47 protein-coding genes and 3 pseudogenes (1 of these 50 running past the window's edge) are annotated in these 57,671 nt (G+C 61.7%); 23 read left to right on the top strand and 27 right to left on the bottom strand.

From position 1 onward, the window contains the following. From ASF04_RS18410 to ASF04_RS18385, 6 genes are all read right to left on the bottom strand, one after another. On the bottom strand, nt 1-222 hold the beginning of the coding sequence (locus tag ASF04_RS18410) for a glycoside hydrolase family 2 TIM barrel-domain containing protein (protein WP_056144907.1). It extends 2,109 nt beyond the left edge of the window; only the first 222 of its 2,331 coding nucleotides appear in the window; it begins with the start codon at nt 220-222; the stop codon falls past the left edge of the window. Between the two features lie 242 nt (nt 223-464). Further along, entirely contained in the window at nt 465-1,142 is a 678-nt protein-coding gene (locus ASF04_RS18405) for a hypothetical protein (protein ID WP_056144904.1), read from the bottom strand. A gap of 82 nt (nt 1,143-1,224) precedes the next feature. Further along, nucleotides 1,225-3,516: a xanthine dehydrogenase family protein molybdopterin-binding subunit gene (locus tag ASF04_RS18400; RefSeq protein ID WP_056144901.1), complete on the bottom strand. Its 2,292-nt coding sequence runs from the start codon at nt 3,514-3,516 to the stop codon at nt 1,225-1,227. Beyond that, nucleotides 3,513-4,562 carry a xanthine dehydrogenase family protein subunit M gene (locus ASF04_RS18395; protein WP_056144898.1) on the bottom strand — a complete coding sequence of 350 codons (1,050 nt, stop codon included), beginning with the start codon at nt 4,560-4,562 and terminating at the stop codon, nt 3,513-3,515. The genes ASF04_RS18400 and ASF04_RS18395 overlap by 4 nt, the downstream gene beginning before the upstream one ends. Next, nucleotides 4,559-5,113 carry a (2Fe-2S)-binding protein gene (locus ASF04_RS18390; protein ID WP_056144895.1) on the bottom strand — a complete coding sequence of 185 codons (555 nt, stop codon included), beginning with the start codon at nt 5,111-5,113 and terminating at the stop codon, nt 4,559-4,561. Before ASF04_RS18390 ends, ASF04_RS18395 begins: the two co-directional genes overlap by 4 nt. Before the next feature lie 95 nt (nt 5,114-5,208). Next, nucleotides 5,209-5,676, bottom strand: coding sequence for a hypothetical protein (locus ASF04_RS18385; RefSeq protein WP_156368701.1), 468 nt, complete (start codon nt 5,674-5,676; stop codon nt 5,209-5,211). 529 nt (nt 5,677-6,205) lie between these two features. Between ASF04_RS18385 and ASF04_RS18375 the strand changes: the two genes are divergently transcribed. Then, nucleotides 6,206-8,053 carry a rhamnogalacturonan lyase gene (locus ASF04_RS18375; RefSeq protein WP_056144882.1) on the top strand — a complete coding sequence of 616 codons (1,848 nt, stop codon included), beginning with the start codon at nt 6,206-6,208 and terminating at the stop codon, nt 8,051-8,053. Between the two features lie 74 nt (nt 8,054-8,127). Further along, nucleotides 8,128-8,463 carry a hypothetical protein gene (locus ASF04_RS18370; protein ID WP_156368700.1) on the top strand — a complete coding sequence of 112 codons (336 nt, stop codon included), beginning with the start codon at nt 8,128-8,130 and terminating at the stop codon, nt 8,461-8,463. A gap of 10 nt (nt 8,464-8,473) precedes the next feature. On the opposite strand, the gene ASF04_RS18365 is transcribed toward ASF04_RS18370, so the two are convergent. Together ASF04_RS18365 and ASF04_RS18360 are read right to left on the bottom strand one after the other, a co-directional pair. Beyond that, entirely contained in the window at nt 8,474-10,627 is a 2,154-nt protein-coding gene (locus ASF04_RS18365) for an ATP-binding protein (protein ID WP_229205110.1), read from the bottom strand. Between the two features lie 182 nt (nt 10,628-10,809). Next, entirely contained in the window at nt 10,810-11,217 is a 408-nt protein-coding gene (locus ASF04_RS18360; protein ID WP_056144872.1) for a hypothetical protein, read from the bottom strand. 296 nt (nt 11,218-11,513) lie between these two features. Here ASF04_RS18360 and ASF04_RS18355 point away from each other — a divergent pair, with 296 nt between their 5' ends. Further along, nucleotides 11,514-12,698, top strand: coding sequence for an ABC transporter substrate-binding protein (locus ASF04_RS18355; protein WP_056144869.1), 1,185 nt, complete (start codon nt 11,514-11,516; stop codon nt 12,696-12,698). A gap of 6 nt (nt 12,699-12,704) precedes the next feature. Here ASF04_RS18355 and ASF04_RS18350 read toward each other — a convergent pair whose 3' ends face one another. Continuing rightward, a complete protein-coding gene (locus tag ASF04_RS18350; protein ID WP_056144868.1) occupies nt 12,705-13,610 on the bottom strand; it encodes a LysR family transcriptional regulator in 906 nt (301 codons plus the stop codon). Between the two features lie 139 nt (nt 13,611-13,749). Here ASF04_RS18350 and hmgA point away from each other — a divergent pair, with 139 nt between their 5' ends. Next, complete coding sequence (gene hmgA, locus ASF04_RS18345) at nt 13,750-15,051, top strand: homogentisate 1,2-dioxygenase (RefSeq protein WP_373922147.1); 1,302 nt, start codon at nt 13,750-13,752, stop codon at nt 15,049-15,051. Here the strand turns inward: hmgA and ASF04_RS18340 are convergent. The 3 genes from ASF04_RS18340 to ASF04_RS18330 all read right to left on the bottom strand — a co-directional run bounded on the left by ASF04_RS18340 (nt 15,046) and on the right by ASF04_RS18330 (nt 18,568). Then, nucleotides 15,046-17,472, bottom strand: a complete 2,427-nt coding sequence (locus tag ASF04_RS18340) for a sensor histidine kinase (protein WP_056144862.1) — start codon at nt 17,470-17,472, stop codon at nt 15,046-15,048. The genes hmgA and ASF04_RS18340 overlap by 6 nt on opposite strands. Then, nucleotides 17,435-17,740, bottom strand: coding sequence for a hypothetical protein (locus ASF04_RS18335; RefSeq protein ID WP_056144859.1), 306 nt, complete (start codon nt 17,738-17,740; stop codon nt 17,435-17,437). Before ASF04_RS18335 ends, ASF04_RS18340 begins: the two co-directional genes overlap by 38 nt. Before the next feature lie 93 nt (nt 17,741-17,833). Further along, nucleotides 17,834-18,568, bottom strand: coding sequence for a GntR family transcriptional regulator (locus tag ASF04_RS18330; protein ID WP_056144856.1), 735 nt, complete (start codon nt 18,566-18,568; stop codon nt 17,834-17,836). 218 nt (nt 18,569-18,786) lie between these two features. Between ASF04_RS18330 and ASF04_RS18325 the strand changes: the two genes are divergently transcribed. Further along, on the top strand, nt 18,787-20,148 hold the full coding sequence (locus ASF04_RS18325) for an enolase C-terminal domain-like protein (RefSeq protein WP_056144854.1): 1,362 nt from the start codon (nt 18,787-18,789) through the stop codon (nt 20,146-20,148). A gap of 208 nt (nt 20,149-20,356) precedes the next feature. Further along, a pseudogene (locus ASF04_RS18320) lies at nt 20,357-21,706 on the top strand (IS66 family transposase). A gap of 218 nt (nt 21,707-21,924) precedes the next feature. On the opposite strand, the gene guaA reads toward ASF04_RS18320, so the two are convergent. Both guaA and guaB read right to left on the bottom strand, forming a co-directional pair. After that, on the bottom strand, nt 21,925-23,535 hold the full coding sequence (gene guaA / locus ASF04_RS18315; protein ID WP_056144852.1) for a glutamine-hydrolyzing GMP synthase: 1,611 nt from the start codon (nt 23,533-23,535) through the stop codon (nt 21,925-21,927). A gap of 67 nt (nt 23,536-23,602) precedes the next feature. Next, nucleotides 23,603-25,066 carry an IMP dehydrogenase gene (gene guaB / locus ASF04_RS18310; RefSeq protein WP_056144849.1) on the bottom strand — a complete coding sequence of 488 codons (1,464 nt, stop codon included), beginning with the start codon at nt 25,064-25,066 and terminating at the stop codon, nt 23,603-23,605. A gap of 134 nt (nt 25,067-25,200) precedes the next feature. Between guaB and ASF04_RS18305 the strand changes: the two genes are divergently transcribed. From ASF04_RS18305 to ASF04_RS18290, 4 genes are all read left to right on the top strand, one after another. Then, nucleotides 25,201-26,229, top strand: coding sequence for a LacI family DNA-binding transcriptional regulator (locus ASF04_RS18305; protein ID WP_056144846.1), 1,029 nt, complete (start codon nt 25,201-25,203; stop codon nt 26,227-26,229). 474 nt (nt 26,230-26,703) lie between these two features. Beyond that, nucleotides 26,704-28,056 (top strand): MFS transporter, encoded by a 1,353-nt coding sequence (locus ASF04_RS18300; protein WP_082488852.1) that lies wholly within the window; start codon nt 26,704-26,706, stop codon nt 28,054-28,056. Nucleotides 28,057-28,071: 15 nt separating this feature from the next. Continuing rightward, nucleotides 28,072-30,456: a GH36-type glycosyl hydrolase domain-containing protein gene (locus ASF04_RS18295; RefSeq protein ID WP_229205109.1), complete on the top strand. Its 2,385-nt coding sequence runs from the start codon at nt 28,072-28,074 to the stop codon at nt 30,454-30,456. Nucleotides 30,457-30,532: 76 nt separating this feature from the next. Next, nucleotides 30,533-32,737, top strand: coding sequence for a glycoside hydrolase family 3 C-terminal domain-containing protein (locus ASF04_RS18290; RefSeq protein ID WP_229205137.1), 2,205 nt, complete (start codon nt 30,533-30,535; stop codon nt 32,735-32,737). A gap of 59 nt (nt 32,738-32,796) precedes the next feature. Here ASF04_RS18290 and ASF04_RS18285 read toward each other — a convergent pair whose 3' ends face one another. From ASF04_RS18285 to ASF04_RS18275, 3 genes are read right to left on the bottom strand one after another with little or no spacing between them, the layout of a single operon-like run. Next, nucleotides 32,797-33,471, bottom strand: a complete 675-nt coding sequence (locus ASF04_RS18285) for a hypothetical protein (protein ID WP_056144840.1) — start codon at nt 33,469-33,471, stop codon at nt 32,797-32,799. Beyond that, nucleotides 33,471-33,794 (bottom strand): RnfH family protein, encoded by a 324-nt coding sequence (locus ASF04_RS18280; protein WP_056144837.1) that lies wholly within the window; start codon nt 33,792-33,794, stop codon nt 33,471-33,473. Before ASF04_RS18280 ends, ASF04_RS18285 begins: the two co-directional genes overlap by 1 nt. Beyond that, entirely contained in the window at nt 33,769-34,218 is a 450-nt protein-coding gene (locus ASF04_RS18275; protein WP_056144831.1) for a type II toxin-antitoxin system RatA family toxin, read from the bottom strand. Before ASF04_RS18275 ends, ASF04_RS18280 begins: the two co-directional genes overlap by 26 nt. Nucleotides 34,219-34,329: 111 nt before the next feature. Here ASF04_RS18275 and smpB point away from each other — a divergent pair, with 111 nt between their 5' ends. The 3 genes from smpB to ASF04_RS18260 all read left to right on the top strand — a co-directional run bounded on the left by smpB (nt 34,330) and on the right by ASF04_RS18260 (nt 36,201). After that, entirely contained in the window at nt 34,330-34,779 is a 450-nt protein-coding gene (gene smpB, locus ASF04_RS18270) for an SsrA-binding protein SmpB (RefSeq protein ID WP_019919646.1), read from the top strand. A 213-nt stretch (nt 34,780-34,992) separates the two neighbouring features. Continuing rightward, nucleotides 34,993-35,646, top strand: a complete 654-nt coding sequence (locus ASF04_RS18265; protein ID WP_229205108.1) for a hypothetical protein — start codon at nt 34,993-34,995, stop codon at nt 35,644-35,646. Then, nucleotides 35,647-36,201 (top strand): FlgO family outer membrane protein, encoded by a 555-nt coding sequence (locus tag ASF04_RS18260; protein WP_056144827.1) that lies wholly within the window; start codon nt 35,647-35,649, stop codon nt 36,199-36,201. Between the two features lie 24 nt (nt 36,202-36,225). Here ASF04_RS18260 and ASF04_RS18255 read toward each other — a convergent pair whose 3' ends face one another. From ASF04_RS18255 to ASF04_RS27590, 5 genes are all read right to left on the bottom strand, one after another. After that, nucleotides 36,226-37,278, bottom strand: a complete 1,053-nt coding sequence (locus ASF04_RS18255; protein WP_056144826.1) for a glycoside hydrolase family 43 protein — start codon at nt 37,276-37,278, stop codon at nt 36,226-36,228. 22 nt (nt 37,279-37,300) lie between these two features. Then, nucleotides 37,301-38,668 carry a family 43 glycosylhydrolase gene (locus ASF04_RS18250; RefSeq protein WP_056144825.1) on the bottom strand — a complete coding sequence of 456 codons (1,368 nt, stop codon included), beginning with the start codon at nt 38,666-38,668 and terminating at the stop codon, nt 37,301-37,303. A gap of 113 nt (nt 38,669-38,781) precedes the next feature. Continuing rightward, on the bottom strand, nt 38,782-39,636 hold the full coding sequence (locus tag ASF04_RS18245) for an NAD-dependent protein deacetylase (protein ID WP_056144823.1): 855 nt from the start codon (nt 39,634-39,636) through the stop codon (nt 38,782-38,784). Nucleotides 39,637-40,047: 411 nt separating this feature from the next. Next, nucleotides 40,048-40,434 carry a hypothetical protein gene (locus ASF04_RS27595; protein WP_156368699.1) on the bottom strand — a complete coding sequence of 129 codons (387 nt, stop codon included), beginning with the start codon at nt 40,432-40,434 and terminating at the stop codon, nt 40,048-40,050. A gap of 69 nt (nt 40,435-40,503) precedes the next feature. After that, nucleotides 40,504-40,905 carry a DUF6572 domain-containing protein gene (locus ASF04_RS27590; protein ID WP_156368698.1) on the bottom strand — a complete coding sequence of 134 codons (402 nt, stop codon included), beginning with the start codon at nt 40,903-40,905 and terminating at the stop codon, nt 40,504-40,506. Between the two features lie 223 nt (nt 40,906-41,128). On the opposite strand from ASF04_RS27590, the gene ASF04_RS28305 reads away from it, so the two are divergent. Continuing rightward, nucleotides 41,129-41,371: hypothetical protein (locus ASF04_RS28305; RefSeq protein WP_229205107.1), on the top strand; the 243-nt coding region annotated here is incomplete at its 5' end. 1,021 nt (nt 41,372-42,392) lie between these two features. Here the strand turns inward: ASF04_RS28305 and ASF04_RS18235 are convergent. The 3 genes from ASF04_RS18235 to ASF04_RS18230 are packed head-to-tail and all read right to left on the bottom strand — an operon-like array spanning nt 42,393 to nt 43,575. Then, nucleotides 42,393-42,644, bottom strand: coding sequence for a hypothetical protein (locus ASF04_RS18235; RefSeq protein ID WP_156368697.1), 252 nt, complete (start codon nt 42,642-42,644; stop codon nt 42,393-42,395). A 45-nt stretch (nt 42,645-42,689) separates the two neighbouring features. Then, nucleotides 42,690-42,854: a hypothetical protein gene (locus ASF04_RS27585; RefSeq protein ID WP_156368696.1), complete on the bottom strand. Its 165-nt coding sequence runs from the start codon at nt 42,852-42,854 to the stop codon at nt 42,690-42,692. 34 nt (nt 42,855-42,888) lie between these two features. Beyond that, a complete protein-coding gene (locus ASF04_RS18230) occupies nt 42,889-43,575 on the bottom strand; it encodes a hypothetical protein (RefSeq protein WP_056144814.1) in 687 nt (228 codons plus the stop codon). A 977-nt stretch (nt 43,576-44,552) separates the two neighbouring features. Between ASF04_RS18230 and ASF04_RS26945 the strand changes: the two genes are divergently transcribed. The 6 genes and pseudogenes from ASF04_RS26945 to ASF04_RS26940 form a co-directional block, all read left to right on the top strand. Further along, nucleotides 44,553-44,744, top strand: coding sequence for a hypothetical protein (locus ASF04_RS26945; RefSeq protein ID WP_200931114.1), 192 nt, complete (start codon nt 44,553-44,555; stop codon nt 44,742-44,744). 48 nt (nt 44,745-44,792) lie between these two features. Further along, nucleotides 44,793-44,990 (top strand): annotated as a pseudogene (locus ASF04_RS28300) (transposase); the annotation flags it as partial. 546 nt (nt 44,991-45,536) lie between these two features. Continuing rightward, the gene (locus tag ASF04_RS18220) at nt 45,537-46,781 is read left to right on the top strand and encodes a hypothetical protein (RefSeq protein WP_229205106.1); all 1,245 of its coding nucleotides are present in this window, start codon (nt 45,537-45,539) and stop codon (nt 46,779-46,781) included. Nucleotides 46,782-46,791: 10 nt separating this feature from the next. Next, nucleotides 46,792-47,232, top strand: a complete 441-nt coding sequence (locus ASF04_RS18215; RefSeq protein ID WP_056144805.1) for a hypothetical protein — start codon at nt 46,792-46,794, stop codon at nt 47,230-47,232. Between the two features lies 1 nt (nt 47,233). After that, on the top strand, nt 47,234-49,840 hold the full coding sequence (locus tag ASF04_RS18210; protein ID WP_056144803.1) for an EAL domain-containing protein: 2,607 nt from the start codon (nt 47,234-47,236) through the stop codon (nt 49,838-49,840). Between the two features lie 55 nt (nt 49,841-49,895). Continuing rightward, nucleotides 49,896-50,033 (top strand): annotated as a pseudogene (locus ASF04_RS26940) (manganese efflux pump); the annotation flags it as partial. A gap of 408 nt (nt 50,034-50,441) precedes the next feature. Here ASF04_RS26940 and ASF04_RS18205 read toward each other — a convergent pair. Next, nucleotides 50,442-52,862, bottom strand: a complete 2,421-nt coding sequence (locus ASF04_RS18205) for an ATP-binding protein (RefSeq protein ID WP_162241457.1) — start codon at nt 52,860-52,862, stop codon at nt 50,442-50,444. A 319-nt stretch (nt 52,863-53,181) separates the two neighbouring features. Between ASF04_RS18205 and ASF04_RS18200 the strand changes: the two genes are divergently transcribed. From ASF04_RS18200 to ASF04_RS18190, 3 genes are all read left to right on the top strand, one after another. Beyond that, entirely contained in the window at nt 53,182-54,615 is a 1,434-nt protein-coding gene (locus tag ASF04_RS18200; RefSeq protein WP_162241456.1) for an ATPase domain-containing protein, read from the top strand. Between the two features lies 1 nt (nt 54,616). Then, nucleotides 54,617-56,278 carry a response regulator gene (locus ASF04_RS18195; protein ID WP_162241455.1) on the top strand — a complete coding sequence of 554 codons (1,662 nt, stop codon included), beginning with the start codon at nt 54,617-54,619 and terminating at the stop codon, nt 56,276-56,278. Between the two features lie 804 nt (nt 56,279-57,082). Next, nucleotides 57,083-57,427, top strand: a complete 345-nt coding sequence (locus ASF04_RS18190) for a hypothetical protein (protein ID WP_156368695.1) — start codon at nt 57,083-57,085, stop codon at nt 57,425-57,427. A gap of 151 nt (nt 57,428-57,578) precedes the next feature. Here ASF04_RS18190 and ASF04_RS26935 read toward each other — a convergent pair. Beyond that, the coding region (locus tag ASF04_RS26935) for an IS3 family transposase (protein ID WP_156368535.1) at nt 57,579-57,671 on the bottom strand (93 nt) is incomplete at its 5' end.

Here is a 57,671-nt window from a genome sequence, read left to right as displayed (position 1 = left end):
GGCTTCCAGGCGCGCCGTGTGCGGCAGGTTGACGCGGCTCCAGCCATTGGCCGGCACCTTGTCCACGGTGGCGGCAACCTTGGCGTCGTCGCGGTAAAAGTCCCAGGACTGATTGAGGCTGGTGGCACCAATAGTGGCTGCGCTGCTTGATGCTGATACCGCCAGCGCCAGCAAACCGATGGTCGGAAACTGCTTCGTAAGCCTCAAAATAAAACTGGTCATAGTGCCTGGAACTCCCCAAAATAAACCGGATGAACAACGCTCGGATTCACCAGGCCGCACGCGGTTGGCGCGGGGCCCAGTTATCACGGCGCAGTATATCCAGTATTGATTTGAGGCGCAGCCGAAACGGGCGCCGTATACAAATTATTCATGGGTGGAGAGAACTTTGATATACGGGTTGGCGCCAGCAAGGCACCTGACGCCCCACCGCAAGTCCAGCCGCTGCTGCACCTGGCAGCACACTAGGGTTTCGGATCGAGAATCACGTACTGGCTGTTGCCGTCGGGGCGCAGCGGGGCGCTGCGTACCGGGCGGCTGCGTACGTCTGCCGGACACTTTTGCAGCGCCTTGGCTTTCGCTTCGTCCGGGGAACTGGACAACAACAGCATGCCCGGCGCTGGCAGTTGCATGCCGAAGAAATTCTTGCCCGTCGTAGTCGTCACCTTCAGGGTGCCGATATCCACCACCTCGCCTTCGGCCAGCGCAAACGGCACATCGAAGAACGATTCCTTGGGCAACGAGTAGCGCATCCCGCCATTGGCCGAATTGTAGAAATCGTAGGTGAACACGCGGTACTCAGCCGCCGGCAGTGCAACGCAAAAATGGATGCCCCGCTCGCGGCGCTCCATGTTGTTGATGTCGAGCGGATCGTCGGCAGCAAACATGCGGCCGGCGGACAGCTGGAACATATACAGCGCGTTATCTTTCTTGCGGTCGCTGTAATAAGTCGTGATGGAATTGAATTTCTGCTGGCAGACATCCTTGTCCCGCTCGCAGCCGACCTTGTAAGTGCCGATGATGTAGGCGCGTTTGGCTTCGGGGATCGCAGCGATACGTTGGGCTTGCTGCTCGGCCAAGCTGCTACATCCGGCGAGCAGTACAACGCCGGCAAAGGCCGGCGCAAACAGATACTTTTGCATCAATGATAGTTCCAGGTTGGTGTGCGCCGACGGACCTCCCGCCGGTCCCCCTATCGTAGCGCACCACCTGCCATTTATGCAACTAAGCCCGCATCACCTTTTCCGGCGTCATCGGCGTACTGCGCACGCGCTGCCCGGTGGCGTGATAAATCGCATTGCACACAGCAGCGGACACGCCTACCTGGCCGATCTCCCCCACGCCCTTGGCGCCAATGCGGCTCACGATCCGGTCGTCCTCTTTCACGAAAATCACGTCAATATCGTGAATGTCCGCGTTGACCGACACGTGGTACTCGGACAGGTTGTGGTTCATGAAGCGGCCCAGCCGGTGGTCGCACTGGGTCTCTTCGTGCAGCGCCTGGCCGATGCCCCACACCACGCCGCCGATGATCTGGCTGCGCGCGGTCTTGGCGTTGATGATGCGCCCCGCCGCCACCGCGCTGACCACGCGCGTCACGCGCACGGTGCCGAATTCGGGATCGACGCGCACTTCGACAAACACCGCCGAGTGGGTGGCGCGCTGGAACTTCATCTGCTTGAGCATATTGGGCAGCATCAGGTATTTTTCCTCGAGCGGCTGTTCGATGCCGGCCAGGATCTGCGTGAGCGGTACGCTGGTGCCGGGAATGTTGCGCAGCCTGATCACGCCATCGACAAACTCCACGTCGGCCAGGCGCGCGGTGGCCAGCGGCGAACCGGGCATGTCCTTCGCGCGCTTGAACACGGTCTTCTGGAGTTTTTCGCATACGCCGGCCACCGCCGAACCGACGGTGGCCACGTGGGACGAACCGCCCTCGATGGGCGCCACCGGCAAGGTGGAGTCACCGAGCTGGAAGCGCACTTTTTCCAGCGGCAGGCCCATGGCCTCGGCAGCGATGATGGACATGGCGGTATAGGTGCCGGTACCGATGTCGGAAGCGGCGCTGCTCACCACCAGGCTGCCGTCCGCGTGCAGCACGGCGCTGGCGCGGGCGAACATCTGCATCGCGTCCCACATGCCGGTGGCCATGCCCCAGCCGATCAGTTCGCGGCCTTCGCGCATGGTGCCGGGTTCGAGCGGGCGGTTTTCCCAGCCGAAGCGCTGCGCACCTTGCAGGTAGCACTCGCGCAGCTCCTTGGTGGAATATGGCAGGCCGTGGGTGGGGTCGATCTCGGCATAGTTTTTCAGGCGCAGCGCCAGCGGATCCATGTTCAGTGCATACGACAGTTCGTCCATCGCCACTTCGAGCGCATGCACGCCGTGGGCAGCGCCCGGGGCGCGCATGTCCATCGGGCTGGCGTGGTCGAGATCGACGATCTTGTAGCCGAGGCGGATATGCTCGCACGCGTATAGCTCGCCCGACCAGTTGACCACCACTTCCACATAGTCTTCGTAGCGCGAGGTTTCGGCCACCGCTTCGTGCACGATCGACGTCAGGGTGCCATCGGCGTCGGCCGACAGTTTTAATCGCTGCTGGGTTTCCGGACGGTGGCCGAAAGTGAACATCTGCTGGCGCGTGAGCACCACGCGCACCGAGCGCTCGAGCTTGAGCGAAGCCATCACGGCCAGCGGCAACTGGTACTGCGGCCGCAGCCCGGAGCCGAAGGCGCCGCCCACGTACGGGTTGCGCACGGTGACCTTGTCTTTCGAGAGGCCGAATACGTGCGAAACGTACCAGCGGCTGTTCTGCGAGCTTTGCGTCTTGTCGTAAATGGTGAGGTGGCCGTCCGCGCCGTGGATCACTGTGGTGGCGAACATCTCGAGCGGATTGTGGTGTTCCACGCCGCTGTAGTACGACGCCTCGATTTTCACGGCCGCCTTGTCCCACACTTCGTCGGGATGGCCCTTGACGTCGGGCGGCGGCGTGTAGCCAGCCTTCAGGCGACTCGGCTTGTGGGCACGGCCCTGGTGTTCGAGCAGGTAGGTTTCGTGCGGTTGCACATCGTACTCGACGCGCACCAGTGCTGCCGCGTGGCGGGCCGCCTCGAACGTTTCGGCCACCACCAGCGCCACCGGCTGGCCGCTGTAATGCACCTCGTTGTCGTACAGGGGCCGGTACGGCGAGCCGCCCGGCGCCGTCATGTCCTTGTAAAAAATGTCGAACGAGCGGATCTTGGGACGGTTGTGGTGCCAGATCACGTCCACCACGCCGGGTACTGCCAGCGCGGCATCGGTGTCGATGGCCTTGATATGGCCCCTGGCGATGGCGCCGCTAACCACCACGCCGTACAGCAGGCCATCTTCGGTGGCGTCGGGCACGTATTCGGCGGCATAGCGCGCCTGTCCGGTTACCTTGTCGCGGCCGTCCACGCGCGAGACGGCGTCGCCGATTTGGACCTGGCCGGTGCCGGGGTCCGCGCTCGGGGTGCGCAATGCGTGGATCAATTCGGTCACAGTGATGCCTCGTCGTCGGTCAGTTCTTCGGTGTTGTCATGGGTGCCCTCGACTGCTTGCGTGAGGGCGCGGATCACGGCGCGGCGCGCCATGGTGAGCTTGAAGTTGTTCTGGCCCTGCCCCTGGGCGCCGGCCAGCAGCAGGTCGGCCGCTTCGGCAAACGCTGCTTCATCGACCTGGCGGCCGATCAGCACCGCTTCGGCGGCCGACACGCGCCACGGCTTGTGGGCCACGCTGCCCAGCGCAATGCGGGCGTCCCGCACCATGCCGTCCTCGCCCATGTCGAGCATCACGGCCACCGAGACCAGCGCAAACGCGTACGACGCCCGGTCGCGGAACTTCAAATAGGCCGAATGACGGGCAAACTGCGCGGCTGGCGGCAGGTCGATATAGGTAATCAGGTCGCCGGCAGCGAGCACCGTGTCGCGCTCGGGCTGTTCGCCGGGCAGGCGGTGGAAGTCGGCAAAGTCGATGCGCCGTTCGCCGGCGTTCGAGCTTACGCCGACCACGGCGCCCAAGGCAGCGAGCGCCACGCACATGTCGGACGGATGCGTGGCGATGCAATGTTCGCTGGCGCCCAGGATCGCGTGCTGGCGCGTGAGGCCGCCGATGGCCGAGCAACCGGTACCCGGCGCGCGCTTGTTGCACGGCGTGGTCGTGTCGTAGAAATAGTGGCAGCGCGTGCGCTGCAGCAGGTTGCCGCCGTTGCTGGCCATGTTGCGGATCTGCGGCGAGGCGCCGGCCAGGATCGCAGCCGTCAGCACCGGGTACTGTGCGCGCACCAGCGGGTGATACGCGGTATCGGCATTGCGGGCGATGGCGCCCAGGCGCAGGCCGCCGTCGGGCGTGGGCGTGATCTGGTCCAGCGGCAGCGCATTGATGTCGACCAGCTGCTGCGGTCCCATCACGCGCTCCTTCATCAGGTCGAGCAGGTTGGTGCCGCCGGCGATAACCTTGGAGGGGCCGGCATTGGCATCCACGCCCGAGTACAGGTGCGCCAGCGCGCCGCTCACGTCTTCGGCAGAGAAATAGGTGATCGGGTTCATGCGGGCACCGTGCCAGGCTGGAACGGACGGGCCGGATCGTCACGACCCGGGATGCCCATCACCTCGGTGACGGCGGCTACGATGCCGGGGTAAGCGCCGCAACGACAGACGTTGCCGCTCATCAGCTCGCGCACCTGGCCGGCAGTGCAGGCTTTGCCTTCGTTCATCAGGCCCACGGCCGAACACAGCTGGCCCGAGGTGCAGTAGCCGCACTGGAAGGCATCGTGGTCGATAAAGGCCTGCTGCAGCGGGTGCAACTGGTTGCCGTCGGCGAGGCCTTCGACGGTCGTGACTTCCTTACCGTTTTGCATCACGGCCAGGGTCAGGCAGGAATTGATGCGGCGGCCACCGACCAGCACGGTGCAGGCGCCGCACTGGCCGTGGTCGCAGCCTTTCTTGGAGCCGGTCAGGCCGGCATGTTCGCGCAGCAGGTCCAGCAGCGTGACCCACGCTTCGACCTTGAAGTCGTGCCGGCTGCCGTTGATGTGCAGGGTAAGCGGATACGTTTGCGCTACTGCGCCCCGGGGCGCAAGGGTTTCGGGAGCATTCATGAGGGACTTTGCCAGGTAGTGGAGTGACCCCACTGTAGCCCCGCGCGTCGCCGCGCTTTGTGGGACAACTAACGCTGCCCCGTCCCCCACCTGATTTATTCGGCTGCCATGCCCGCCTTGACGTCGCGGCAAGACACTTTGTTGCCTTTTTTGAGCTCGGCAGCCTCGATGCGCTCGCAGTCGGTGTAGTCCGCCACCACGACGAACACGTAGCCGACGACGGACAGCGCCACGGCGGCCATGGCGCCGAGGATGAGAATCTTGGATAACTTCTGGGAGGACATGGTATTCGTCTGAAGCAAAAAAGGCGGATGTTGATGATACCACGCCCGGTCTGCCGGCAAAATCGGGGCATGCGCTAGAATTTCGGCGGAAATCCTGCGCCCGTTCGTCTGGTTGCTGTTGAGCGCAGCGCGCGGCACCACCACGGCCGGCTCATCCCCTGCGGCCGAACGCACCGTGTAACCCTGGCCATTCCATACCGAGGTGCGGTAGTCGCGCCGGCTGGCGCCGAATTTCACGCTTGACAGCCAGAGCAACCACGCGGCGGTGGCGTAGCGCATGTCGAGCCGGGCCGTGGCTTCGCGCCGCGCCATCAGGCGCGATCAGCATGCTGCCGCCCTGGCTGCGCACCACCAGGCCGGTACCGGCCAGCTGTGCCGCCATCGCCTGCGCCGCCTGGTTGGGGCGGTACGCGCCCAGCAAGGCCGGCGTGGACACGCCAAGCTGGCGCGCCAGTTTCGGCGTGGTGGTGGTGGCAGCGCCGGCGGCGACGTTGAGCGGGCGCTGTGGCCCGGTCTCCGCCACGGCGGTTGGTGCTGCCAGTGCCGCCAGCACCGGCAGCACGGAAGCGGCGCTCCACACCAGGGAAACCGCCATCGTCAAGCCGCGCCTTTTCATTTCCGAAATGTAACGCAAGCCTCAGCCGGTCACAACGGTTTTCATGGTTGCGCTACCGAAAACAACAACATTGCTCGACAAGTTGACTATTACGCTCCTGCCCGGTTTGCAGCGGTAACTTGCATTTTTACTGAGGTAACGTAGGCAGGCCCGCGCGACGGGCCCATAACCATATCCAATGGAGACAAACCCATGAATGTACGCATCGCCTCAGCGGTATCCATCCTGATCGCCACGCTTGCGGCCGGCACGGCCACGGCAGCGAACAAGCAGATCGAACGACTCAATCGCGGCGCCGTGGCCGTCACTTCGGGCAACGGCGTGTTCGTCAGCTGGCGCCAGCTGGCCACCGACGCTGCCGGCACCACCTTCAATGTCTATCGCGACGGCATCAAGATCACTGCCACGCCGTTGAATGCGCTCAATTACAGCGACAGCGTCGGCAACGCCGGCAACCAGTACGCGGTGCGTGCGGTGGTGGGCGGCGTGGAACAGGCCAGCTCGCAGTTCAGCGCCGGCGCCACCTGGAGCCAGCCCTACAAATCGATCCCGGTGCAGGCGCCGGCCGGCGGCACCACACCCGACGGCGTGGCCTACACGTATGAACTCAACGACGGCGCGCCCGCCGATCTCGATGGCGACGGCACCTACGAGATCGTCGTCAAGTGGCAGCCGACCAATGCCAAGGACAATTCGCAGTCCGGCTACACCGGCAACACGTACCTCGACGCATATAAACTCGACGGCACCCTGCTGTGGCGCATCAACCTGGGCAAGAACATCCGCGCCGGCGCCCACTACACCACGTTCCTGGCCTACGATTTCGACGGCGACGGCAAGGCCGAGGTGATGGCGAAAACGGCCGACGGCACCGTCGATGGTCAGGGCACGACCATCGGTTCGGCCACCGCCGACTACCGCTCCAGCGCCGGCTACATCCTGACCGGGCCGGAATTCCTCACCGTGTTCAACGGCCAGACTGGCGCCGCCATGAAAACCGTCAATTACCTGCCGGCGCGCGGCACGGTGTCGAGCTGGGGCGACAACTACGGCAACCGGGTGGACCGCTTCCTCGGCGGCGTGGCCAACCTCGACGGCGCCCGTCCGAGCGCGGTGTTTTCGCGCGGTTACTACACGCGCGCGGTGATCGCGGCGTGGGACTGGCGCAACGGCAACCTGACCAGCCGCTGGGTGTTTGATACCGACGTGGCCGGCAGCGCGGCGCGCGGCCAGGGCGCGCACTGGTTTGCCACCGGCGACGCCGATGGCGACGGCAAGGACGACATCGTGTATGGCGCGGCCACCATCGGCAGCAACGGCCAGCTGCTGTACACCACCGGCTTGGGCCACGGCGACGCCCTGCACTTCGGCAAATTCGACCCGAACCGCAGCGGCCAGCAAATCTACATGGTCCACGAAAGCCCGAGCAGCTATGGCGCCAACGGTTCCGGCCTGCACGACGCCGCCACCGGCGCGCTGATCTGGGGCGCCAGCGGCTCGAACACCGACGTCGGTCGCGGCGTGTGCTTCGACATCGACCCGAATCACGCCGGCGCCGAATGCTGGGCCAGCCGGGGCGGCCTGCACACCGTCACCGGTACACAGCTGAGCACCAGCGCGCCCGGCTCGATGAACTTCGGCGTGTGGTGGGATGGCGACTTGCTGCGCGAGCCGCTGGGCAGCACCATCGTGCAGAAGTGGAATCCGGCCACGTCCAGCATGAACAACCTGCTCGACCTCGGCGCTTATGGCGGTGCCACCAACAACGGCACCAAGGCCACGCCGGTGCTGACCGCCGACCTGTTCGGCGATTGGCGCGAGGAAATCGTGGTGCGCAACAGCAGCAATACCGCGCTGCTGGTGTTCAGCACCACGATTCCGACCACCACCCGCATCACCACGCTGATGCACAACCCGCAGTACCGCAGCCAGGTGGCGGGCCAGAACGCCGGCTACAACCAGCCGCCAAACCCGAGCTTTTACCTGGGCCATGGCGCGACCTCGTTCCCGCAGGAACCGGTGCAGGTGACGGCGCAGTAAGCGTTTGATCCAACGCGTGTTTTGCAGGCTTGAGGTTGCTTGACGATCGCAAGCCTGCGTTCTACGATGGCTGGATGGACATCGAACCTCGCGTCGTCAAGCTGGAGGAATTTGCTGCCGTTACCGGAGAACGGCTGGCTCGGATCGAGGCGCGCCTTGAAGATATGGCTACCAAGGCCGACCTGGCGGAGTTGCGGGCCGAAGTCCACCGCAGCGCCAACGAAACCATCCGCTGGATCGTCGGCATGGGCATCGGCCTCGGCGTGGCCGGTATCACCATCATCACCTTCGTGCTCAACAACGCCACACCAAAAGTACCGCCGGCACCTGGCGCACCGATCACCATCTACACTCAACCCGCGCCAGCCACGCCGCAAGCACCGGGATCGGCCGCGCCACGGCAACCGTAGGTTTGCTCTGCTACACGGTCGCTGTCGCCAACTGCAAATCCTCGAGCGACGCCGGCTTGGTCAGGTGCAGGTCGAAACTGGCCGCATACGCGCGCTCCACGTCTTCCTTCTGGCCGTAGCCGGTCAGCGCCACCAGCCGCACCGCCCTGCCGCCGGCTTCGGCCCGGATCGCCCCGGCCAGCGCGTAGCCGTCCATGTCGGGCAGGCCGATGTCGAGAATGGCCACCTGCGGCATGTGCTCGCGCACGGCCGCCAGCGCTGCCGCACCGCTGTGGGCCGTGCGCACGGTGTGGCCCATCAGGGTCAGCAGTTCGGCGCCGGCGTTGGCGGCATCGACGTTGTCGTCCACCAGCAGCACATGCAATGCCGCCTGCGCCGCGTCAGTGCCGCCAGGCGCCACGGCTTCGGGCGCCGCCGCCAGCGGCAGCACCACCTCGAAACGGCTGCCCTCGCCCAGGCCGGCGCTGCTGGCCGTGACCTGGCCGCCATGCAGTTCCACGATCTTGCGCACGATCGCCAGGCCGAGACCGAGGCCGCCGGTACGGCGCGCCAGCGATTGCGGCGCCTGCTGGAACGGTTCGAACACGCGGGCCAGCAGCTCGGTATTCATGCCGATGCCGTCGTCGCTGACCACCAGCCGGGCGATGCCCTCGGCCGCGTCGGCGGTCAGCGTGACGTGCGTGGCGGTGCTGCCGAAGCGCGCGGCATTCGACAGCAGGTTGTTCATTACCTGGGTCAGGCGGCTGTCGTCGCCCTGCACCCACACCGACTGCGGCAGGCTGGACGACACCGGCTGGTCAGCCACTGCCGCCACCGCGTGGCGCACCACGTCGGCCAGGTTGAGCGGACGCACGTCGATCTGCAGCTTGCCGGAAATGATGCGCGAGACGTCGAGCAGGTCGTCCACCAGGCGCCGCAGGTGGTTGACCTGGCGCCGCATCACGCCGCGTTCGCGCCGGCTGGCCGTGTCGTTGCGCAGGTCGAGCAAATCGAGCGACGTGACGATGGGACTCAGGGGATTGCGCAGCTCGTGGCCCAGCACGGCCAGGAATTCATCCTTGGCACGGCCGGCCTGGCGCGCATCGGCCAGCGCCGCCTGGTGGCTGGTGAGGGCCTGGTTGAGCGAGTCGAGCAGCAGCTTGCGCTCATGCTCGCGGGTATTGCGCTGGGCGTCGGCCAGCGCCAACGCCCGGCTGATCTGTTCGACCTCGGTGATCGACGATGGCGACGGCGTGAGCGCAGCGCCCGAGCCAAGCGCGGCGGCGTTCTGCTGCAAGGCGCGGATGGTATCGACCAGCCGCGCCGCCAGCAGCGATGCCAGCGCCATCGCCACCAGCAGCGACACGGCAATGCCGGCGCCATACATGCCCAGTCCCTGCATGGAGGCGGCGGTCAATTGTTCGGCGGGCCGGCCCACGACCGCGAGCCAGTTAAAGTGCGACAAGGTGGTATAGGCGGTGACCATGTCGCGGCCCTCGGTGGTGCGGGCCGAGCCCACGCCTTCTGCGCCGTGCTGCGCCATCAGTTCGATCAGAGAGTCGCTGGGCGGGCCGCCCACGCTGCCATCCTGGTTGCGCGAGCGCGCCACCACCGCCTGGCTGCTGTCGCGAATTGCCGTCACCGCGCCGCCCAGCGCCTGTTGGCGGTCGAGCAGGCGCACCATGCGGTCGGGCCGGATCACGGCAGTCAGGATATACAGTTTGCCGGACGCGGTGATCACCGGCACCCGCACCGGGAACGCCGGCTGGCCGCGCTGGCCACGGGCAATACGGCCCACCACCGGCTGGCGCGTGGTAAGCGCTTCGCGCAGGCTGTCGGGATCGGCAATCGGTGCTGGAGGTACGCCGAATTCCGTCATGGTGCGCAGCAGCGGCTTGCCGGCCTGGTCGGTGAGGATCACGCCCAGCCATTCCGGCTGGGTTCTGACCAGCGCCCGGGCCACCTCGTGGAATGCGCGCAAGTCACCGTCCTGCAATTCCGGCGCCCGTCCCAGGCCGGTCAGAATGGCCACTGCGCTGTCGAGCTCGGCATCGGCGGCGCTGGACAGGGCCCGCGCCAGGTCCAGCATCAAGCGTTTTTGTTCGCGCTGCTGGTATTCGCTGGCGTTGTGGATGCTCCACGCACCGAGCAGCGCCAGCGGCAGCAGTCCGATCGCGGTGAGCATGATCAACAGGTGCCGCAGGGGCCAGGTACGCCGGGAACGAGGAAGCATGGAATCAGGGAGCACAAGGATCGAAAGTCGGTGCAGCAGTTTAACTTAAGATAACTGTTGTTGCACCTCTGCTCCGAATCGTCCCTTGGCGCGGTGCGCCATCCGCTAGTTACCGACGCCAGCAAGCACCGGCATTAATGGCACCTTGCAACGAACGCGCCGTGACGTGGCGCCATGTTCATCACATGTGCGCCGGTCTTGCCGGACATATCCCAGCCGCCCTCGCGCTCGAAGTCATCGAGTTCGGCGTCCAGCGGTCCCGGTGGCGCATCGCCGGCGTGCAGCCAGTGGTGCAAGATACTGAAATACATCTTGCCGATCAGGCGGTCGTCGTGCGCGGCCAAGGGACCGACCATGCCGGCGCCGGCCTCGAACGGCGCAAAGCGCAGCCGCACGGCGCCGTCGTCACAGTTGCCGTCATTGGCGGACAGGTGCACTTCTCCGCCGGTATCGATCCACAATACGTGCGCGCCAGCAAGGTCGTCCGCTTCGGCAATCAGGCGGCGCAGTTCGCCCATGGTGGTTGGTGTGGTCAGGTTCATGTCGATACTCCTTGTAGATGATCTCTCACATGCAGGGAGATTGTGCTCCTGCCCGAGGCCGGTTTGCGTAGGACGGACGCGTAGGGGCGAGTAGGAGTGGGGCAAGCAGCCATGTCGTCCATTGCCAGCAGGTGTCCACATAAAGATTTAAAACTTGCACAATTAAAATGGCTCTGAGACATTATCAGCGTATCCTGCCAACTGGATCCAAACCGACCACTGTAATGACATCGATGCCCAGCATATTCATTCGTCTGCGCCGCCGGCATGCCAGGGGATGGTTATGGGCCGTGTTTATGCTGCTCTGCCCGCCATGCGCCGCCGAGCAACTGGTGATCGACTATGTCATTTCCAACAGTCCCCAGCGCAGCGCCTGGCTCAGCATCATCGATCAGTTTGCCACCGCCAATCCCGACATCGAAGTCGTCAACAACGGCTTCCCGCAAGAGCAGTACAAGCGCAACTTCACCGCCCGGCTCAGGGAGGGCCATGCCGACCTGGCGTTCTGGTACGCGGGCGAACGCCTGCGCGATGCCGCCGGCCACGAGCTGCTGGTGCCGCTCGACGCCGGCATGCTGGCGCTCCTGGAAACCAAAAAATTCTTGCCCGGCACGCTGGACGGCACCCGCATCGAGGGCCATGTGTACGGCTTTCCGCTGTATTACTACGTGTGGGGTTTTATTTACCGCAAGTCACTGTTCCAGCAACTGGGCCTGCAAGCGCCCGCCACCTGGGACGAATTCCTGCAAGTGTGCGCGCGCCTGAAAGCGGCGCGCGTGACGCCGCTGGGCCTGGGCGCACGCAGCGCCTGGCCTGCGGCCGCCTGGTTCGACTACCTGAACCTGCGCATGAACGGCGCGGCGTTTCACCGCAAGCTGCTGCGCGGCGACATCGCTTTTACCGATGCCCGGGTCAGGCAGGTATTCGATACCTGGGGCGGCCTGCTGCGCAGCGATTACTTCTTTGCGCCCACCATCGACCAGGAGCATGAACGGGTGCTGCCCTATATGTACCGCAACCACGTGGGGATGATGCTGGCCGGCAGCTTCATCGCGGCCCGCTTTCCCAACGCCATCGCGCCCGACATGGGATTCTTTCCGTTCCCCGTGATGCGGCCCGGCCAGCCCGTCTATGAGGAAGCGCCGCTCGATGTGCTGGTACTGCCGGCGCGCGGCCGCCATCCCAAGGCGCGCAATCGCTTCCTGGCGTTCCTGGCCGAAGGCGACGCGCTGCGCCGCATCGCCGAGGCCGACCAGACCCTGGCGCCGCAGGCAGGCGCCACGTCACCGGCCGTGCTGCTGGGCGAGGCCACCGCCGCCGTCTGGCGCCGGGCGGCCGGCCACACCTACTTCTTCGACCGCGATGCGAGGGCCGACCTGGTGGCGCCCACCTACGACAACCTGCGCCGCTTCCTCGAGCCGCCCCATGATATCGATCAGACGTTGCGGCGGATCGAGGCGGCGCGCGGGAAGCTACGCTAACCAGGACTATTCCGCAAACGTCTGCGCCACCAGGTTGCGCAGCCACTGGCTGCCCGCATCCTGGCTGTAGCGCCGGTGCCAGAACAGCCGGGTCTGCAAGGTTGGCAGCGCCAGCGGCGGTCGCACGTACGCGAGCTGGAATGGCGCGGCCGCGCGCTGCGCCAGCTTCTCCGGCACCGTCACCACCAGGTCGGTGCTGCCGACGATGTAGGGCACGGCCGTAAAGTGCGGTACCTGGAACGTGGTGGCCGCGCGCACGCCGGCCTCTTCCAGCAGCGCGTTGATGCGGTCGTACGGACTTTCGGACGATGCCACCACCAGGTGCTCGGCCGCCAGGAAGCGTTTGAGCGTGGGCGTGCCACGGGCCAGCGCGTGGCCCTGGCGGAACATGGTCACGTACTCCTGCTCGAACAGCCGCCGCTGGTACAGCGATGCCGACACGTCATCAAAAGCGCCGATGGCCAGGTCCACCCTGCCCGCCTCCATCTCGGTCTTGAGGTCGATGGCGCCGGCGCGCACGGTACTGACCTGGACCTGGGGCGCGCGCCGGCGCAGCAGCTCGATCAGCACCGGCATGAAATACACCTCGCCCACGTCGGTCATGGCCAGGCGGAAGTGGCGCGCGCTGGCGGCGGCGTCGAACGCCTGCGGCGCGTTCACTGCTTCAGAGATGCTGGCCAGGGCGCCGGCTACCGGATCGGCCAGTTGTTCGGCAAACGGCGTCGGCTGCATGCCCTGCGCGGTGCGCACGAACAGTTCGTCATCGAACGTGCGCCGCAGCCGCCCCAGCGCATTGCTGACCGCCGATTGCGTCAGGTGCAGGCGCCTGGCGGCCAGCGAAATCTGCCGCTCGCGGTACACCTCGTGGAAGACCACCAGCAAGTTGAGGTCGATATTGCGGATGTCGATCATGTGCGGTTCCGGGGTAGTAAGGGCTCGGCCACAGGCTACCATTATTTACATCATAAATAGTCTCTATTTATTCATTTACCTCGTAAAACCCTGCTCAACGTTTTACAGTGGTGCAAAAAACATGATCACGGAGACCGCCATGACCGCCACCTACCAATCCGGCTTCGGCAACGAATTCGCCACCGAGGCCCTGCCCGGCGCGCTGCCCGCGCACCGCAACTCGCCGCAGAATGCCGCCTACGGGCTGTATGCCGAACAGGTATCGGGCACCGCTTTCACGGCGCCGCGCAGCCACAACCGGCGCTCGTGGTTGTACCGCATCCGCCCCGCCGCCATGCACCAGCCATTCCAGCGCCTCGACAACGGCCGCATCGTGGCCGACTTCGGCCTCGAGGAGACGCCGCCGAACCAGCTGCGCTGGGATCCGCTGCCAATGCCGGAGCAGCCCACCGACTTCATCGACGGCTGGGTGACCATGGCGGGCAATGGTTCGGCCGCGTCGCAATCGGGCTGCTCGATCCACCTGTACGCCGCCAACCGCGATATGGCTGGCCGCTATTTCTACTCGGCCGACGGCGAACTGCTGATCGTGCCGCAGCAAGGCCGGCTGCTGCTGCGCACCGAGCTGGGTGTGCTGGACATCGCGCCGCAGGAGATTGCCGTGATCCCGCGCGGCATCCGCTTCCAGGTGCTGCTGCCGGATGGCGCGGCGCGCGGCTATATTTGCGAGAATTTCGGCGCCCTGCTGCGCCTGCCCGACCTGGGGCCGATCGGCTCGAACGGCCTGGCCAATCCGCGCGACTTCCTGACGCCTTGCGCGCACTACGAGGATATCGAAGGCAACTTTGAACTGGTGGCCAAGTTCTGCGGCAACCTCTGGCGCGCCGCCATCGGTCATTCGCCGCTCGACGTGGTGGCCTGGCATGGCAACTACGCGCCGTACAAATACGACCTGCGCCATTTCAACACCATCGGTTCGATCAGCCACGACCATCCCGATCCGTCGATTTTCCTGGTCCTGCAGTCGCCAAGCGACACGCCCGGCGTGGACAACCTCGACTTCGTGATCTTCCCGCCGCGCTGGCTGGTAGCCGAGGACACGTTCCGTCCACCCTGGTTCCACCGCAACGTGGCCAGCGAGTTCATGGGACTGATCCACGGCCAGTACGACGCCAAGTCCACCGGCTTTCGTCCCGGCGGCGCCAGCCTGCACAACTGCATGAGCGGCCACGGCCCGGACGCGCCAACGTTCGAAAAAGCCAGCGCCAGCGACACCAGCGTGCCGCACAAGGTCGATGACACCATGGCCTTCATGTTCGAGACGCGCCACGTGATCCACCCCACCGCCCAGGCGCTGGCGTCGCCCCAGCTGCAACCCGACTACGCGCAGTGCTGGATGGGCATGCGCAAGCGCTTCGATCCAGTGCGCGCGAACTTATAACGCTTCCGCATATACCAGCCGCGCCGGCACTTTCAGTTCGACCACGGTGCCCTGGCCGGCGGCGCCGCCGATCTCGAGCGCGGCGCCCACCCGGCGCGCACGCTCGCGCATGCCCACCAGGCCGAAATGGCGGTCCTTGAGACGCTCGCGGACTTCCGCCTCGTCGAGGCCGCGGCCGTTGTCGTCCACGGTCAGCACCAGGGCGTCGTCGCCATAGCCGATGCGCGCGGTCACCTTGCTGGCATGCGCGTGCTGGAAGGCGTTGCGCAGCGCTTCCTGGGCGATGGCGCACAGCTCTTCCTGCACCGGTGGCGACAGCGCCCGCGCCGTGCCATCGATCATCAGTTCGAACCCGGTCGCCTCGTGCACGACGGCAAGGCTGGCGCCGCATTGGCGCAGTTGCTGTTCGAGATCGAGCCCGCTGCGCAATTGCTGGACCTGGTCGCGGCCTTCCTCGATGGCGCGGTCGGCCTCGTCGAGGATCGCTTCGAGCCGGGTACGCGGCTCGCTGCCTTCCGGCAGCTTGGTCAGTACCGAGTACACGCGCAGCACCAGCGCCTGCACGCTTTGCAGGAAGGTGTCGTGCAGGGTGCGGGCGATGCGTTCGCGCTCGTCCATGCGCACCTGCAACTGGCTGGCGATGGCGGCCGTGGCTTTTTGCAGGCGGTATCGCCAGGCGCCATACAGCGCCAGCAGCGCCAAAGCCACGCACAGCAGCTGGAACCACCAGGTTTGCACGACCGTGGGCGCGATCTCGATCTGCATCGAGGCCACGACATCGCTGGCCATGCCGTCTTCGTTGGCCGCGCGCACGCTGAAGTTGTAGCGGCCCGGTCCCACGTTGGTGTAGTAGGCGGCGCGGCGGGTGCCGGCATCCTCCCACTGCTGGTCCACGCCGTCGAGCTCGTACTGGAACTGCATGCCTTCCGGCTTGCGCAAGCCGGGAGCGGTGTACTGGATATTGAAATTGTGCGAGTCGGGCGGCAGGCGCAGCACGGCCGCCGCCGGGTAGGCGCCCTGGTCGGTATTCACGCGCAGCAGTTGCACGATGGGCTTGACGGTATTGGCGCGCAACGCCTTGGTATCGAGCCGCACCAGGCCGCCGGTAGCGCGCAGCCACAACACGCCGTTGCCCATGTTATAGATCGAGGTTTGCCGGTTGCCCACGGCAGCGCGCCCCGGATAGCCTTCGAGCGCATCGATCAGTTCGTACACCAGCGGGATCGATGGCTGGCGCATCGAGTTTTCCCAGTCGCTGCGCCGGATATGCACCAGGCCCCGGGCGCCGTTCAGCCAGCGGTCGCCATCGGGCGTGACGGCCATGCCACTGACCATGCGCAGCGCCTCCGCATTGAGCGGACCCAGCTGCACGAAGCGGTTGTCGCGCATGACGACGATGCCGCGCTCGCCGCCCACCACCAGTTGCTGCCCCGGAAAAATACCGGTCTCCAGCCCGACCGCAGCGATGTCGTACCGGGTCGATTTTCCGTTGTCGTACAAGGTCAGGCCGCCGTCGTTGTGGCTGAGCCAGAGCTGGCCCGGACCGCCGGCCGCCGACATATAGATGCGCTGCGGCAGGTTGAACTCGCCGCGCGACAGCCAGCGGCCGTCTTTCAGGCCCATCAGGCTGGTCTGCAAGGCCGCCATCCACAGCGTGTTGCCGTCGTCGAGCACGCCCAGCACGGTGAGATCGACCGGCTTGCCGCCGGGCGCTGGCAGCGCAATGTTGCTCGATTTTCCCTGGTAAATCCGTTCGATGTTGCGCGTGCCGGCGATCAGCACGGCGCCGTCGCGGTCGCGGGCCAGCGAAATGCCGCTGCGGTGCGGATCGCGCACGGCCACGCCATCGGCGCCGATGGTCCAGATGCCGCGCGTGGCCCAGTCGGCCAACCACAGCTTGCCGTCATCGTCACGCGTCACGCTGAGCTCGCCGCTGGCGCCCGCAATCCTGGCAGGGATCAGCTTGTTTTCGCGGAAGCGGTCGAGCCCCGACCGGGTGGACACCCAGAGATTGCCTTCGCGGTCTTCCAGCATGCCGCTGGTGGCAACGTCCGTCAATTGCCAGGCCTGGTCCAGGCGATCCGTGGCCTGTTGTGCGGGATTGATCGGCCGGTTGGGCAGGCTGCCGGCACGGGCCACGCGGCAAACGCCCTGCGGGCACAGCAGCATCCATAAATTGCCATCTCGGTCGAACTGGGCCACTTCGCGCGATTCCGACTGGTTGAAGTCCGGCGACCGCGGCATCTGCTGCCCCGGCGCGGGCATCGGCACCGGGCGCAAGTTGCGGCTGTCATCGACGGCCCACAAGCGGCCATCGGGCGACTGCAGCAGCCGACCGCCCATGCCCGGCCCCTCCACCCGCAGCAGTTTCTTCGCTTCGCGGTCATAGCGGTACAGGGCATGGCGGGTCGATGCCCACACCCGGTCGTACTAGCACCTGGTTCAGCTTGAGCGGATAGCGTTCGAAGGTGACACCGTCGAACCGGTACAAGCCATCGGGGGTGCCGAGCCACAGCCAGCCGTCGCGGGTTTGCGCCATGCACTGGATGTCGGACGGCACGCCATCTTTCTGGGTCCAGCTGGTGCGATTGAGGTCTTCCAGGCGGATGTCAGGATTGAGGGCGTAAGCAACATGCCACGACCAGAGCAGCGCCAGTCCGGCCAACAGCTTCCAGCAATATCCGCGCATGACTATCCTTGGGAGCAAAGGATTGATTCTAATTCGACAGCCGGTTTTGGCGGTATGCCTTTAGGCGGAGGTGATTGGGAATACAACGGTTGGCTATGCATTCACCGGGGCGCGATCCGTGAAATCCGCCATTGGCAAGATGTAGTCGGGATACCGTTCGCGCAAGCTGTCCAGTTCGGTCAAGGTGCCGGACAGGTGGCGCCGTACCCACTGCTGGGCGCCGGCCGGGTCGCCGGCGGCGATCGCTTGCGCGATGCCGGTGTGTTCTTCCAGCACGGTCTGGGCCTTGCCGTTGACGGGCACGTGCAGCCGCCGCAAGCGGTCGAGGTTGCCGCTGGCGCCCCGGATCATGTGCCACACGCTCATCAGCTGGGCAGCGTGGTACATGGTCTTGTGGAATTCCTGGTCGAACAGGATGAATCCGCCGATATCGTCTGCCTGCAGGCACGCGCGCTGCTTGATCACGGCGCCCATCAATAGTTTGTCGATGTCGGCACTGCGGGTGCTGGCCAGCCCGTGCACAATTTCCAGTTCGACCGACAACCGCAGCACGTGGGCCTGGCGCGCCGAGTCGAGGTCGATGGCGCGCACGCGCGTCAAATGCTGCGGGAAAATTTCCACCAACCCTTCTTTTTCCAGCCGCGACAATGCATCGCGCACCGGCATCGGCGACAGGTCGAGCGCTTCCGCTACCTGGGTGCGCGACAGCGACGTGCCCGGTTCCAGCGCAAGCGTGACGATGGCCTCGCGCAAATGTTCATAGACCTGGGAAGCGGCGCTGCGCGAACGGTCGAGGCGGAACGAAGCGGTCAGGCTTTCTAAACTCATTGTGGGGCGTCAAAGTTGGTCGCGGAGGCGCCGATTCTAGCATGGCGCCCCGGGCACAGGCCCCGCGCGGCTAGGCGATTGCCGATTGCGGCGTGCGGTGGCGAAACAACATTGCATGTTGAAACCTTCAAATTTCGATGGCGTGCGCGGCAAAACATGCGTTACACTCGACTCCGTTACCTAGGATCCCAGCTCAACTTTCTTGGATTAAAACTCATATGCGTCAATCAAAAACCCCGGTTATTACCGAAATGCAAGTTATCCCTGTTGCCGGCTACGACAGCATGTTGCTGAACCTGTGCGGCGCCCATGCGCCCTGGTTCACCCGCATCCTGGTCTTGCTCAAGGACAGTTCGGGCCACACCGGCATGGGCGAAGTGCCCGGCTCGGCCGGCATCCTGCGCGCGCTGGAAAAAGCCGTGCCGCTCGTGGTCGGCACCGAGGTCGGCCGCTACAACCGCACCCTGAATACCATGCGCGCCGCGATTGCCGGCAAGGACAACCACCAGATCACCAATGCCGGCGAACAGGCGGTCATGAAGCAGCCGCATGAAATCAACCTGCGCCTGGAAAACGTGGTGACGGCGGTGGAAGCCGGCCTGCTCGACCTGCTGGGCCAGCACCTCGGTGTGCCCGTATGCGAACTGCTCGGCGTTGGCCAGCAGCGCACCCACGTGCCGATGCTCGCCTACCTGTTCTACATCGGCGACCGCCAGCGCACCGACCTGCCCTACCTGTCCGGTGACGGCCAGCAAGGCTGGTACGGCCTGCGCCACCAGGAGGCGCTGACACCGGAAGCGATTGCCGACCTGGCATCGGCCAGCGTGGAGCGCTATGGCTTCCGCGATTTCAAACTGAAGGGCGGCGTGATGCGCCCGGAAGAAGAAATTGCGGCGGTAGCGGCGATCAAAGCGCGCTTCCCCGACGCCCGCGCCACGCTCGACCCCAACGGCGCCTGGTCGCTGGAGCAGGCGATTGCCGCCTGCTGCGGCCAGGGCCACGTGCTGGCCTACGCGGAGGACCCGTGCGGTCCCGAAAACGGTTACTCGGGCCGCGAGATCATGGCTGAGTTCAAGCGCGCCACCGGCATTGCGACCGCCACCAACATGGTCGCGACCGATTGGCGCCAGATGGCCCATTCGCACCTGCTGGGTGCAGTGGACATTCCGCTGGCCGATCCGCACTTCTGGACCATGCAGGGTTCGGTACGGCTGGCGCAGCTGTGCCACGAATGGGGCCTGACCTGGGGTTCGCACTCGAACAACCATTTCGACGTGTCGCTGGCGATGTTCACCCACGTGGCCGCCGCCGCGCCCGGCAAAATCACGGCCATCGACACCCACTGGATCTGGCAGGAAGGCCAGGAACGGCTCACGCAAGAACCGCTGCAAATCGTCGGCGGCCAGGTGACGGTGCCGGGCCGGCCGGGCCTGGGCATCACGCCCGACATGGAACGGATTCACGCCGCCCACGAACTGTACAAGCGCGTAGCCGGCGGCGCCCGCGACGATGCCGCCGCCATGCGTTACCTCGTGCCGGGCTGGACTTACGATCCGAAGCAGCCTAGCTTCAAACGCTGATGTTCACACCGTGGATGCCTTCGGGCTTTCCTCACCGCGGACGTCGCCGACATGGACGGAATCATGCCTGCTGAAAAAAAGGGGTCAGTACCTTGACCAGGACTTCCGGCGTCGACTCCTCCCATGCGTTGCCATCGATGGTGCGCCCTGTAGCAACCCCATCTGCAGAGAGCTCGAAAAATACCGGGATCGAGTCGAATTGCGGCAGATGCAGATCAAGCTGGCCGAGAAGGATTTCAAGATCGCCGCGCTCACGCACGAGCTGGCCTACTATCGGCGAGCACGTTTCGGCAAGGCCAGCGAAGCGCTCGTCGGCGAGCAACGGCTGCTGTTCGAGGAAACGGTCAATACCGACCTGGCCGCCATCGAGGAAGAGCTCGAAAGCCAGGCGCCGGCCAAGCGGCAACGTCAGCGCGCAGGTCGCCAGCCGCTGCCGCCTGAGCTGCCCCGCATTGAACACCGCCACGAGCCCGAGTCGTGCCAGTGCGGCCAGTGCGGCGCCGACCTGGTCAAGATCGGCGAGGACGTCAGCGAGCAACTGGACGTGGAGCCGGCGCGCTTCTTCGTGCATCGCCATATTCGTCCGCAGTATGCGTGCCGTCCATGCGAGACGGTGACGGCCGCGCTGATCCCGGCGGCCGTCATCGATGGCGGCTTGGCGGCCACCGGCCTGCTGGCATGGGTAACTGCCAGCAAGTATCTCGACCATCTGCCTTTGTTCCGGATCGAGCAGATCGCCGCGCGCCAGGGCGTGCCGCTGGCACGCTCGACGCTGGCCGAGTGGATCGGGCGCATCGGCGTGGCGCTGCAGCCGCTGGCCAACCGGCTGGCCGAACTACTGCGGCAACATGACTGCCTGCATGCCGATGAAACGCCGGTGCGCCAGCTTGACCCTGGCAGCGGCAAGACACGCCACGCCTACCTGTGGGCTTATCGATCCGGCGTCCATGACCATGGCCCACCTATCGTCGTCTTCGACTACCAGATCAGCCGCGCCGACGCCCACGCGCGCGCCTTCCTGCATGGCTGGCGCGGCCACCTGATGGTGGACGACTACGCCGGTTACAAGGCCTGTTCGCCGACGGCCCGACCGAACTGGCCTGCCTGGCCCATATCCGACGCAAATTCTTCGACGTGCACGCCGCCAACGGCAGCCCCGTTGCCGAGGAGGCGTTGCACCGCATCGCGGCGCTGTACGTGATCGAGCAGCAAGGCGCCGGACTCGATCCGCCGCAGCGCCTGGCGCTGCGCCAGCGCCAGGCCATGCCAGCGCTGCCCGGCGCTGGAGCGCTATGCCAGCTCTGGCACGCTGCCGATCGACAACAACCCGATCGAAAACGCCATCCGTCCGATTGCTATCGGCAAGAAAAACTGGCTCTTCACCGGATCGGAGCGGGCCGGCCGTCGTGCCGCCGCGATACAGAGTCTGTTTGCTACGGCCAAGCTCAACGGACTAGATCCCGCGCGCTGGCTGGCCGATGTACTGGAACGTCTCCCGACGTGCCCCAACAGCCAGATCGACTCGCTGCTGCCATTCCCGGACTTTATCCAAACCTAAGTACGCTGTACAGGTGGGGCGGCTGGCTGCTTACGGTATACGCTGCTCCCGAGCAAATTCAGCACAGTAGCAATACCATCATGAATACCATCAACCGCGCTGCTTACGAATGCCTGTGCTTGCGAACCATCGCTGCCCGAAAATGAAAAAGCCCCTGAAAATCAGGGGCTTGGAAGGATCAGTCTGCCAGCGGTTGCCGGCCTCTGCCGACTAGAAAATCATTCCCACTCAATCGTTGCAGGTGGCTTACCAGAAATGTCATAAACGACGCGATTGATACCACGCACTTCATTGATGATCCTGTTGGAAACCTTACCCAACAACGCATGCGGCAGATGCGCCCAGTGCGCCGTCATGAAGTCCTGCGTCTGCACCGCGCGCAAGGCCACCACGTATTCATAAGTACGGCCATCGCCCATCACACCCACCGATTTCACCGGCAGGAACACCGCAAACGCCTGCGACGTCGCTTCGTACCAGTTCTTCGGCAGGTTGTCGCTATCGACGGCCTGGCCGGCGATGAACTCGTATGGGGTGTTGCGCAGTTCTTCAATGAAGATCGCGTCGGCGCGGCGCAGCAGGTCGGCGAAGTCTTTCTTCACTTCGCCGAGGATACGCACGCCGAGGCCAGGGCCCGGGAACGGATGACGATAAACCATGTCGTGCGGCAGGCCCAGTGCCACGCCCAGCTTGCGCACTTCGTCCTTGAACAGTTCGCGCAGCGGTTCCAGCAACGACAACTTCATGTGTTCCGGCAGGCCGCCCACGTTGTGGTGGCTCTTGATGGTCTGGCCCTTCTTACCCTTGCCGGCCGACTCGATCACGTCCGGGTAAATCGTGCCTTGCGCCAGCCATTTGGCGTTGACCAGTTTGCCCGATTCGGCATTGAATACTTCGACGAACTCGCGGCCGATGATCTTGCGCTTCTGCTCAGGATCGGCAACGCCGGCCAGGTGGCCCATGAACTGGTCTTCGGCATCAATGCGGATGACTTTGACGCCCAGGTTCTTGGCGAACATGTCCATGACCATCTTGCCTTCGTCGAGGCGCAGCAGGCCGTGATCGACGAACACGCAAGTCAGCTGGTCGCCGATGGCGCGGTGGATCAGCGCGGCAGCGACGGACGAATCGACGCCGCCGGACAGGCCGAGGATCACTTCATCGGTGCCGACTTGCGCGCGGATTTTCTCGACCGCTTCGGTGATGTAGTCGGGCATGTTCCAGTCGGCCTTGCAGCCGCAGATCTCGTGCACGAAACGGCCCAGCATGGCCTTGCCCTGCACCGTGTGCGTGACTTCCGGGTGCCATTGCACGCCGTAGAAGTGCTTTTCTTCGTTGGCCATGGCGGCGATCGGGCAGCTCGGGGTGTTGCCCATCAGGACGAAGCCTGGCGGCATTTCCAGGACCTTGTCGCCGTGGCTCATCCAGACCTTGAGCATGCCGTGGCCTTCCTCGGTGACGAAGTCGTTGATGCCGTCGAGCAGCTTGGTGTGGCTGCGGGCGCGCACTTCGGCGTAGCCGAATTCACGCACCAGGCCGTTTTCGACCTTGCCGCCCAGTTGCGCGGCCATGGTTTGCATGCCGTAGCAGATGCCCAGTACCGGCACGCCCAGTTCGAACACGGCGGCAGGCGCCTGCGGGGCATCGCCTTCCAGGGTGGAGCTGTGGCTGCCCGACAGGATCACGCCGGCGGCGCCGTAGTTGCGGACGAATTCGTCGCTGACGTCATACGGGAACACTTCCGAGAACACGCCGGAATCGCGCACGCGGCGCGCGATCAGCTGGGTTACTTGGGAGCCGAAATCGAGAATGAGGATTTTTGAGTGCATAGGATAGGTACTGAGCAGTATGAAGACTATAGAAAAACGCCGGCATCATGCCGGCGTTTGCAAGGACTTAGTCGCCCGAACGGTAGTTCGGCGCTTCCTTGGTGATTTGCACGTCGTGCACATGCGATTCACGCATGCCGGCCGAGGTGATCTCGACGAACTCCGCCTTGTTGCGCAGCTCTTCGATGGTGGCGCAGCCGCAATAACCCATCGACTGGCGCACGCCGCCCACCAGCTGGAAGATAATCGCCAGCACCGAGCCCTTGTAAGCGACACGGCCTTCGATACCTTCAGGCACGAACTTGTCGGCCTTCATGGTGGCGTCCTGGAAGTAGCGGTCAGCGGAACCGTCGGACATGGCGCCCAGCGAGCCCATGCCGCGATACGACTTGTACGAACGGCCCTGGTACAGGATCACTTCGCCAGGTGCTTCTTCGGTACCGGCAAACATCGAACCCATCATGACGGTCGAGGCGCCAGCGGCCAGTGCTTTCGAGATGTCGCCCGAGAAGCGGATACCGCCGTCGGCGATACATGGCACGCCCGTGCCTTCCAGTGCTTCGGCCACGTTGGAGATCGCGGTGATTTGCGGTACACCGACGCCAGCAACGATACGGGTGGTGCAGATCGAGCCCGGACCGATGCCGACCTTGACTGCATCGGCGCCGTATTCCACCAGCGCCAGCGCGGCAGCGGCAGTAGCGATGTTGCCGCCGATGACGTCCACGTGCGGGTACTTGGTCTTGATCCACTTCACGCGGTCGAGAATGCCTTGCGAGTGGCCGTGGGCGGTATCGACCACCAGCACGTCCACGCCGGCAGCAACCAGCAGATCGATACGCTCTTCATCCTTGGCACCGACGCCAACGGCAGCGCCGACCAGCAGCTTGCCGTGCGAGTCTTTCGACGCATTCGGGTGCTCGGTCGATTTCTGGATATCTTTTACCGTGATCAGGCCGCGCAGCTCGAAGCTGTCGTTGACGACCAGCACGCGCTCAAGGCGGTGCTTGTTCATCAGGCGCTTGGCTTCGTCACGGTCTTCGTCGTCCTTGACGTACACGAGCTTTTCGCGCGGGGTCATCTTGGCGCGCACTTCGGCGTCCAGTTCCTGTTCGAAGCGCAGATCGCGGTTGGTGATGATGCCGACGACTTCCTTGCCTTCAACGACAGGGAAACCGGAAATACCATGCAACTCGGTCAGCTTGATGACGTCGCGGATTTTCATGTCCGGCGGGATCGTGATCGGATCACGCAGCACGCCAGCTTCAAAACGCTTGACCTTGGCAACCTCGCGGGCCTGGTCGGCCGGGCGCAGGTTTTTATGGATGATGCCGATGCCGCCCTCTTGCGCCATGGCGATGGCCAGGCGGCCTTCGGTCACGGTATCCATCGCGGCGGACAGCAGCGGGATGTTGATGCTGATATTGCGGGTCAGGCGCGTCTTGAGGGACGTATCTGCAGGCAAGACGTTGGAATAGGCTGGAACGAGGAGCACGTCATCGAACGTGAGTGCTTTTTGGAGTAGACGCATAGTATTTCCTATAGGCGCAAAGCGGCATTGTACAGGAAAACGGCCTTGCTGTCAGGCATAGCTTGCGATCGGCCGCTGTCACTTTCACCATAGCTGCCGTATGATATCGCTATCAATGTTCATGAGCCAAGTCGATGACGAAATCACAAGCGGTCCGCAGCCGCGCCAGCGGGCGCATTACCCTGGCAATGGTGGCCCAACATGCAGGCGTGGCCACCATGACAGCCTCGCGCGCCATCACTCAGCCCGACATGGTGTCGCAAGCGCTGCGCGACCGCGTGGATAAAGCCGTGCTGGAACTGGGCTATGTGCCCAACCGCGCTGCGCGGGCGCTGGCTTCGTCGCAATCGAAGGTGATCGCGGTGCTGGTGCCGTCGCTGTCGAACGCGGTGTTTACCGAGGTGCTGGCCGGTATCCAGGATGCGCTCGACGCCGACGGCTACCAGATCCTGATCGGCAACACGCGCTACTCGGACCGCGAAGAAGAAAAGCTGATCAACACTTACCTGCAATCGAACCCGGACGGCATGCTGCTGTCGGGCCTGACCCACAGCGACCGCGTACAGCAGATACTGACCACTTCGCGCGTGCCGGTGGTGTCGATGATGGACATGTCCACCGACCCGGCCCAGCTCACCGTGGGATTCTCGCAATTCCAGGCCGGTCACGCGATGACCCGCTACTTGCTGGACAAGGGCCACAAGCGCATCGGCTTCATCGGCGCCCAGCTCGACGAGCGCACCCTGCGCCGCGCCGAAGGCTACCGCAAGGCCATGCACGAAGCCGGCCTGCTTGACCCCCGACTTGAAGTCATGGTGCCCGATCCATCCACTTTGGCCCTCGGCGCCGAACTGGTGGGTCGCATGCTGGCGCAAGCGCCCGACTGCGACGCCATCTTCTGCTGCAACGACGACCTGGCCCACGGCGCCATTTACCAGTGCCAGCGGCGCGGCATCGCGGTGCCAGCGCAACTGGCCATTTGCGGCTTCAACGATTTGCCGGCATCGGCCTGGATGAATCCGTCGCTGACCACGATCGGCACGCCGCGCTACCGCATCGGTTTCGAGGCCGCCACCTTGCTGCGGTCGGTCATCAAGGGCGATGCGCCGGCGGTGCGGCAGATCGATCTGGGATTTACCTTGATGGCGCGCGAGAGTGCCTGAAATTGTACTGATATGAACGCACGACAACTTACACATCGGCGCGATATTATCTTTTCAGCCCTGGCGCTATCGGGCTTTGCCATCTGGGTATATGGCGAGCTAGGTACCCCGGCTCTCATGGTTGATCTGAAAACCGGCGAAAAATACTGCGTCAACCCATTTTCCCACGAGTGGGGGATCTCTGAATTAGCTGCAGACTATGGGTTCTACAGTGCATTAATGGTCATCGCAGGAGTCCCCCTCGCTCTGGCGTGCTGACTGTTTCGTTTCTGGAAATTTTCCAGGAGTTGATTCGCTGCGCCGCAACATGAAATTCTGTTTACAAATCTTGGCAAACCCTTACACTGCGTAACATCGCTGTTAGCGCTAACATGGTTTTTTGTTATTGGGCTCTCTCAGGGTAGCGTCCACCGGCGTGATCCCTGTTCCGGGCAGTGGGGCGAGCGCTCCGCTGCCTTCTTTTTGAAGGCGATTGTGATTCCAACCCAGACTGCGCCGCTTACCTGGCGCGAAAAATTCAGCTACGGCGTGGCCGACATGGGGTTCAATTTTTATTGGACCAATATCGCCACCTTCCTGCTGATCTTCTACACCGACGTGTTCGGCATCTCGGCTGCTGCGGCGGCGTCGATGATGTTCTCGGTGAAGATCATCAATGCCTTCACCGACCCCATGATCGGCGCTGCCGCCGACCGCACCACCACCCGCTTCGGCAAGTTCCGCCCTTACCTGCTGTGGGTGCCGATTCCGCTCGGCTGCGCCGCCATCCTCACTTACACCACGCCCGACCTGTCGCACGACGGCAAACTGGTCTGGGCCTACGGCACCTACCTGCTGATGATGGTCTGCTACACCTGCATCAATATTCCATACAACGCGCTGTCCGGCGTGCTGTCGGCCGATCCGCAGGAGCGCTCCACCGTCAACGGCCTGCGCTTCATCTTCGCGTTTGCCGGTGGCACCCTGGTCACCGCCGCCACGCCGGCCATGGTGGGCTGGCTCGGCAACGGCAACGACAAGCTGGGCTGGCAACTGACCATGCTGGTGTGGAGCATTTTCGCCTCGCTGCTGTTCGTGCTCACCTTTTTCAATACGCGTGAACGGATCGCCCCTCCCCCATCGCAAAAGTCGAACGTGATGCAGGACATTCGCGACCTGTCGCAAAACCGGCCGTGGGTAGTGCTGTTCTTCCTGGCCTTGATCATCATGATCACCATCACCCTGCGCACCACCAGCGCCGCCTACTACTTCAAGTACGTGGTAGGCCGCCCGGAGCTGATGCAGGGCTTCGTGCCGGCGTACATGATCTCGGCCGCCATCGGCGCCTCGCTCACGCCCCTGATGACGCGCTACGTGGACAAGAAAAAGCTCATGATCATCCTGATGAGCATTACCGCCGTGCTGTCCTCGGCCTTCTTCTTCGTGCCCAGCGACCAGGTCACCTTGATGTTCGCACTGCAGATCGGCATGGGCCTGGCGCTCGGCCCCAAGTCGCCGCTGGCGTTCTCGATGTATGCCGACACCGCCGACTACAACGAATGGCGCACCGGCCGCCGCGCCACCGCGATGACGTTTGCCGCCGCCACCTTCTCGCAAAAGCTGGGGACCGCCATCGCGGTAGCGGTGATCGGCTGGCTGTTCACGGTGCTCGGGTACGTGGCCAATTCGGCCCAGAACAGCGGCTCTCAGGCCGGCATCGTGTGGCTGATGTCGTTCATCCCCGCAGCGTTTGCGGTGCTGGCCGTGGCCGTGATGTTTTTCTATAACCTCGACAACCGCAAGCTGGTCCAGATCCAGGCCGACCTGCAAGCGCGCAAAATTCAATAAATGGAGACCCGTTTCATGTCACGCCCGATGTTAAGCCCTGCCGATGATGGCAATCGCTACGAACTGACCAGCCCCACGGCCATGCCGCGCGCGGGCGGCTTCCTGTGGAACCAGAAGATGATGATCCAGGTGACCTGTCGCGGTTACGCGGTGGCCCAGTTCATGCAGCCGGAGCCGGCCAAGTATGCGCACGCGCCCAACCTGGAGGCCAAGACCTTCATGCAGCCGGAGCAGAATTACTACGCTCACCACCCGGGCCGCTTCTTCTACATCAAGGACGAGGAAACCGGTGAACTGTTCTCCGCGCCGTACGAGCCGGTACGCGCACCGGTTGACCGTTTCGCTTTCTCGGTCGGCAAGAACGACCTGGCCTGGACTGTCGAACACCTGGGCGTACGGGTGGAACTCACCCTCTCCATTCCGACGTCGGACGTGGTGGAACTGTGGTCGCTGCGCGTGTCCGACCTGTCGGGCCGCGCACGCAAGCTCAGTGTGTACCCGTATTTCCCGATCGGCTACATGTCGTGGATGAATCAATCGGGCGAGTATCGGCCGGACCTGGGCGGCGTGGTGGCCAGCAGCGTGGCGCCGTACCAGAAGGTAGCCGACTACTTCAAGCAAAAGGATTTCAAGGACAAGACCTACTTCCTGTGCGAAGAAGCACCCGACGCGTGGGAAGTACAGCAGCAGGCGTTCGAAGGCGAAGGCGGCCTGCATCGCCCCACCGCCATCGATGCCGAGCTGTTGGCCAACGGCGACGCCCGTTACGAAACGCCTGCCGCCGTGGTCCAGTACCGCCTGGCGCTAGACGCGAACGCCTCGCACGACTACCGCTTCATCTTCGGCCCCGCTTTCGATGACGCCGAAATCGCCGCCGTACGTGCGCGCTACCTCCACGCCGAAGGTTTTACCAAGGCCCGCGCCGACTATGCCGACTACATCGCCAGCGGCACCGGCTGCCTGCGTATCGACACGCCCGACAAGGAACTCGACAACTTCGTCAACCACTGGCTGCCACGCCAGGTGTTCTACCACGGCGACGTCAATCGCCTGTCCACCGATCCGCAAACCCGCAACTACCTGCAAGACAATATGGGCATGAGCTTCATCAAGCCCGCCGTGATGCGCGCGGCGCTGCTGCACGCGCTGGCGCAGCAGGAAGCCAGCGGCGCCATGCCGGACGGGATCTTGCTGGTCGAGGGGGCGGAGCTCAAATACATCAACCAGGTGCCGCATACTGACCACTGCGTGTGGCTGCCGATCGCGTTGAAAGTCTATCTCGACGAGACCGGTGACTACGACGTGCTGGCCGCGCCGGTGACCGGAAAAGACAGCGGCGTGACGCTGACCGTGGCCGAACGCATGCACGCCGCCATGGACTGGTTGCTGCAGGCGCGCGATGCGCGCGGCCTCAGTTACATCGCCCAGGGCGACTGGTGCGATCCGATGAACATGGTTGGCTACAAGGGCAAAGGCGTTTCCGGCTGGCTGACGGTGGCCACCGCGTACGCACTCAACCTGTGGGCCGGGATGTGCGAGCAAGGCGCTCACATCGACGGTGCGCTGGCCGACAAGTCCAAGCATTTCCGCAGCGGCGCCCAAGCCGTCAACCGCGCCGCCAACGAGCACCTGTGGGACGGCGACTGGTACGCGCGCGGCATCACCGACGACAACGTGGTCTTCGGCGTGTCGAAAGATGTCGAAGGGCGAATCTACCTGAACCCGCAGGCCTGGGCCATGCTGGGCGGCGCGGCCAATGCGGGCCAGCGCGCGTCGATTGTCGAGCAGGTGAAGCAGCAGTTGCACACGCCGTACGGCGTGGCCATGTTCGCGCCGCCGTACAGCGCCATGCGCGACGACGTGGGCCGCGTCACGCAAAAACACCCGGGGTCGGCGGAAAATGGCGCGGTGTACAACCACGCGTCGATCTTCTACATCTACAGCCTGTACTCGGTGGGCGAAGGCGACCGCGCCTACGAACTGCTGCGCCAGATGATCCCCGGCCCGACCGAGGCAGACTACCTGCAACGCGGCCAGCTGCCGGTGTTCATCCCCAACTACTATCGCGGCGCTTACCACCAGTATCGGCGCACGGCAGGCCGCTCGAGCCAGTTGTTCAATACCGGCACCGTGTCGTGGGTGTACCGCTGCTTCATCGAAGGGCTGTGCGGCTTGCAGGGCGAGATCGATGGCCTGCGCGTGGCGCCGCAACTGCCGAAACACTGGGATGGCATACGCGTGGTGCGCCAATTCCGCGGAGCGACCTTCGATGTAGTTATACAACGCGGCGATATTCATGAAATCGTTGTCAAACTCGACGGAAAACGATTGCCTGATACGAAAGTGACAGGTATCGTTGCGGGTGGAGTACACGCGCTGGAAGTCCTGATTCCGCGTTAAAGATAGAAATCTAACTACAAGGATAAACAAATTGAAGAAGCGTCTCTGGTTGTCGCTGGCCCTGGCCTACCCCCTCATGATGACTGGCGCGGCCCATGCCGCCCCCGAAGCCAACCGCCCCTGGCTCGACGCCGCGCAGTCGCCGGACGCGCGCGCCGACCAGCTGGTCAAGGCGATGACGCTGGATGAAAAAATCCAGACCGTGTTCGGCTACTTCTCCACCGATTTCGAATCCAAGCAGTACCTGGCCCCGAAAGACGGCCGCAAGGATTCGGCCGGCTTCGTGCCCGGCATCGAGCGCCTCGGTTTGCCGTCGCAATGGCAGGCCGACGCCGGCATGGGCGTGGCCACGCAAGCCGCTTCCAAGAACCCGGTCGAACGCACTTCCCTGCCCTCGGGCCTGTCAACCACCGCCACCTGGGACCGCAAGCTGGCATTTGCCGGCGGCCACATGATCGGCAGCGAGGCGCGCCTGAGCGGCTTTAACATCATGCTGGCCGGGAGCGTGAACCTGATGCGCGAACCGCGCAACGGCCGCAATTTCGAATACGGCGGCGAAGACCCGCTGCTGGCCGGCGTGATGGTCGGCGAGCAGATTCGCGGCATCCAGTCGAACCACATGGTCTCCACGCTCAAGCACTTCGCGTTCAACGACCAGGAAACCAACCGCAATCACATCAACGTCAAGATCGAAGACGCGGCCGGCCGCATGTCCGACCTGCTGGCCTTGCAGATCGCGATGGAAGTGGGCGATCCCGGCTCCGTCATGTGCGCGTACAACCGCGTGAACGGCCCGTATGCTTGCGAGAGCGATTACCTGCTCAATGAAGTACTGAAGAAAGACTGGGGCTTCAAGGGTTACGTGATGTCCGACTGGGGCGCCACCCACTCCACGATCCCGGCCGCCATGGCAGGCCTGGACCAGCAGTCGGGCCATCCGTTCGACAAGTCGGCGTACTTCAACGAGGCACTGAAGGAAGCGGTGGTCAACGGCCACGTGCCGCAGTCGCGCCTCGACGACATGGTCAAGCGCATCACGCGCACCATGTTCGCCCACGGCCTGGCCGAACATCCGGTGAAAGCCGCCACCACCAAGGACGCCGGCATCGACTTTGCCGCCAACGGCAAGATCTCGCAGACCGGCGCCGAAGAAGGCATGGTCCTGCTCAAGAACAGCCGCGACATCCTGCCGCTGGCGGCCACCGTGCGCACCATCGCCATCATCGGCGGCCACGCCAATGTGGGCGTGATGTCGGGCGGCGGTTCGGCCCAGGTGTATCCGATCGGCCTGTCGCCGGTACCGAACGAAGGTCCGCAATTCTTCCCGGGCCCGATGGTCTATCACCGCTCGTCGCCGATGCAGGAACTGGCGTCGCGCACCAAGGCCAAGATCAGCTACGCCGACGGTAAAGATCTCAATGCGGCCGCCAAGCTGGCAGCATCGTCCGACCTGGTGATCGTGTTCGGCAACCAGTGGACCGCCGAGAGCATCGACGCGCCGGACCTGAACCTGCCCAACAAGCAGGACGACCTGATCGCCGCCGTGGCCAAGGCCAACAGCAAGACCGTGGTGGTGCTGCAAACGGGCGGCCCGGTGGTGATGCCGTGGCTGAACAACGTGGCGGCCGTGCTGGAAGCGTGGTACCCGGGTACCAATGGCGGCGCGGCGATTGCGCGCGTTCTGACCGGCGAAGTCAATCCGAGCGGCCGCCTGCCGGCCACCTTCCCGGCCTCGGTGGCGCAGCTGCCGCGTCCCGTGATCGACGGCGACGCCGTGACCAAGGACGAGGACATCCTCAACAAGACCACCACCAACTACAACATCGAAGGCGCGGCGGTCGGCTACAAGTGGTTCGATCTGAAGGGCCACAAGCCGCTGTTCCCGTTCGGTTACGGCCTGTCGTACACAACGTTCGCGCTGTCCGACCTGGCGGCGAACAAGGCCGACAAGGGCATCGAGGTGACCTTCACCGTGAAGAACACCGGCAAGCGTGACGGCAAGGCGGTGGGCCAGGTGTACATCGCACCAGCCAAGGGCGGCTGGGAAGCGCCGAAGCGCCTGGGCGGCTGGGATAAAGTGGAAGTCAAAGCCGGCGAAACCGGCAAAGCCACCGTCAAGGTCGATCCGCGCCTGCTGGCCATGTACGACAGCGCCAGCAAGACCTGGAAGATCGCTGCAGGTGAATACGTGGTAACGCTAGCCGACTCGGCAGGCGCCAAGCCTGCCGCCACGGTCAAGGTCAGCCTCGACGCGCAAACCGTCGATATCCACGGCAAGTAACTTGTCGTTCAGTCCCGCGCACTCGCGCGGGACTTCCCCACTCCCCCCCCGGCGCGCGCCTACTTCTCTTTCCAGAAAACGTCCACGGTATCGATCCGGTCCGCGCGCCAGGCCTGCACCTTCGCCTCGACAAACGTGCCTTCCATGTCGTCGCGCGGGGTGATCTTGCTGGCGTAGTAGTGGTATTCCTCGCCGTGCTTTTCTTTGGCCAGGAATTCGGCCTTGCGTACCAGGTCGGCATCGCGGCCCAACTGGTGGCCGCCCAGCGCCAGCAATGCCAGCACCACGCCCACGCCCAGCGCCAGGTGGGCTGCCGGTTCGCGCCGGCCGCTCGACAGGATGGCAGTGCGTACGGGTTGGCGCAGCAGTTCGGTGCGCAGCCAGTGCAGCACGGCGCAAAACAGCAGCAGCGGCAGCAGCACCGCCAGTTGCGCACCGGGGTCGAGCTGCCATTGCGTGAGGGTCAGGTCGAACGGCTGCAGCAGCGTGAGCACGAACATGGCCAGCGCCAGCGGCAGCAGCACGCTGGCGATCCAGACCAGGAAGAAGGCGGCACGCAGGCTGCCGCGCACCAGGTAGATGCCGCCGATCAGGGCGGGGATGATCATGCTGTACGAATAATCGGCGCCGGTGGCGATGCGCCATGCCATCCAGGCCAGTTCGAACGCGCACAGCGCAAGGAGCACTATGCCGGCGCGGCGCAGGATGGAGGGAGCAGGTTGTGTATCGGGCATCAGGAAGCGGAAGTGACAGGGGGATTCTTGCGGCGGCGCCGCGCGTTCTTGGGATCGGCGATCAGGGGGCGGTAGAGCTCCACCCGGTCGTGGGGCCGTAAAGTTGTATCGAGCGGTTTTTTCTTGCCGTAGATGCCGGTCTGCAGGGTAGCCAGGTCGATGCCGGGTACCTCGACGGCCACGCCGGACACGGCCAGCGCCTGCTCGATGGTGGTACCGGGCGCCACCTGCAACGCGCGCAGGAACTGCACGGTGTCGCTGGCGTAGCAGACTTCTACGGTAAAAGTGGCAGCCGTATCAACCACGAAGGGGGGAATTTCCATACACCGTCTCCGCGCGCTTGCAGAAGGAATCGACCATGCTGTTGGCGATCATGCCAAATACGGGGCCCACCAGCTTGTCGAGGATGGTGCTGGAAAATTCGTAGCGCAGGTCGAGTTCGATCTTGCAGGCGTCTTCGCGCAGGGCCTTGAAGGTCCACACGCCGTCGAGGCATTTGAACGGACCATCGACGAGCTTCATGCGGATCGATTCGAACGGCACGTTGTCGTTGGACGTGGTAAAGCTTTGCTTGACGCCGTGGTAGTTGATGCCGACGCTGGCCACGGTGCGGTTTTCAGTGCGTTCGCGGATATCGACGCCACCGCACCACGGCAGGAATTTGGGATAGTCTTCGATGCGCGCCACCAGTTCGAACATCTGCTGGGCGCTGTAACCGAGGAAAACTGATTTGTGCACTACTGCCATTGGCTAACCATTTGCTATGATGTGGAAATAAGATGCTGTTAGCCGTAATTTTATACGCGAAACCGAAATTTAACCGACCCGGTACGGGTTTATCGTCGATTTACCGAATTCATGACCATAGCAGATAATAAAAAAGCATTTTTTGACTACTTCATCGAGGACCGTTTCGAAGCCGGCATCGTGCTCGAAGGTTGGGAAGTCAAAGCGATCCGCGACGCCCGCGTGCAGATCAAGGAAGCTTACGTCACCATCCGTGGCGACGAACTGTTCCTGTTCGGCGCCCACATCAGCGCCCTGCCCACCGCCTCCACCCACATCAGCCCCGAAGCCGTGCGCACCCGCAAGCTGTTGTTGCACCGCGCCCAGATCGACAAGCTGATCGGTAAAGTGGAGCGCTCCGGTTACACGCTGGTGCCGCTCAACCTGCACTACAAGGAAGGCCGAGTGAAATGTGAAATCGGCCTGGCCAAGGGCAAGAAGCAGCACGACAAGCGCGCCACGGAGAAAGACCGCGACGGCAAGCGCGAAGTGGCCGCCGCCATGAAGACCCACAACCGTTGACGCCAAACCATCATGGCGTGCCATTGTTGCGCGCCCATGACAGAACCCGGCCCCGCGCCGGGTTTTTTATTGCCCTGGCAATTTCTAACGAGAAACATCCATGTTACACTTGGCGCAGATGATTTGTCATTCTTGGCCTGCGCTTGTGCGGCGTGGAGACGTGACAAAAGCTACTTTTTGACAATGAGGCAACAAATGGCGCTGAAACTCGCAATGGCTGTCGCAGCCGGTTTGATCCTGTCGGGATGCGCGACCCGCTACACGCCCGCGCCGCTGGCGGCCAACTTCCCGTCCACCAAGCAGGCCAAGCTGCAGGCAACGTACCATTGGGGCATCGTCGCCAATGCGGTCGAACGGCAACTGGCGGTGGATCTGAAAAAAACGCCTACCCGTCCGGTGTACATCAATATCCCCGCCGAACCTAACCCGTTCCAGCGCGCGCTGGCTACCCAGCTGATCACGGCGCTGGTGAATGACGGCTTCACGGTGGCGCGCGCGCCGGCCGGCGCCCTCAAGATCGACCTCGACGTGCAAACACTGACCTTTGCCCCCAACCGTCCGCAGTACCGGCGCAACTTCGGCCAGCGCTTCCCGCTGGCGGGCGGCGTGTGGATGGCGCAGGAGCTGACCGCGCCGCACGTGGAAAACGAACCGATCGATCCGCTCGATTCCGAATTTGCGCCCGGCGCCACGCCGCGCACCGAGATCATCGTCACCATTTCGGTGTCGGATCAGTACCGTTACCTGGCGCGCAGCACGTCGGCCTATTACGTGGCCGATGCCGACTATGCGCTGTACGGCGTGACCGAGCCTGAACCTGAAAACACCAAACTGACGCGCGTATTCAAAGTACGCGGAGACCTGTAAATGCCGATGACCAAACTGGCTAGCGCCCTCCTGTTGATCCTGCCGCTGCTGCTGTCGGCATGCGCCACCAACAAGGACAAGCAACAGCGCGATTACACCACCGTCTCGTCCAACCAGTTCATCGAGGCCAACTACAAGGCGGCCGATTCGCTGATGCGCCAGCTAACCGGCAAGCTGGCCGGCGACAAGCCGCTGATCATGGCCACCCTGGTCAATATCGACGAGCTGGAACAAACCACCACGCTGGGCCGGCTGGTATCGGAACAACTGTCCACGCGCCTGGCGCAGGGCGGCCTGTCGATGGTGGAAATGAAATTGCGCAGCAATGTGTATTTGAAGCGCAACCAGGGCGAATTGATGCTCACCCGCGAAATCGGCGAAGTGGCCACCGCCCACAATGCGCAAGCGATCGTGGTGGGCTCGTATGCCGAGACCAGCGACATGGTGTTCATCAATGTCAAGGTGATCCAGCCGAATACCAACTTCGTGCTGGCTGGTCAGGATTACGTGCTGGCCAAGGAAGCCGTAGTCCGGTCGATGTTGCAGCGTAACTAACCCCAAGCACGACATGTCACCGCGTTAGTTGCCCGCCACCGGCTGCTGCGCGCCGGCAGGCCACTGTGCCAGCACGCGCCGGTATTCCTGTTCGCTGAGATTGAGTATCGAGCCGTGGCGCTTTTTTCTGGCGCCATAATCGACAGCCGATGGCGCACTGCGGCGAAAGTCCTGCGGGCGCGACAGGTCGCTGGTCTGCAGCGCCAGATAACCGCCACGTGAGCGGTACTGATCGACCCATAGCCCCCATTCACTGCTGGCCGGCATCCGGAACAGGATCGGCCCTTCGACATCCTTGCCGGTCAGTCCGATAGCACCGAGGTTGCCCAGGATGCGCCACTCCCCGAGCAACTGCTGGCTACCCTCGATGGTGATCTCGCCATCCCCCGAAGCACGGAAATAGCGATAGCGCGCGCCGGGATGGTCGTCGCGCACGATCTGGGTATCGATCACGCCGGTATTGCCGTGGCGGTCGATGTACAGCCGGGCAGGCGTGAAGCTGATGAAGTCGCGCGTGCGGGCGTAATAAATCCGCGGCTTGTCGATACCGTCAACCGGGGAGATCGTGGTCCAGTACACCAGGTAATCACCGGTTTCTTCGTCGAAGATCGCTTCCGGCGCCCAGGCGCAGCCTGCTTTTTCGATGGCGCCGGCGATATCGACCAGCCGTGGCGCAGACCAATTCACCAGGTCGGTCGACTCGTAAATCACGATCGACGTGCTGCCCCGGTGCATGGCCGCCTGCCAGCCCTTGTTGCTGGCGATGCGTAAATCAGTGGCCAGGATCCAGAACTTGCTGCCATCGGCCGAGCGGACGATGGACGGGTCGCGCAAGCCTTTTTCACCGACGTCCGATGCCAGCACGGGGCGCGAGCCGTTGAGGTCGCTCCAGCGCATGCCGTCGGTGCTGGTGGAAAAATAAATCTGTTCGCTGTCGGGCGCGCCTTCGGTAAAGTGCACGAGCAGATAACCTGGTTGTTCGGGAACTGCCGCCGCGTGCGCCGCTGCGCTTGCCAGCAACAGGGCGGCGCAAAGCCGGCGCACCGGCATGCGAGGGGAAATTTTCAGCTTGTTCATGGCAGGTCTCCGGTGTGCGCCATCAGCGGGGCAAGCCCTTGCCATTGACGATGGGCTCGCCGATGTCGCCGGGCTGGAATGGCGCAGCCAGCGGATCCATCGGCAGGATATTGCCGGCGGCGTCGAATTCCATTCGCGCCAGCACGGTCTGGCGCTGGTAACCGCCGCCGACCGGCAGCGCATGGCGATGGTAGGCAACGTACCAGCGGTCGGTACCGGGCACATTGACCACGCTGTGATGGGCGGTACCGACGGCGGCGCCATGCCGCTGCAGCACGATAAAGTTTTGTGCGGCCGGCGTTACCGGCCCCAACGGCGAATCGGCCACACCCCAGCCCACCCGGTAATCGGGACTGCGCGCATCGTCGATCGACCACATGAAGTAATACTTTCCCTGGCGTTTAAACACCACGACACCCTCGCGGAATTCCTTCAGTGCGATCGCCGCCGGCGGGCCGTCAAGCGTCACCATGTCCTGTTTGAGCCGGTACACATTGGCCAGGCGGCCATTGCCGTAGTACAGGTAGGCTTGCCCGTCATCGTCGATGTACGGATACGGATCGATCGGATTGGTCTCGATGCCCGTGCCCTTGCGTATCAGCGGGGCGCCCAGTACATCCTTGAACGGTCCGAGCGGACTGGCGGCGCTGGCAACACCGATCTCGCCGCCGGCGCAAAAGTAAAAGAAGAACTTGCCATCGCGTGCAATGGCGTCGGGCGCCCATGCTTCTATCCTGGCCCAACCGAGGTCGCGGGTGACATCGAGCACCATCGCCTGCTTGTTCCATTGCACCAGGTTGCTGGAGGTCCAGACAGAAAAATCCGTGGTCTGCCAATGTGGCTTGTCGGACGTGGGGTAGAGATAATAGGTATCGCCAAATACGCGGATGGCGGGATCGGCAGTGAAGCCATCCAGTGCCGGCGTAGGCGCCGGCGCGACTGAAACCCTGGCGGCCGGCGCTGCCAGCATCTCCTTGATCAGCCATGGCGGCACCCATAGCGCAGCCGTTGCCGGAACGCCGTCCGACGCACCGGCCGCCGCTGCTTCCGACCAATGCACGAGGTCTGCGGACTTGGCGTAGCGCCATTGCGCACCTTGCCGATCGTCGCGCCATCGCAGCCGGAACAGCCCGTCCACGCCCCGCGACAACTGCGGTTCGCGCACCCCGCCGCCATTTTGCGGCGTAAATCCCGCGTGCTCCAGCTGACGCCAGTGCGTGCCGTCGTCGCTTACCTGCCAGCGCACACCGTCGGCAAACGCCAGTGGCCGGATCCAGGCATCGACCGGCCATTTGGACGGAGCCGCGCCCATGGCGGGCGCCAGCAGGCTGGTGGCAGACAGCGCCATGGCGAACAAGATGCGGCGGTGGCGGGCAAGCGGCAGATGCATGGATGTCAGGGAGGTTAGAAAGGCTAAACCATACTAAACCGATCCATGCGCCAGTCAAGCATTCAGCCTGCCGACCGGAAAATAGTCGTGGCGATGATTGAATACGGCCTGGTTTAGAGCAGCAACGGCAAAACCTCGATCGCCGACGCCTCCACCTTCAGACCGATCAGTTCATCGGCCCGCGTCTTCCCTAAATTGATTGCCGCGATCGGCTTGCCGGCAGCTGCAGCCAGCTTGCAGAACCGGTAGCCCGAAAACACCATCAACGACGATCCCACCACCAGCAAGGCGTCAGCCTGGTCGGCCAGCGCCAGCGCGCGCGCCGTGCGCTCTGCGGGAATATTGTCGCCAAAAAAAATCACATCGGGTTGCAGGGCGCCACCACATTGCGCGCAGACCGGCATGTGAAAATCCTGGCCGTTCAATTCCAGCTCGGCGTCACCGTCGGGCCGTGCTTCCGGCACCACGCCATCGACCGGTCCGGTGTGGACCATGTGCGGATTCTCGCGCGCCAGCCAGGCCTGGATTTCATCGCGCGGATGGACCGTGCGGCAATCGAGGCACACCACGCCGTGGATATTGCCATGCAGTTCGATGACCTTCTGGCTGCCGGCGCGGTAATGCAAGCCATCCACGTTCTGGGTGATGATGGCGTCAATGCGCCCCGCCGCTTCCAGCTCGGCCAGCGCGTAGTGGCCGATATTGGGCGCAGCCTTCGACATCACCGGCCAGCCGGCCATGCTGCGCGCCCAGTAGCGGCGCTGCACGGCCACGTCGCGCCGGAAGTCGGGCCCCTGGATCGGCGCCCGGCCGCGCCGCACGCCGTCCTTGTCGCGATAGTCTGGGATACCGGACGCAGTGGACAAGCCGGCGCCGGTCAGTACCAGCACGCGGCGGTGCTGGTGTAAAAAGGTCTGGAGCTGGTCGATTTGAGCTGTGAGATCGGGATGAAGGTTCATGGCCGCCATGTTAGCACCATGGCGGTCCGACGGTGGCCGGCGGAAGGCGCCGGACCACCACCCCGCCGATGCATCAGCGGGGCAACTGCGGCGTATGAAGAGGACAGGGTTTCACCTGCTGTGCGCGCAAAAAAACTGACACGTTACTGACGATCGTCGAGGCCCGGGAGACGCTGCACCTTGCTGGACCACCTGAATTTTGCGACTGGGCGCTGTCGCCCCAAAACGGACATCCCCAACAGAAGGCAGTGACCTTATGATAGCCATATCAATCTGTCTTCGATGGTAATCCCCCCAGCAAATGATCGCGTTTAAAAGTAGAATTTTTCAAATTCGCTACTAACGAAAGCAGCTCGTCGTGACGGCCAGCAGCATATAGCGCGCTAAGGGTGGCCGCTTGCCGTCTATGGTAGGGCGCAACTAGTTCACTAGCTCCCCAATGTCTGCTAGTAAAAATTTGCCGTGCTCTTCCTCGAACACAGCAGAAACAGTAATCTGCTGACACTGCACCACTAACATTATCTTACGAAGTTTTCCATTCGGCGTAACTTTAAGAGGAACAACCTTCCCGCCTCGAGAAGAAAAACATTCTTCAATTTTCTTTTGGTAAGCCTTGTCGTCAAATCCCGGAAGGCCGCAGTTTTCTATATCCTTCGGATAGGACACTGTCTGGAGACACTGAAGCTTAATTTTTAAGTCAGCATTAGCACCGGAAAAATGTGCTAGTGGAGTAGCCTGGACTCCATCATTAGCGGCTAGCGCGGCCTCTGAAACAAGCAATAAAAACGAAATAAAGAGAAATTTCACTAAAGTGTTTCCTAAACTGAAATTTATGGACATCCGACCGCTTTTGGCCGCCAGCTGTCTGGTACGCGCTTAGTGTGTCATTAATTTTGAAATATCCTGCTGACTTCCCCAACGCAAGATAATCTGGTTTTCAAGCATACGCTTTTGGATTTTTGATAGCAGATCTAAAGCATCTTCAGGGGGTGCGCTTGCATAAATAACCATGATACTAAAATTTTTTCCGCTGGTGTTAGGTCGTTGTTTAGCCAACTCTCCGGTGCGAATGACAGTTTCGTAAAACTCCAATTTTTTTTCTAACAAATTGCGGGATTCGTCATTCCATGTGCGCATCTGGTGGAGCAATAACACAGCATCAGAAGAGTTTGGCTTGGTAGCAATCAAGTCAATTACCGTCGTATCACCTACCTCTGCAATTGCGTTTGCCGACAGCAGCAGCGTCGCAGAAACTAGTATCGAAATAAGTTTTTTCACTGCAACCTTTCATAATTTAACCTCACAAAAACAAGTGGCTGCTCCTGGCCGTTCTCGGCCGATCAGACCAGCATAGCATGTTGCCGTCGCGAAAACATCACGGTCTGCCCCGATGCGCTGTTGTCGCCCAAAAGTGAACATTGGCAAACTCAATCTGAATCGCAAGGATGCCGCCGAGCGTTACATCATTGGACACGCCATTGCAGCCACATTGCCCCCTTGNCCAGCCGGTGCCGATTGTGTGGATGCTACCCCGATGCGCCGTTGTCGCCCAAAAGTGAACATTGGCAAACTCAATCTGAATCGCAAGGATGCCGCCGAGCGTTACATCATTGGACACGCCATTGCAGCCACATTGCCCCCTTGGGATGATTGGCAACGCCACGTTCTATTGCCTTTTCGTTCCAGACCTCTACAGGTTCAGCAGATTCACCCTCATGCTTCAACAATTCGGGTGATCCAATGAGGTAAATCGCTTGGGCCTCCCGTCTCCCGAAGCGCTGTAGGACGCTGTAGTGTTCCGTCATACCGGGCATCCACACAGATTCACCCTCATGCTTCAACAATTCGGGTGATCCAATGAGGTAAATCGCTTGGGCCTCCCGTCTCCCGAAGCGCTGTAGGACGCTGTAGTGTTCCGTCATACCGGGCATCCACACRGAGACAGTCAGTACGTCAAGAGCATTTCYGTCAGGCTCCCTGTAGAAACCTTCACGCCCGAACGYCCACGAGACTTTGCTTGACTTTGCCTCGCCTAGACTGGCCCACCCCTGAGACACTGCTTCCTCCTGGGTTTCGGACTCAAAGTSGACCACCTGTCTCCCATCATCGCCTTCGAGAATGGCGAATGGACAGATCAGCTCACCGGCTCGATTTGCGTCAGCAATTGCTGCACAGTGGGCGAGAATGAAGCCCGCAAGTTCAAGTGCTTCATTTGGAACGGAAACTGGGAAGAAAGAACCGGACATTAAATACTCTTAACATGTTATTGAAGTCGCGCCGCAACTTTGCGTCGGCTGGATTTAATGGCTGTTCTTGGCCGTTCTCGGCCGTTCGTGCGAGCATAGCATATTTCCGTTGCAAAAATATTATGATCCGCCCCGATGCGGCGTTTTCGCCCCAAAGCGGTTATTTCGATTGAACGTACCTTTTCGCTTGAAGCCATGACCGTTCAAGGATGCACCTCAACTCATAGTCGTCTCCCGCAAGCACTCTCTGAGCAATCGACTCAACGAAACCATCTGGGCATTCGCCCTCGAGCAATTGGGAAAGGCATGCAGTAACCTTGTTTTGAACTTCATTGACTCTACGAAGTTGCCTCGGGTTTATCAGCTCGTCAGTGCCAGCCTCATAACTATTTCGCCCGGCAATGGTTATCTCACAACTGAGCCTAGCTAGGAAACGAATTGCTAACTCTGGAGCGACGTTTTGAATCCATTCAGTTTCAGCCAAGACCGTAGTCATCTTTCCCCCAAAGTACATTCATCTTATGTCGGCTGTTGGCCGATCTCAGCCCGCTGGTAAGGTTGGCTGATGACGGCCAGGCGGTCCATACGTGCAGCGAAAAAAAGCCCTGCGGAGGCGATAAAGAATGCTGCACCAACAGGATCGATTCTGTCCAACATTAGAACCCAAGACCAATATTCATCTTCGACGCTAATGGCCGTCGCATACACAGACAAAGCAATGCCGCCAACAAAGGCAGCACTCGCCATCGCTATTCCGACCTGGCCACTCATGTATATCCGCTTAGTCAACGAGCGAGTTGGTGTAAGTCCCCATTTTTACCAAAAGGCGATGAGAATGGCTTCTACTAATATAAGCGCCACCATCAAACCAAGCCCATGACTAAAACCAATTCTGGACCCAAGGGTATCCAGAAGCCATCCAAGCAGATAGCTAGCACCTGCTGGAGCAGCTATAAACACGTTGGGGTTTGCAATGAACATAAAGTTCCGTTATTGGCCGATATGGGAAGTTGTGTCATGCATCCCCCTTGGCGCCAAACGCCTTGTAGCGGTACGTTTGAAACTCTCCTTTGTGGGTGTATTCCTTTGCCTTTTCATTCCGTTCTTTTAGATGGTTTTTAACGTCGACACTCTTGATGTTGTAGTGCCGCTTATCTAGAAAACCGGCATTTACAAGATTTGGATGATTCATCAGTGGCGTGAGATCACCATCGCGCACATTCGTGTCTACAAATCTGAAGTCCAGAAGATTTGGCATTCTCTCCAGAAAGCGTAGGTTCTCCAGTGGTGCGCACCCATTTAAGCAAAGGACCTTCAGATGGCGAAGTTCAAAAAGGTCCTTCTTCGGGCTGAACTTTCGTGACGTATTCACATGAAGCCATTCAAGGTGATCTCCGATTTCAGAGAGCCCTGTATCACTCTCCAGTTTCAAACACCAACTGAGTTCAAGCCGCTTTATTTTGCCTAGTTTTGCTATCTCCAAGAATGACGTGATGTTTGAGAAGTTAACTTCAAGGTATTCAGCAGAGGTAATGCCCCCCAAGTCATGAAATCCTGGCTCCTTAGTCTTGAACTTCTGAATGCGGTAGTACGTGGCATCGGCTATTACCTTAGACAGGCCCTCACCGCGTTCAAAATCGATCGTCGCCAATCGGTCGGGCGGCAACCTATCCATCCATATCGTGTTGTAAGTCCAATCCATATGTCACTTTTTCAATAGAGGCAACGGCGGCTCCTGACCGTTCTCAGCCGGTCGTTCAAGCATAGCATGTTGCCGTTGCGAAAACATCATGATCTGCTCCGATGCGACGTTGTCGCCCCAAAGCGGCCATACTTATCATTCTTGATCCGACTTTTCTGGAAACGATCGCCATCCGGATAGGTGTTCCATCATCTCGGCAAGGCCACGCAAGTGCGCAGTCCGCTCGTCTTCCGGCAGTGTGCGAATGATGCTATCCGCTCCATTGAGAGCCTCTCCAATGCCTTGTAGGCATCCATAAGCTTCTGCGCGGTTGAATGATCCATTTTTACCCTAACAATTTTTCTAGTTAATTACTCGACCTGATCCGAAAATCTAACGGCGGTTGTAGCCGATTGCGGACGGTCGGGGTAACATAGCATATTGCCGCGGTGAAAATACCACGACATGCCGCGAGCGAAATCGGTAGCAGATGCAGTGATGGATCGCTTAATCCACACGTCGTATCACACGCCCCTCTTCGGCGAGTCGCTTCGGCGAAACAATGCGCCAGTGCTAAAAAAAACGTAGCACTACTAGCAGGCTGCTGAAATACCTATGCGCCGCCCGGAATTTTGGCTACACAGGGTACTTCACCCCTTGGCTGTCTAAAAAAAATCGCTTGTGGCTCGTTTTACGAGGTCGGTAATTTTCGCAAGTCGGGCGAAAAACAGTATTTCAGCAGCCTGCTAGGCCCAAGAAATAAGTTTGCTCCAACTAGCGATGAGATGATGCTGTAGCGACCGTCTCGCTGTGACACAGAGGAGCTTTTTCTTTAATAGCCAACTTGCTTGCCAAGTACAGGGAATCTCCTTCGGAGGGGTTTAAGGAAAGACGGCGCGGGAATCGAAGAAATTAATTGCGTGGTCAGCCAGCCGGGTTGCTATAATGAAATCACTTCATCCGAGCGCCGTCTCGGCCCTATCATTATTGGAGTGCAAATGAGCCAGTATCTTTTGAGCTTTGCCAAGGATAACTTGGCTGGAAAGTCAGATGCCTATCTTGCGCTGCTTTGGTGTATGTACAAAGGGCGACAGGATAAAGGTAGATATTCAGACCACATTAAGGTTCACCTGACTTCTGGCAGCAGAGATTTGGTTATAACCAATTATCAGCGTATTGAGGTACTCTGAAATTAATGGACACTTCCATTTCATAAACTTGTCAAAGGGAGTGAAAACATGAAATCACCAACATACACGCCGGAATTCCGGGCCGAGGCGGTCAAACTGGTACTGGCGCAGGGATTGACGATAGAGGAAGCGGCGCAGCGCATCGCGATGCCCAAAGGGACGTTGGCCAACTGGGTAAGCGCGGCCAAGCGCGGCACGGCCCCTAAGGCGCCGCCGGGGAGCCGCAGCGTCGCCGAGCTGGAGTCTGCGGCCCGTGCTGCCCATCGTGGGGGTTGGCCAGGGAGCGGCCGGCTTCATAGCGCCAGCGGCGGCTCAACCGGCGTGACAGCCGTGCCGTTCGGCTGGCGCGACGGTTGAAAGCGGCGGTCCTTCACTTCATGTGGTCTGCATGCAGGCCGGCACAGTCTGGACATGACGGCAGCGTCAACCGGCCGCCGGGCCGAGCCCGCAGGGCCGAGACCCGGTTTGCCGGGGCTCGGTTCACGAGAGACCTGGGTTTCGGCCCCGGCCATCGCAACGGGCATTGCTGCGCCAGGTTGCCTGCACGTCGATGTGCACGACTTGACCGCATGCCGTTGCCGCGTCCAGCGGCAGCAGCACATGCCCTGTAACTCCTTGTAATTTATGCCTAAAATATTGCACCAGGTTCACATCGCCTGTATAGTTTACGCAGGCCACCGAATTCATTTCCCGCCTCCCCCACCACCTCATCATCCGCAATATCGAAATGCAATTGTTGCATTACGAGAATATAGATCAATTAATATGCCGAGCAATTTTTCTGCGCCTCGTATGGTGATACGACTCGCTATCATGTTCATTTGTGTGAGAGAAGCCAGCGCGCAAACGCACGTGCAAACGACGGCGGACGAACTGGCGATGCAGCCTTGGACTGTTGCTGGCTACGGCAGCGCCGGGCTGGTCCATTCCAGCGAGCGCAACGCGGACTTTACGTCCAATGTCATCAACCCGGGCCGCGCCGGATTTTCCAGGCGCACCAGCTATGACGTCGATAGCCGGCTGGCGGGCCAGATTAACTACGAATCGCACGCCAACTGGTCGGCAGTACTGCAGGTCATTGCCGAGCGCAACCTCGACCGCGATTTTTCCCCGCGCGTCGAATGGGCAAACATAAAATACCGCTACTCTCCGGAACTCAGCATTCGCATCGGCCGCACAGCGCTGCCGATATTTTTATTGGGCGATTATCGCAAGGCTAGTTATGCATTGCCATGGGTGCGTCCACCGGTCGAGGTCTATGGAGGACTGCCGGTGTCCAACAGCGACGGCATTGATGTCAGCTACAGCTGGCGTGCAGGGGGATTGAAAAACGTCACGCAAGGCTCCTTCGGGCGGACCCGCGTGCGGGTGGGCGGTTCGGCTCACGCCAATGCCAGGCAACTGACCGGTATCTCCAACACCACGACCACCGACAACCTGACGGTGCGCGCCAGCGTGATGACCGCCACGCTCACAGTCGATATCGCCAAGCCGCTGTTTGACGTCTTCGATCAATTCGGACCGGCGGGCGCCGCTTTGTCTGACCGCTACGACGTGTCGGACAAGCGCACGTCGATCGCAGCGGTCGGATTCACGTACGATACCGGTTCCTGGTTCCTGATGGGGGAAACCGGCCGGATGAACGCCAGATCGTATCTCGGCAACAAATCGGTGGCTTATCTGAGCAGCGGTTACCGCTGGAACGCGTTCACACCGTTCGTCACCTACTCCCGCGCCAAGTCGCATCAGCCGTTGTTCGATGCCGGGCTGCCCGCGTCGTCGTATCCGGCGTCGATGGTGCCGCTGGCCATCGGTCTCAATGAGCAGCTCAACGGACTGCTGCGCACCATCACCGCGCAGCATACGGTCAGCACCGGCGTGCGCTGGGACTTTGCCCGCGACTACAGCCTGAAGCTGCAATACGACCGTCTGCGCCCGGAGGGATTGAGCAATGGAACACTGATCAACGTCCAGCCTGGCTTCAGATCCGGACACCCGGTCCATGTGGTGAGCACCATGCTCGACTTCGTTTTCTGACGGTGGCGCAATGAACTTGTATAACACACCATTGCTGACATCGCTGCTGGCACTGACGCTCGGTCTGACTTGCACCACCGCGTCGGCGGAACTGGTCGTCATCGTCTCAGCGAAGCGCGCGCCGCTGACGCTCAATTCCGGGCAGGTTTCCGATATTTTTCTCGCCCAGACCGAGCGCTTTCCGAACGGCGACAGTGTCACGCCGCTGGACCTGTCGATCGACTCGCCGCTACGCGACCAGTTCTATAACAAGGTCAGCGCGAAGTCGCCCGCGCTGCTGCGCGCCTACTGGACCAAGATGGTCTTCACCGGGCGCGGACTGCCGCCGAGGGAAATGGCAACCAGCGTGGCCATGCGGCGCCTGGTCGCCGCCAATCCATCGCTGATCGGCTATATCGACAGCGCCGCACTGGACGACAGCGTCCAGATCGTATTAGTCGTGAGTAAATAACATGCTGCCTGCGAAGGTTGGCAATGCCAGCCTGGAGATGTTCGCCCAACGCGCCGAGGTACGGCTGTCGATCGCCATGCCTTTGTTTGCGCTGGTGTTACTCGTGCTTATCTGGGGCGCGACCTTTCACTTCATCCGCATCGAGCACGACAACACGGTGCGCGCGGTCGAAGCATCCCTTGCCGACCTGATCGACACTTACGAGGCGCAAATTGCGCGCAACGTGGGCGGCATTGAGCAAACCCTCAAGACCGTCAACTATGCCGTCAAACTGAACGGCACTGCAAACGCCTTGCAGGCAATGAAAAGCGAGGACCTACTGCCCCCGGCGATTGTTTTTGCAGTCAGTATCATCGACAGCAACGGCAACGTGGTGGCAGGCAGTCCGTCTGCCACAGCTACGGCCATGTCGGCGCAACCGTTTTTCAGGCATCACCGCCAGGACACGACGGACCGGGTGTTTGTCAGTGGCGCGCCCGGTGCGGACCAGCACCACGGGGCGGTTCAGTTTACCAAGCGCCTGACCGACAGCGCCGGGCAATTCAGCGGCGTTGCCATGCTGACGGTTGACGCCGGATATTTCACCGCGGCCTACGAAACGTCGCGCCTAGGTAGGCACGGCATGCTGGCGCTGCTGGACCAGGACGGCGCCATGCTGGCGTCGAGAATCGGCGACAACATGGCGCTGCCGTCCGCCCCCGACGCCATCGAGCGCTACACCGCCACGCGCCGCATCGGCCGGTTGCACGTGAACGCTATCGTTGGGCTGGGAAAAGCGGAGCAACTGACGGCCTTCAACGCGCGCCGACTCACCTACCTGTGGCAGGCCGGGGGTGCCACGGTGATTGTGCTGGTCATGCTCGCCGCGTTCTGGGCATGGAACCGGCAAGGCGCTAAGACCCGCCGCAGCATCCGGCTGGCGCAGCAAACCTACGAAGCCGCATCGGAAAGCAACCGCGATGCCTTTTTCGTCCTGCACAGCGTGGTCGATCAAGCCAACGCGATCACCGACTTTCGCATCTCGGCAGTCAACCGGCAGGCAGAAGCGATGACCGGCGTTGACCGCCAGCGTCTGCGCACCACCTCGCTGCGGGGCCTGATGCCGGAGGCTGTTTCGAACGGCATTTTCGACAGGCTGGCGCGGGCTGCAACCCAGGGGGGCGTGCACGAAAAGGAAATCATGAATACGCTCGACCAGTTCAAGGGCGCCTGGTTTCATGAACAGCTGATCGGCGTGGAAGGCGGCGTCATTGCCATCGTGCGCGATGTCAGCGAGCGCAAGGCTGCGGAAGAAAAAATTCTGCACATGGCCCAGCACGATGCGTTGACGGGCTTGCCCAATCGCACGCTGCTGCAGTCGCGGATCGAACACGCGGTGGCGCATGCTACCCGCCGCGACGGCATGGTCGTGGTGTCGTTCATCGACCTTGATAATTTCAAGATGGTCAACGATTGCCTGGGCCATGGCGCCGGCGATATCCTGCTCGCGGAAATCGCCGGCCGCATGCGCAGCGGTCTGCGCCGCCAAGATACGCTCGGGCGTTTCGGTGGCGACGAGTTCGTGATGGTACTGCCGGCACGGCGCGACCAGCTCGATCAATGCCTCGCCCTGCTTGACCGCGTCACCGCCGGTGTCAGGCAAACCGTCCACATCGAGGGCCACGCAGTTCAGATCAGTTGCAGTACCGGCGTCGCGGTGTTTCCCCGCGACGGCAATAACGCCGCTTCCCTGCTGACCCGCGCGGACGTTGCCATGTACAGCGCCAAGGCCTCGGGCAAGAATCAGTGCCATTTTTACGCGGACAGCATGAACGCCAATGCGGAAAACAAGCTGGCGATGGTAGCCAGCTTGCGTACCGCCGTGGAGGAACACCAGTTCCGCGTGGTGTACCAGCCGAAGTTCAATATCAGGTCCGGCGCCATTTTTGGCGTGGAAGCGCTGGTGCGCTGGGATCATCCGACCGACGGCCCGGTCTCGCCAGCCGACTTTATTCCACTGGCCGAGGAAAGCGGCATCATCGTCGACATCGGGCGCTGGGTCATGCATACGGCGTGTGCCCAGAGTATGGCCTGGCAGCACGCGGGGCTGCCGCCGCTGGTCATGTCGGTCAACGTCTCGCCGCGCCAGTTCGACGATGCTGAACTGTTGACCGATATTGCCGCGACCCTGCTCGACACCGGCTTGCCGGCCGGCTTGCTGGAACTTGAAATCACCGAAAGCCTGATCATGCGCGATCTCGATGGCGCCGTCGCCACCATGCGCGAGCTTCAGAAAATGGGGCTGCGATTGTCGATCGACGATTTCGGTACCGGCTATTCCAGTCTCTCATCGCTAAAATCTTTTCCCATCACGACTCTCAAGATCGATCAATCGTTTGTTCGCGACCTGGGCACCAAGGCGGAAGACCAGGCAATTGCCCGCGCCATCATCGCCCTGGCGCATGAGCTAAAGCTGCGCGTGATTGCCGAGGGCGTGGAAACCGACGCGCAGCTGGACTTCCTGCGCGCCAGCGGCTGCGACGAGGTGCAAGGCTATCTCCTCGCCCGCCCGGCGTCTCCGGACGTGATTGAAACGCTGTTGCAAGCGCAGGCCGCAGCAGCCATTTGAACTGGCACAAGCCGTTTTGCGATGGCAGTCACTAGGCAGCCGGTTTCCCTTGGTCATGGTGACGGTGGGTGTGATGGTGGGTCGCGCACTGGGCATCGTCGTCGGCAAACGCGCGGAGCTGATCGGCGGACTGGTACTCATTGCCATCGGCAGCACGATCTTATATGAGCATCTGTCTGGCACCGGCATGTGAGGCCGCAGCCAGACCGAATTTGAGCAATACTGCTCAAAAATGCCAGCGTCCGATAACACCGCGCTATGCGCGGCACGCTGGATATCTGGCGTCACGAAACGAGTTTGTAAAGCATTACCGCTGATGAACTGGTCGAGAGCCGTTCGAGATGCAACAAATGAGGATGCTCTGAGCACATGGAGATCAAGGCGCCTATGCGCAACGGTACGGAAATGAGTCATCTCAAGAACAACACTGTGGCAGAACTGCCCCCCAGCACGTCCGAACTGCGCACAGCGATATGTTCAGATTACCGTTGGGGATGTAGGCTCTCGCTCAGTGCAAGTGTTTATTGCTTGCAGCTCAGGAAAACCGTAAACCACATAGTGCTTAACCTGCGTCGGGCCAACGCATTATTGAGAATTTGACTCAGATCGCAGGAAGTTGCACAGCCATGACAGTACCACGACGGTCAGAGGAATGCGCGGTAACTGTCCCACCGTAGCGCTCGACTGTTTCCTTGACGATCGCCAGTCCAAGACCGGCCCCTTGGCCAGCATGATGGTCTCCGCGGACAAAACGTTTGAAGACGTGCGGCAAAAGCTCTGCAGAAATGCCAGGACCGGTATCGCTCACGCTGATTGTCACACGCGTTGGGCCAGCGTCTGCCGCGACATGGATCGCGCCATTGCGCGGAGTAAATTTCAAGGCGTTACTGATCAGGTTGCCGATCACTTGTTCGAACTGCGCCTGGTGGAAGCGAATCCGCACTCCCTGCGCCTCGCACGCTATCGTCAAAACAATGCCGGCACGCTCGGCCAGGGGGCGAAGCAAATCAACGATATCATTCAACAGAGGACAGACCGCTACCTCCTCTCCATTGACCGCTGCCCCCGTTTCCATCCTGGCGACATCGAGCACCGAGGTGACGAGACGTTCAATCGAATCGGCGGAACGCTGGCTGCGCGCGATCAATGTCTGGCGCTGCTCGCCACTCAAATCCTCTCTCATGGCGAGCATTTGCAGCGACATCTTGATCACGGCGAGCGGCGTACGAATATCATGGGAGACGACATGCACCATACTCTGCCGCTCTTCGTTGAGCTGTTCCGCCAACGCCCGCGCAGCCTGCTCCTTGACAAAGGCACGTTGGAGATCCAGCGCAAGTATGCTGTTACGCAACTCCATGATGGCTTCGATTTCAACTTTTTTCCAAGGTACAGCGGTCCCCTCCACCACTTCCACCCAGGATTTGAACGAGAAGCGCGGGTGAAGGCGAAAGACATCGGCATCAAGCTTGACGCTCTTGGACGGCTGCCCCGCCCAGACGATAGAGGCAGCAACCTCGGGCCTGAACCACAGAATGAAGTTTCGGGGGCTTTTAGGAATTGACAGGGCTACCAGCCCGCTGGCTTTGTCCTTGTAGGCTTTGGCAGGCGCAAATACCTTGCTCAGGCAATCAGTCGCAAACACCGAACCGTCGTGCCGTTCGACCAGCCAATCCACCAGCACTTCGATTTCCTCAACAGTGGGCGTGTTACCAATCACAGTCCAGGCATGGTCAAAATACACTGCCGCTGCCGCACCGCCGGCGCCAGCGATGTCAAGCAGGGTTGGTGCATATTTAAACAAGCCATCAACCAGATCCTCCTCCCGTTCCATCAGAGCCAATAGGCGTCGGTGGGTGTCGGCCAATTGCGCTCGGTAGCGCTGGTCTTCCATCGCTATCTTGACGACCAACTGCGAGGAGACAAGCTGCGCAACCAGCACTGCTGCGAGCCGGTGGTCCACGCCAATTTGCCGCGGCGAGGCATGATGGCACGCCACCAGTCCCCACAGCTTCCCTTCGCTAATCAAAGGCATGGTTAGTGTTGCCGCCACGCCCATGTTGCGCAGGTATTCGATGTGTATCGGAGAGACGCTGCGCAGGTAGGATTGCCCCAAGTTGAGCGGTGCACCGTCATGAAAATTGGTCTGGGGGACAATCGGGACCGGCTGGTAGCCAATGTCCGGAATCATGCGCAGCCAGTTGTTGAGAAAAATCGCCCTCGCCTGCGGTGGAATATCGGACGAAGGAAAAAAATGGTAGAGGTAGGAATGCATTCCCTCCTCGCGCGACTCGGCAACCACATGCCCATGCCACTCCTCGGTAAACTGATAGATCATCACCCGGTCGAACCCAGTGATCGCGCGAATCTGCTCGGCGGCGACCGCAACAAGTTGATGCTGGGACGTGGTGGACTGGACGCCGCGCACCGCAACGCGCACCTGCTGCTGAAGCCTCGACAGCGAACGCGCCACTGTTGTCCGCTCGCCCTCACGCTCGAGTTCCAGAATACAGCCGCCATCGCTGGCATGTGCATACGCAGTCCATCCTTGAATGTCGCCATCGACACCCATCACTGCCACGCTGTGCGGAGCAGCTTCCTTGAGGTCAGGCTGGTCCAAATAGGTCCGCAGCGCGGCTGCATCCTCCGCCGACAGGTACGCGGCCATGGACGATGCCACCAGCTTATCCGGATGGACGCCAAATACTTCACCGGCATTCGCGCTGACGTTGCGAATCAACAGCGACGGCACATCAATACACACCAGCACGCCGTACGGCTGGATCGAGCCTGGAATATGGATTGGTTCGCGCGCGCAGAGTTCCATCAGCGCGGTGATATCGGCAGTCTGCATACGAGATATTGGGTAAAAGGAATAAGCGTCAAATATCAACCATATTACATCAGCAACGCTGAGATCGCGCACTGTATTGACGAGGCTGCTTTTCAAAGTGCACCAGTTGCCACATGCCCCGCTTTTTAGTGACACATTTTGAAGCCGGGTGAAAATACCGACAACCACACCGCTCCGGCACGTCGTGACATAAGGATGCAACGCGGCGTTTTGTGACGTGCTTAACGTTGTGCAAGACGTTTCCATGAGAGGCTGTCACGCAGCGCTGCCGCAAGGCATTCTTGCGGCGAATTACCAAGCGATCGCGCCGACTGTACGCGATGTGAAATGAAATTATGGAGCTCTGGAGCTTGAATGGGCCGCAGCAGTGTGAGCAAAAACGATGGCGATTTATCCGAGGCGCTGACCGAGGCAGCCGGCACTCAACGCGTCATGCTAGCCGAGTCGCCCAGCAAAAAATACTTTCAACATTTGAGGAATTAAACAAGTGACTTCACGCATTCCAACCGGCATCCCCGAACTCGATGCGGTCTTGCGCGGCGGCTTGCTCGCCCGCCGCCTCCATCTGCTTGAAGGACGTCCAGGGTCCGGAAAGACAACCATCGGTATGCGTTTCCTGATCGCCGGCGTCGCGCAGCAGAAGACGTGTTTGTACGTAACCCTGTCAGAGACCGAAGAAGAATTGCAGGGCACCGCCGAAAGCCACGGCTGGACATTAACCGGCATCGAGCTGTTTGCACCGGATTTGGTTTCACCGCATGAATATGGAGAGCAGACCATCATGCTGCCAAGCGATGCCGAGTTGTCACGGCTGATCGACACGATCGCCACGCGCGTTGAAACGAGCAAAGCCGAGTTGGTCGTCATTGACTCCATGGCCGAGATCCGGCTGCTGGCGCACGACAGCTCACATTATCGTCGCCAGATCATCGCGCTGCGCGACCGCCTGGCGCGCGCAGGCGCAACCGTTCTGCTGCTTGACGATCTGACCTCCATCAATCACGAATACGAGCTGCAAAGCGCCGTGCATGCCGCCATTACGCTCGAGCAGCGTGAGCAGCCATATGGTGCCGTCCGTCGAGTGCTGAAAATCGTCAAGCTGCGGGGCGGAGATTATCAGAGCGGCACCCACGATTTTGCGATCGAGAAGAGCGAGATCCTGGTGTTTCCCAGCCTGATCGCTGAAGAACATCGCCGCGACTACTCACCTGCTGCGTTGACCAGCGGTGTTGCAGGCCTGGACGACATCATGGGCGGCGGAATCATGGATGGCACGTCCACCATGATTATCGGCCCCACTGGGGTCGGCAAGACCACCATGGCGCTGCAATACGCACTGTCTGCGGTACACCATGGCGGCAAGGCTGCCTACTTCGTGCTGGACGAAGCCGAGCTGACTCTGCGTTCGCGGATGATCGACCGATTTGCTTTTGACGGAGCCAATGGAGACCACAACGGCCTCTTGATTTCCCGCATTAACCCATCGCGCATTTCCGCCGGTGCTTTCGTGTGGAAGGTGCGGCGGCGGGTGGAGGACGACAAGGTGCGTGTGGTAATCATTGACAGCATTAACTCCTATCTCACATTGATCCGCGAAGAACGCACGCTACAGCTCCAGATGAACGAACTGTTTTGCTATCTGGCCAACATGGGTGTGATTGCCATCATCGTTGGCGCGCACTCTGCCCCGCTGGATACGACACGGGAGCCCGATGCCCTCTCCATCATCACCGACAACATCATATCGCTGAGCTACGTGGAAGACGGCAGCGTTATCAAGCAGGCGGTATCTGTCTTGAAAAAACGCCACGGCCCGCACAGCCGTGACATAAGGTCATTCCGTCTGGTCGAAGAAGGTTTCACCGTCGGCGCAAGGTTGACCCGCAGCGCAGACGTTGCTGGCCAAACGGATGGCCAGTGACATGCACGTCGCCTTGTACGCGCCATTGGGACGGGATGCCAGCGTGCTGTGCGCACTGCTGGAGTCAGTCGCCCTGCAACCGATGGTTTGCACCAGCGCAGCTGCGTTCACCGCCGCACTCAATGAAGACGCCATGCTTGCCATCGCGACCGAAGAAGGGCTCACGCGCTGTTCGGCCGAGCTCCTGGCGCAGCAATTGAAGCGCCAGCCCTTGTGGTCAAATATTCCCATCATTGCGCTTGCCGACGCCAATGCGTTGCTGCCCGGCGGCGCGACGACTGTTCTGGAGCGGCTAGGCGGCATTACGTTGATCACGCGTCCGCTGCGCCAGGAAGTGTTGACCCTGGCGGTGCGCTCAGCGCGCCGTACACGTTTGCTGCAACTGCAAGTACGTGACCAGTTGGAGCAGCTGAGCCAGCACACGGTTGAGCTGGAGGCCCGTGTGGATGAACGCACTGCCGCCCTGGCACTGGAAGTACACGAGCGGCGCCAAATCGAGACGTCGCTGATGGAAGCGCGCCGGCTGGAATCGCTGGGGCGGCTTACAGGCGGCGTAGCGCATGACTTCAACAATCTTCTACAAGTTATCGTTGGTGCGACCCAGCTTCTGCAATTGGTCAGCCGCGAAGCGCCCGCGCTTCAAAAGCCGATCGCCAGCATCAATCGCGCCGCCGAACAGGGTGCACGGTTGACGCAACAGTTGCTGTCGTTCGCGCGCCGCCAGCCGATGCAGATCACCGATGTTCGCCTCAATGAGCACGTACTCTCTCTCGCTCAGCTACTGCGTCACTCGCTCGGACGCGACGTGCAGCTTCAAATCGAGACAGGGGATCATCTCAAGCTTGTACGGACCGACCTGGCGCAACTGGAGATTGCTTTGCTCAACCTTGTCATTAACGCGCGCGATGCGATGCCCGATGGGGGTACCGCAACACTGGCAGTACAGAATATCAATTTACCTGACCCTGCTTTGCCTGAACTGGCGACATTGACGGGCGAGTACGTGCAGATCGCGCTGCGCGACGAAGGCCACGGCATGACGGAAGCGGTTGCCCAACAGGCGTTCGAACCGTTTTTCACCACCAAACCGCTGGGCAAGGGAACTGGCCTGGGCCTGTCACAGGTGTACGGCTTTGCCCAGCAAAGCGGTGGCGCAACTTTTTTACGAACTGCCTCGACGGGAACGACCGTGGGAATTCTGCTGCCGGCGAGTTCGTCGCAGCCCGCCGATCAACCTGCTGATTCAGGCAAAACCGTGCCAGAGTTAAGCGACAAAAGTCTGGATGGACTGCGCGTGCTCTGCGTGGAAGACGACCCGTCTGTCGCTGCCGTAGCATTGGCCCTGCTGTCGTCGCTGGGATGCGAGGTATGCTGTGCCCACAGCGCGGACGAAGCTCTGCGAAGCGACTTCACCGAAATTGACCTGGTGTTTTCCGATGTCCGTATGCCCGGCTCGATGGACGGCCTCGAAATGGCCCGCCACTTGATCCAACAATATCCTTTGCTGCCGATCGTGCTGACCAGCGGCTTCATCGAAGAACCGAAGCGGCTCGACGGTTTGGAGCTGGAATTCGTTCGCAAGCCTTACACCACTTCGACAGTGATTGCCGGCATCTGCGCCGCACTTGCCAGCCGTGGCGGCGCCGCAAACGCAAAGCATTAACCAATTTACATTCAAATGCCTGGCATAAATAGACGCTGCGTCGCATGTTAGCATCCGTCGCATGCGTACAGCCGTTGCGAGCATCGCTGCCGCTCGAACCTCACCCGTCCCTGAAACAAACTGTAGCCAGGCACGCCAACGTTGAAAGCGACGGTCCGTCACTTCAGGTGGTCTGCATGTAGGCCGGCACAGTCTGGACATGACGGCAGCGTCAACCGGCCGCCGGGCCGAGACCCATCCGGAGCTCGGTTCACGAGAGACCGGGGGTTCGGCCCCGGCCATCGCACCGGCCCCTGCTGCGCCAGGTTGACTGCCCCCCACAGTGAGACAGGTGCGGCCCTCGCTCCGGGACATTGCTGGTGCGACTGGCGCAGGCGCGTGGCAGATGCCCTGGCAAGTTCCCGTTACCGGTACGCGTCACCACTGATGGACAGGCACCCGGGCCTGCTAAGGCTCAAAACGACTGACAAGCTCGGTGGGATCATATCGCCAGGGTCGGCTTCGGTCGGAGAGTTACCGATGATGCCCTAGGCACATGATGGAATGAAGCAGGTTCCGGTGGCCTCACAGGCGCCATTGAACATGCCGGGCGCGCAGCGCTGACGCCCCCTGAACTGACAGTACAAACAGACCTTGGCTGAGCAGGTGTGGACACACCGCTGGCCCTGCATGCACCAGTACCGGCAGCACGGACAGCGGCACGATAGTCCCAACCGTCCGACCAGGACAGCGACCAGAAGAACCGGCGAGCAAACCATGTTGATACGAATTTACAGGGTGGACGAGAATTCACAGAAGACATTGATGGCAGAGCTGCAGGTGGACGCGCTGCGGCTGATGCTCCTTGCCGAGGATCGCGAGGAGAACACCGGGCGCCGAAGGCATGTCTGGGCAGCCGGCGCCGTGCCCTTCTTCGCTCAGGAATTGTGGAAGGCGATACAAACAGGCCAGCCGCGCGAGCGCCAGAATCTGCAAGCGACCAATGTCGCCATCTCGGCGTGGCTGCACGACTCGATCTACGTCGGGGTAACACCCGAACAATTTGTGCGGTCCGATCTGACCTTCGGGCTGCTGCCCGATGGTGCGGTTAAGTGCGAGCGGGTCATGAAGGTCGCATGTGTATCCACCCGAGGTAAAGCAGCCCGATAGTTTGGTAAGCGCCCTTCCCGAGCATCGAGGATCGGAACAGCTTTAAGCGGTGCAACAGGCCATCTGGTCGCGATCACCAATCGCACGATGCGATTGTCAACGGCGATTGAAAACTGATACAGAGGGGATGCGGACCTTTTCTTGGACTGGTTTACATCGTTAAACCCAAGCTTTCACGATACTCGATCGGACTCAGATAGCCAAGAGAGCTCTTGATGCGCTTTTCGTTGTACCAGCGAATGTA

This window comes from Duganella sp. Leaf61, assembly GCF_001421905.1.
Taxonomy (GTDB): Bacteria; Pseudomonadota; Gammaproteobacteria; order Burkholderiales; family Burkholderiaceae_D; genus Rugamonas; species Rugamonas zoogloeoides.
This window is presented reverse-complemented; position numbering and strand designations above follow the sequence as displayed.

Excerpts from the sequence above, each read along its gene's own strand:
- ASF04_RS18405 (WP_056144904.1), bottom strand. The coding sequence starts at position 1,142 with ATGCAAAAGTATCTGTTTGCGCCGGCCTTTGCCGGCGTTGTACTGCTC.
- ASF04_RS18395 (WP_056144898.1), bottom strand. The coding sequence starts at position 4,562 with ATGAACCCGATCACCTATTTCTCTGCCGAAGACGTGAGCGGCGCGCTG.
- ASF04_RS18390 (WP_056144895.1), bottom strand. The coding sequence starts at position 5,113 with ATGAATGCTCCCGAAACCCTTGCGCCCCGGGGCGCAGTAGCGCAAACG.
- ASF04_RS18385 (WP_156368701.1), bottom strand. The coding sequence starts at position 5,676 with ATGCGCTACGCCACCGCCGCGTGGTTGCTCTGGCTGTCAAGCGTGAAA.
- ASF04_RS18375 (WP_056144882.1), top strand. The coding sequence starts at position 6,206 with ATGAATGTACGCATCGCCTCAGCGGTATCCATCCTGATCGCCACGCTT.
- ASF04_RS18370 (WP_156368700.1), top strand. The coding sequence starts at position 8,128 with ATGGACATCGAACCTCGCGTCGTCAAGCTGGAGGAATTTGCTGCCGTT.
- ASF04_RS18365 (WP_229205110.1), bottom strand. The coding sequence starts at position 10,627 with ATGCTCACCGCGATCGGACTGCTGCCGCTGGCGCTGCTCGGTGCGTGG.
- ASF04_RS18360 (WP_056144872.1), bottom strand. The coding sequence starts at position 11,217 with ATGAACCTGACCACACCAACCACCATGGGCGAACTGCGCCGCCTGATT.
- ASF04_RS18355 (WP_056144869.1), top strand. The coding sequence starts at position 11,514 with ATGCTGCTCTGCCCGCCATGCGCCGCCGAGCAACTGGTGATCGACTAT.
- ASF04_RS18350 (WP_056144868.1), bottom strand. The coding sequence starts at position 13,610 with ATGATCGACATCCGCAATATCGACCTCAACTTGCTGGTGGTCTTCCAC.
- hmgA (WP_373922147.1), top strand. The coding sequence starts at position 13,750 with ATGACCGCCACCTACCAATCCGGCTTCGGCAACGAATTCGCCACCGAG.
- ASF04_RS18335 (WP_056144859.1), bottom strand. The coding sequence starts at position 17,740 with ATGCGCGGATATTGCTGGAAGCTGTTGGCCGGACTGGCGCTGCTCTGG.
- ASF04_RS18330 (WP_056144856.1), bottom strand. The coding sequence starts at position 18,568 with ATGAGTTTAGAAAGCCTGACCGCTTCGTTCCGCCTCGACCGTTCGCGC.
- ASF04_RS18325 (WP_056144854.1), top strand. The coding sequence starts at position 18,787 with ATGCGTCAATCAAAAACCCCGGTTATTACCGAAATGCAAGTTATCCCT.
- guaA (WP_056144852.1), bottom strand. The coding sequence starts at position 23,535 with ATGCACTCAAAAATCCTCATTCTCGATTTCGGCTCCCAAGTAACCCAG.
- guaB (WP_056144849.1), bottom strand. The coding sequence starts at position 25,066 with ATGCGTCTACTCCAAAAAGCACTCACGTTCGATGACGTGCTCCTCGTT.
- ASF04_RS18305 (WP_056144846.1), top strand. The coding sequence starts at position 25,201 with ATGACGAAATCACAAGCGGTCCGCAGCCGCGCCAGCGGGCGCATTACC.
- ASF04_RS18295 (WP_229205109.1), top strand. The coding sequence starts at position 28,072 with ATGTCACGCCCGATGTTAAGCCCTGCCGATGATGGCAATCGCTACGAA.
- ASF04_RS18290 (WP_229205137.1), top strand. The coding sequence starts at position 30,533 with ATGATGACTGGCGCGGCCCATGCCGCCCCCGAAGCCAACCGCCCCTGG.
- ASF04_RS18285 (WP_056144840.1), bottom strand. The coding sequence starts at position 33,471 with ATGCCCGATACACAACCTGCTCCCTCCATCCTGCGCCGCGCCGGCATA.
- ASF04_RS18280 (WP_056144837.1), bottom strand. The coding sequence starts at position 33,794 with ATGGAAATTCCCCCCTTCGTGGTTGATACGGCTGCCACTTTTACCGTA.
- ASF04_RS18275 (WP_056144831.1), bottom strand. The coding sequence starts at position 34,218 with ATGGCAGTAGTGCACAAATCAGTTTTCCTCGGTTACAGCGCCCAGCAG.
- smpB (WP_019919646.1), top strand. The coding sequence starts at position 34,330 with ATGACCATAGCAGATAATAAAAAAGCATTTTTTGACTACTTCATCGAG.
- ASF04_RS18265 (WP_229205108.1), top strand. The coding sequence starts at position 34,993 with ATGGCTGTCGCAGCCGGTTTGATCCTGTCGGGATGCGCGACCCGCTAC.
- ASF04_RS18260 (WP_056144827.1), top strand. The coding sequence starts at position 35,647 with ATGCCGATGACCAAACTGGCTAGCGCCCTCCTGTTGATCCTGCCGCTG.
- ASF04_RS18255 (WP_056144826.1), bottom strand. The coding sequence starts at position 37,278 with ATGAACAAGCTGAAAATTTCCCCTCGCATGCCGGTGCGCCGGCTTTGC.
- ASF04_RS18250 (WP_056144825.1), bottom strand. The coding sequence starts at position 38,668 with ATGCATCTGCCGCTTGCCCGCCACCGCCGCATCTTGTTCGCCATGGCG.
- ASF04_RS18245 (WP_056144823.1), bottom strand. The coding sequence starts at position 39,636 with ATGGCGGCCATGAACCTTCATCCCGATCTCACAGCTCAAATCGACCAG.
- ASF04_RS18235 (WP_156368697.1), bottom strand. The coding sequence starts at position 42,644 with ATGAGTGGCCAGGTCGGAATAGCGATGGCGAGTGCTGCCTTTGTTGGC.
- ASF04_RS27585 (WP_156368696.1), bottom strand. The coding sequence starts at position 42,854 with ATGTTCATTGCAAACCCCAACGTGTTTATAGCTGCTCCAGCAGGTGCT.
- ASF04_RS18230 (WP_056144814.1), bottom strand. The coding sequence starts at position 43,575 with ATGGATTGGACTTACAACACGATATGGATGGATAGGTTGCCGCCCGAC.
- ASF04_RS26945 (WP_200931114.1), top strand. The coding sequence starts at position 44,553 with ATGAGCCAGTATCTTTTGAGCTTTGCCAAGGATAACTTGGCTGGAAAG.
- ASF04_RS18220 (WP_229205106.1), top strand. The coding sequence starts at position 45,537 with ATGGTGATACGACTCGCTATCATGTTCATTTGTGTGAGAGAAGCCAGC.
- ASF04_RS18215 (WP_056144805.1), top strand. The coding sequence starts at position 46,792 with ATGAACTTGTATAACACACCATTGCTGACATCGCTGCTGGCACTGACG.
- ASF04_RS18210 (WP_056144803.1), top strand. The coding sequence starts at position 47,234 with ATGCTGCCTGCGAAGGTTGGCAATGCCAGCCTGGAGATGTTCGCCCAA.
- ASF04_RS18195 (WP_162241455.1), top strand. The coding sequence starts at position 54,617 with ATGCACGTCGCCTTGTACGCGCCATTGGGACGGGATGCCAGCGTGCTG.
- ASF04_RS18190 (WP_156368695.1), top strand. The coding sequence starts at position 57,083 with ATGGCAGAGCTGCAGGTGGACGCGCTGCGGCTGATGCTCCTTGCCGAG.